General features: G+C 63.5%; 53 protein-coding genes (2 of these 53 running past the window's edge). 16 read left to right on the forward strand and 37 right to left on the reverse strand.

All coding sequences use genetic code 11. The annotated features are described in order from the left end of the window. The 18 genes from trmB to mutS all read right to left on the reverse strand — a co-directional run. Positions 1–55: the beginning of a tRNA (guanine(46)-N(7))-methyltransferase TrmB gene (gene trmB / locus JOH52_RS04320; protein WP_033045603.1), read on the reverse strand. Its footprint begins 644 nt before the window's first position; 55 of the gene's 699 nt are visible here — the first part of the coding sequence; it begins with the start codon at positions 53–55; its stop codon lies off the left edge, out of view. A 222-nt stretch (positions 56–277) separates the two neighbouring features. Further along, positions 278–1,558: a methionine adenosyltransferase gene (gene metK / locus JOH52_RS04325; RefSeq protein ID WP_003527663.1), complete on the reverse strand. Its 1,281-nt coding sequence runs from the start codon at positions 1,556–1,558 to the stop codon at positions 278–280. A 336-nt stretch (positions 1,559–1,894) separates the two neighbouring features. After that, complete coding sequence (locus JOH52_RS04330) at positions 1,895–2,314, reverse strand: helix-turn-helix domain-containing protein (RefSeq protein ID WP_003527670.1); 420 nt, start codon at positions 2,312–2,314, stop codon at positions 1,895–1,897. Between the two features lie 138 nt (positions 2,315–2,452). Next, positions 2,453–4,048 (reverse strand): apolipoprotein N-acyltransferase, encoded by a 1,596-nt coding sequence (gene lnt / locus JOH52_RS04335; RefSeq protein ID WP_010968556.1) that lies wholly within the window; start codon positions 4,046–4,048, stop codon positions 2,453–2,455. Between the two features lie 153 nt (positions 4,049–4,201). Then, positions 4,202–5,365, reverse strand: coding sequence for a hemolysin family protein (locus JOH52_RS04340; protein ID WP_003527674.1), 1,164 nt, complete (start codon positions 5,363–5,365; stop codon positions 4,202–4,204). 12 nt (positions 5,366–5,377) lie between these two features. Continuing rightward, entirely contained in the window at positions 5,378–5,884 is a 507-nt protein-coding gene (gene ybeY / locus JOH52_RS04345; protein ID WP_010968555.1) for an rRNA maturation RNase YbeY, read from the reverse strand. Between the two features lie 16 nt (positions 5,885–5,900). Then, positions 5,901–6,956 carry a PhoH family protein gene (locus JOH52_RS04350; RefSeq protein WP_003527679.1) on the reverse strand — a complete coding sequence of 352 codons (1,056 nt, stop codon included), beginning with the start codon at positions 6,954–6,956 and terminating at the stop codon, positions 5,901–5,903. 4 nt (positions 6,957–6,960) lie between these two features. Then, positions 6,961–8,379: a tRNA (N6-isopentenyl adenosine(37)-C2)-methylthiotransferase MiaB gene (gene miaB, locus JOH52_RS04355; protein ID WP_013843852.1), complete on the reverse strand. Its 1,419-nt coding sequence runs from the start codon at positions 8,377–8,379 to the stop codon at positions 6,961–6,963. A 49-nt stretch (positions 8,380–8,428) separates the two neighbouring features. Next, positions 8,429–9,307, reverse strand: a complete 879-nt coding sequence (gene olsA, locus JOH52_RS04360) for a lyso-ornithine lipid O-acyltransferase (protein ID WP_003527683.1) — start codon at positions 9,305–9,307, stop codon at positions 8,429–8,431. Between the two features lie 119 nt (positions 9,308–9,426). Further along, entirely contained in the window at positions 9,427–9,930 is a 504-nt protein-coding gene (locus JOH52_RS04365) for a GNAT family N-acetyltransferase (protein ID WP_010968553.1), read from the reverse strand. 54 nt (positions 9,931–9,984) lie between these two features. Then, positions 9,985–10,641, reverse strand: coding sequence for a tRNA (adenosine(37)-N6)-threonylcarbamoyltransferase complex dimerization subunit type 1 TsaB (gene tsaB / locus JOH52_RS04370; protein WP_010968552.1), 657 nt, complete (start codon positions 10,639–10,641; stop codon positions 9,985–9,987). A gap of 236 nt (positions 10,642–10,877) precedes the next feature. Next, positions 10,878–11,444: a NifU family protein gene (locus JOH52_RS04375; protein ID WP_003527690.1), complete on the reverse strand. Its 567-nt coding sequence runs from the start codon at positions 11,442–11,444 to the stop codon at positions 10,878–10,880. Positions 11,445–11,602: 158 nt separating this feature from the next. Next, on the reverse strand, positions 11,603–12,094 hold the full coding sequence (locus JOH52_RS04380; RefSeq protein ID WP_003527692.1) for a universal stress protein: 492 nt from the start codon (positions 12,092–12,094) through the stop codon (positions 11,603–11,605). Between the two features lie 52 nt (positions 12,095–12,146). Next, a complete protein-coding gene (trpS, locus tag JOH52_RS04385) occupies positions 12,147–13,211 on the reverse strand; it encodes a tryptophan--tRNA ligase (protein WP_010968551.1) in 1,065 nt (354 codons plus the stop codon). Positions 13,212–13,302: 91 nt separating this feature from the next. Next, positions 13,303–13,692, reverse strand: a complete 390-nt coding sequence (locus JOH52_RS04390) for a VOC family protein (protein WP_010968550.1) — start codon at positions 13,690–13,692, stop codon at positions 13,303–13,305. After that, positions 13,689–15,296, reverse strand: coding sequence for a murein biosynthesis integral membrane protein MurJ (gene murJ, locus JOH52_RS04395; RefSeq protein WP_013843851.1), 1,608 nt, complete (start codon positions 15,294–15,296; stop codon positions 13,689–13,691). The genes JOH52_RS04390 and murJ overlap by 4 nt, the downstream gene beginning before the upstream one ends. Then, the gene (locus tag JOH52_RS04400; RefSeq protein ID WP_003527696.1) at positions 15,293–18,142 is read right to left on the reverse strand and encodes a [protein-PII] uridylyltransferase; all 2,850 of its coding nucleotides are present in this window, start codon (positions 18,140–18,142) and stop codon (positions 15,293–15,295) included. The genes murJ and JOH52_RS04400 overlap by 4 nt, the downstream gene beginning before the upstream one ends. Before the next feature lie 101 nt (positions 18,143–18,243). Then, the gene (gene mutS, locus JOH52_RS04405) at positions 18,244–20,994 is read right to left on the reverse strand and encodes a DNA mismatch repair protein MutS (RefSeq protein WP_010968548.1); all 2,751 of its coding nucleotides are present in this window, start codon (positions 20,992–20,994) and stop codon (positions 18,244–18,246) included. 102 nt (positions 20,995–21,096) lie between these two features. Here mutS and JOH52_RS04410 point away from each other — a divergent pair, with 102 nt between their 5' ends. Continuing rightward, positions 21,097–23,382 carry an NADP-dependent malic enzyme gene (locus tag JOH52_RS04410; RefSeq protein WP_010968547.1) on the forward strand — a complete coding sequence of 762 codons (2,286 nt, stop codon included), beginning with the start codon at positions 21,097–21,099 and terminating at the stop codon, positions 23,380–23,382. 278 nt (positions 23,383–23,660) lie between these two features. Here JOH52_RS04410 and olsB read toward each other — a convergent pair whose 3' ends face one another. The 5 genes from olsB to JOH52_RS04435 form a co-directional block, all read right to left on the reverse strand. After that, a complete protein-coding gene (gene olsB, locus JOH52_RS04415) occupies positions 23,661–24,551 on the reverse strand; it encodes a l-ornithine N(alpha)-acyltransferase (RefSeq protein ID WP_010968546.1) in 891 nt (296 codons plus the stop codon). Positions 24,552–24,668: 117 nt separating this feature from the next. Then, on the reverse strand, positions 24,669–26,948 hold the full coding sequence (locus JOH52_RS04420) for an ATP-binding protein (RefSeq protein WP_013843850.1): 2,280 nt from the start codon (positions 26,946–26,948) through the stop codon (positions 24,669–24,671). A gap of 317 nt (positions 26,949–27,265) precedes the next feature. Further along, positions 27,266–27,766 (reverse strand): signal peptidase II, encoded by a 501-nt coding sequence (lspA, locus tag JOH52_RS04425; protein WP_010968544.1) that lies wholly within the window; start codon positions 27,764–27,766, stop codon positions 27,266–27,268. After that, positions 27,763–28,629 (reverse strand): TrmH family RNA methyltransferase, encoded by an 867-nt coding sequence (locus JOH52_RS04430; protein ID WP_003527709.1) that lies wholly within the window; start codon positions 28,627–28,629, stop codon positions 27,763–27,765. The genes lspA and JOH52_RS04430 overlap by 4 nt, the downstream gene beginning before the upstream one ends. Beyond that, a complete protein-coding gene (locus tag JOH52_RS04435; RefSeq protein ID WP_014528889.1) occupies positions 28,626–29,795 on the reverse strand; it encodes a class I SAM-dependent methyltransferase in 1,170 nt (389 codons plus the stop codon). Before JOH52_RS04435 ends, JOH52_RS04430 begins: the two co-directional genes overlap by 4 nt. 172 nt (positions 29,796–29,967) lie before the next feature. Here JOH52_RS04435 and JOH52_RS04440 point away from each other — a divergent pair, with 172 nt between their 5' ends. Further along, complete coding sequence (locus JOH52_RS04440) at positions 29,968–30,426, forward strand: SRPBCC family protein (RefSeq protein ID WP_003527711.1); 459 nt, start codon at positions 29,968–29,970, stop codon at positions 30,424–30,426. A gap of 27 nt (positions 30,427–30,453) precedes the next feature. On the opposite strand, the gene JOH52_RS04445 is transcribed toward JOH52_RS04440, so the two are convergent. The 3 genes from JOH52_RS04445 to sppA all read right to left on the reverse strand — a co-directional run bounded on the left by JOH52_RS04445 (position 30,454) and on the right by sppA (position 32,353). Further along, positions 30,454–30,798: a DUF1049 domain-containing protein gene (locus JOH52_RS04445; protein WP_003527712.1), complete on the reverse strand. Its 345-nt coding sequence runs from the start codon at positions 30,796–30,798 to the stop codon at positions 30,454–30,456. A 180-nt stretch (positions 30,799–30,978) separates the two neighbouring features. Continuing rightward, positions 30,979–31,290: an integration host factor subunit beta gene (locus JOH52_RS04450; protein WP_003527713.1), complete on the reverse strand. Its 312-nt coding sequence runs from the start codon at positions 31,288–31,290 to the stop codon at positions 30,979–30,981. A gap of 103 nt (positions 31,291–31,393) precedes the next feature. Continuing rightward, a complete protein-coding gene (gene sppA / locus JOH52_RS04455; protein WP_010968542.1) occupies positions 31,394–32,353 on the reverse strand; it encodes a signal peptide peptidase SppA in 960 nt (319 codons plus the stop codon). A 340-nt stretch (positions 32,354–32,693) separates the two neighbouring features. Between sppA and lptC the strand changes: the two genes are divergently transcribed. The 6 genes from lptC (at position 32,694) to ptsN (ending at position 37,990) form a co-directional block, all read left to right on the forward strand. Continuing rightward, the gene (gene lptC, locus JOH52_RS04460; protein ID WP_010968541.1) at positions 32,694–33,362 is read left to right on the forward strand and encodes an LPS export ABC transporter periplasmic protein LptC; all 669 of its coding nucleotides are present in this window, start codon (positions 32,694–32,696) and stop codon (positions 33,360–33,362) included. A 31-nt stretch (positions 33,363–33,393) separates the two neighbouring features. Further along, on the forward strand, positions 33,394–33,954 hold the full coding sequence (locus JOH52_RS04465) for an LptA/OstA family protein (RefSeq protein ID WP_003527719.1): 561 nt from the start codon (positions 33,394–33,396) through the stop codon (positions 33,952–33,954). Positions 33,955–33,973: 19 nt separating this feature from the next. Then, positions 33,974–34,780, forward strand: coding sequence for an LPS export ABC transporter ATP-binding protein (lptB, locus tag JOH52_RS04470; protein WP_371070287.1), 807 nt, complete (start codon positions 33,974–33,976; stop codon positions 34,778–34,780). A gap of 175 nt (positions 34,781–34,955) precedes the next feature. After that, positions 34,956–36,500, forward strand: coding sequence for an RNA polymerase factor sigma-54 (gene rpoN / locus JOH52_RS04475; protein WP_107010395.1), 1,545 nt, complete (start codon positions 34,956–34,958; stop codon positions 36,498–36,500). Positions 36,501–36,778: 278 nt separating this feature from the next. After that, entirely contained in the window at positions 36,779–37,351 is a 573-nt protein-coding gene (hpf, locus tag JOH52_RS04480) for a ribosome hibernation-promoting factor, HPF/YfiA family (protein ID WP_003527725.1), read from the forward strand. 174 nt (positions 37,352–37,525) lie between these two features. Further along, positions 37,526–37,990, forward strand: coding sequence for a PTS IIA-like nitrogen regulatory protein PtsN (gene ptsN, locus JOH52_RS04485; RefSeq protein WP_003527726.1), 465 nt, complete (start codon positions 37,526–37,528; stop codon positions 37,988–37,990). 339 nt (positions 37,991–38,329) lie between these two features. Here the strand turns inward: ptsN and grpE are convergent, their stop codons facing one another. Together grpE and hrcA are read right to left on the reverse strand one after the other, a co-directional pair. Continuing rightward, positions 38,330–38,956 carry a nucleotide exchange factor GrpE gene (gene grpE / locus JOH52_RS04490; protein ID WP_003527728.1) on the reverse strand — a complete coding sequence of 209 codons (627 nt, stop codon included), beginning with the start codon at positions 38,954–38,956 and terminating at the stop codon, positions 38,330–38,332. A gap of 158 nt (positions 38,957–39,114) precedes the next feature. After that, on the reverse strand, positions 39,115–40,194 hold the full coding sequence (gene hrcA, locus JOH52_RS04495) for a heat-inducible transcriptional repressor HrcA (protein ID WP_003527730.1): 1,080 nt from the start codon (positions 40,192–40,194) through the stop codon (positions 39,115–39,117). Positions 40,195–40,451: 257 nt separating this feature from the next. On the opposite strand from hrcA, the gene rph reads away from it, so the two are divergent. The 4 genes from rph (at position 40,452) to hemW (ending at position 43,689) form a co-directional block, all read left to right on the forward strand. Then, the gene (rph, locus tag JOH52_RS04500; RefSeq protein ID WP_003527732.1) at positions 40,452–41,171 is read left to right on the forward strand and encodes a ribonuclease PH; all 720 of its coding nucleotides are present in this window, start codon (positions 40,452–40,454) and stop codon (positions 41,169–41,171) included. A gap of 236 nt (positions 41,172–41,407) precedes the next feature. Next, the gene (locus JOH52_RS04505) at positions 41,408–41,821 is read left to right on the forward strand and encodes a VOC family protein (protein WP_010968539.1); all 414 of its coding nucleotides are present in this window, start codon (positions 41,408–41,410) and stop codon (positions 41,819–41,821) included. A gap of 30 nt (positions 41,822–41,851) precedes the next feature. After that, complete coding sequence (rdgB, locus tag JOH52_RS04510; RefSeq protein ID WP_010968538.1) at positions 41,852–42,496, forward strand: RdgB/HAM1 family non-canonical purine NTP pyrophosphatase; 645 nt, start codon at positions 41,852–41,854, stop codon at positions 42,494–42,496. Between the two features lie 11 nt (positions 42,497–42,507). Beyond that, positions 42,508–43,689, forward strand: a complete 1,182-nt coding sequence (hemW, locus tag JOH52_RS04515) for a radical SAM family heme chaperone HemW (RefSeq protein WP_010968537.1) — start codon at positions 42,508–42,510, stop codon at positions 43,687–43,689. Between the two features lie 16 nt (positions 43,690–43,705). On the opposite strand, the gene JOH52_RS04520 is transcribed toward hemW, so the two are convergent. From JOH52_RS04520 to mutM, 8 genes are all read right to left on the reverse strand, one after another. Further along, positions 43,706–44,572, reverse strand: coding sequence for a nuclear transport factor 2 family protein (locus JOH52_RS04520; protein ID WP_010968536.1), 867 nt, complete (start codon positions 44,570–44,572; stop codon positions 43,706–43,708). Between the two features lie 15 nt (positions 44,573–44,587). Next, positions 44,588–45,070, reverse strand: a complete 483-nt coding sequence (locus JOH52_RS04525) for an SRPBCC family protein (protein ID WP_010968535.1) — start codon at positions 45,068–45,070, stop codon at positions 44,588–44,590. 74 nt (positions 45,071–45,144) lie between these two features. Further along, complete coding sequence (locus JOH52_RS04530; RefSeq protein ID WP_010968534.1) at positions 45,145–46,416, reverse strand: RNA polymerase sigma factor; 1,272 nt, start codon at positions 46,414–46,416, stop codon at positions 45,145–45,147. Further along, positions 46,413–46,787, reverse strand: a complete 375-nt coding sequence (locus tag JOH52_RS04535; RefSeq protein ID WP_003527752.1) for a YciI family protein — start codon at positions 46,785–46,787, stop codon at positions 46,413–46,415. Before JOH52_RS04535 ends, JOH52_RS04530 begins: the two co-directional genes overlap by 4 nt. 123 nt (positions 46,788–46,910) lie before the next feature. Continuing rightward, complete coding sequence (gene dnaA / locus JOH52_RS04540; RefSeq protein ID WP_013843849.1) at positions 46,911–48,524, reverse strand: chromosomal replication initiator protein DnaA; 1,614 nt, start codon at positions 48,522–48,524, stop codon at positions 46,911–46,913. An 835-nt stretch (positions 48,525–49,359) separates the two neighbouring features. Continuing rightward, positions 49,360–49,626 carry a 30S ribosomal protein S20 gene (gene rpsT, locus JOH52_RS04545; RefSeq protein ID WP_003527759.1) on the reverse strand — a complete coding sequence of 89 codons (267 nt, stop codon included), beginning with the start codon at positions 49,624–49,626 and terminating at the stop codon, positions 49,360–49,362. 191 nt (positions 49,627–49,817) lie between these two features. Continuing rightward, the gene (locus JOH52_RS04550; protein ID WP_017266325.1) at positions 49,818–50,591 is read right to left on the reverse strand and encodes an enoyl-CoA hydratase; all 774 of its coding nucleotides are present in this window, start codon (positions 50,589–50,591) and stop codon (positions 49,818–49,820) included. A 57-nt stretch (positions 50,592–50,648) separates the two neighbouring features. Further along, positions 50,649–51,554 carry a bifunctional DNA-formamidopyrimidine glycosylase/DNA-(apurinic or apyrimidinic site) lyase gene (gene mutM, locus JOH52_RS04555; RefSeq protein ID WP_010968531.1) on the reverse strand — a complete coding sequence of 302 codons (906 nt, stop codon included), beginning with the start codon at positions 51,552–51,554 and terminating at the stop codon, positions 50,649–50,651. Between the two features lie 181 nt (positions 51,555–51,735). Between mutM and ubiE the strand changes: the two genes are divergently transcribed. From ubiE to JOH52_RS04575, 4 genes are all read left to right on the forward strand, one after another. Then, positions 51,736–52,512 (forward strand): bifunctional demethylmenaquinone methyltransferase/2-methoxy-6-polyprenyl-1,4-benzoquinol methylase UbiE, encoded by a 777-nt coding sequence (ubiE, locus tag JOH52_RS04560; RefSeq protein WP_003527766.1) that lies wholly within the window; start codon positions 51,736–51,738, stop codon positions 52,510–52,512. Positions 52,513–52,516: 4 nt separating this feature from the next. Continuing rightward, on the forward strand, positions 52,517–54,091 hold the full coding sequence (gene ubiB, locus JOH52_RS04565; RefSeq protein WP_010968529.1) for a 2-polyprenylphenol 6-hydroxylase: 1,575 nt from the start codon (positions 52,517–52,519) through the stop codon (positions 54,089–54,091). Positions 54,092–54,178: 87 nt separating this feature from the next. Next, positions 54,179–54,958, forward strand: a complete 780-nt coding sequence (locus JOH52_RS04570; protein WP_013845020.1) for an SDR family oxidoreductase — start codon at positions 54,179–54,181, stop codon at positions 54,956–54,958. A gap of 104 nt (positions 54,959–55,062) precedes the next feature. Next, positions 55,063–55,668 carry an ankyrin repeat domain-containing protein gene (locus JOH52_RS04575; protein WP_010968527.1) on the forward strand — a complete coding sequence of 202 codons (606 nt, stop codon included), beginning with the start codon at positions 55,063–55,065 and terminating at the stop codon, positions 55,666–55,668. A 117-nt stretch (positions 55,669–55,785) separates the two neighbouring features. Here the strand turns inward: JOH52_RS04575 and JOH52_RS04580 are convergent, their stop codons facing one another. Beyond that, positions 55,786–56,236, reverse strand: the 3' end of a protein-coding gene (locus JOH52_RS04580; RefSeq protein WP_010968526.1) for an NAD(P)/FAD-dependent oxidoreductase. 455 nt of this gene lie beyond the right edge of the window; the window shows 451 of its 906 coding nt (coding positions 456–906); its start codon lies off the right edge, out of view — the gene reads right to left on this strand; it ends in the stop codon at positions 55,786–55,788.

Consider the following 56,236-nt stretch of genomic DNA (forward strand, 5'->3'; position numbering starts at 1 on the left):
CCTTGCGGCGGCCGAAGAAAGCTTCCGTTGCCCTGGCACCGCGCGTTTCGGTCATGTCGTTTTCCCATAGATGAAGCAGGCTGCGGGTGGAGGCGCACACCGTTTTCCGCATCCGGTTCCGCATCCATGATTTCGGATCGAGCCGAGCCCGAAATCACAATGAACGAGGCGGACGCTCCTCTCCGGAGCGCCCGCCTGATTGTTGCCACGGCTGATAACAGGCCGCTGCGATATCTTCAATATGCGGCTTCTTTTGAAGCTGCCCCGCCGGGACGGCTTAGGCCGCGCGGCTCGCCGCTCTTCCGTTGACGGACGACGAGTCGCTGTCGATCGCTTCTTTCAAAGGCTTGACCAGGTCGAGCTTTTCCCAGGAGAAGGAACCGTCGCGGCCCGCCTTGCGGCCGAAATGGCCGTAGGCAGAGGTCTTGGCATAGATCGGCCGGTTGAGGTCCAGATGGCGGCGGATGCCGGTCGGCGACAGGTCCATCGTCTTGCGGATGGCGCTCTCCACCTGATCTTCCGAGACTTTTCCCGTGCCGTGCAGATCGACATAGATCGACAGCGGCTGGGCTACGCCGATCGCGTAGGAAAGCTGGATGGTGCAGCGCTCGGCAAGGCCCGCCGCTACGACGTTCTTGGCAAGGTAGCGGGCCGCATAGGCGGCCGAGCGGTCGACCTTGGTCGTGTCCTTGCCGGAGAAGGCACCGCCGCCATGCGGAGCTGCGCCGCCATAGGTGTCGACGATGATCTTGCGGCCGGTAAGGCCCGCATCGCCGTCCGGTCCGCCGATGACGAACTTGCCGGTAGGATTGATGTACCAGGTGCAGTCGTCGGCGATCTTCAGGTCCCCGAGCGCCTCACGGATATAGGGTTCGACCACGGAGCGAACCTTGGTGGAATCCCAGCTCTCGTCGAGGTGCTGGGTGGAAAGAACGATCGAGGTGGCCTCGGCCGGCTTGCCGTCGACGTACCGCACGGTCACCTGGCTCTTGGCGTCCGGACCGAGCTTGGCGACTTCGCCTTCGCCCTTCTTGCGGGCCGCAGCGAGCAGATTGAGGATGCGGTGCGAATAGTAGATCGGCGCCGGCATGAGCTCGGCGGTCTCCCGGCAGGCATAGCCGAACATGATGCCCTGGTCGCCCGCGCCTTCTTCGCCCTGCTTGTCGGCGGCATTGTCCACGCCCTGCGCGATGTGCGCGGACTGGAAGTGCAGAAGAACGTCGATCTTCGCAGTCTTCCAATGGAAGCCGTCCTGCTCATAGCCTATGTCGCGGATCGCCTTGCGGGCCGCCGACTTGAACTTCGAGGGGTTGATGACGTCGTTGCCGTTCTTGTCTTTCTTGAGAAGGCTCGGCGGCAGCCGGACCTCTCCGGCGATGACCACACGATTGGTCGTTGCCAGCGTTTCACAGGCGATGCGCACAGTCCACGGATCGACGCCGGTCTTTGCGGCTTCGCGGTAGACCAGATCCACGATTTCGTCGGAGATACGGTCACACACTTTGTCCGGATGACCTTCGGCTACGGATTCACTTGTGAACAGGTAGTTTGCGCGCATGCGGGAAGTCCCCTCAATGAAAGAAGCGGTCCAAACGTTTAGTGGTTTTGCCGGTGAAAAACAAGCACACAACGACATAAATATATCTTTATATCGGCATCGCAGCGACGTTCCGCTTTCCGGAAAATGCGCGCTTTGTGGAAAATCTTCGCGCTCGGGCGGGAGCCGTGACGCGCTCAGCCCGGAATCCCATCCGGAGCGACCCGCCTCTTGTCGCATGCAGCGTCGAAGCGCTGCCGTCTTCGTCGTTTATCGGTAGGGTTGGAGCTCGCGCAGTACCCAATAGACGAAAAAAGCGGCTTGATGCCGCTTCTTTCGTGCCGGACGACTTGCCGCCTATTCGCTCTCCGCCTCGGCGGCCAGTGCTTTCACGAGGTCTACCAGCTTGCGCCGAACCTTCGGGTCGGAAATCTTCACGAAGGCACGGTTGAGCTGCAGCCCTTCCGAGGAAGACAGGAAATCGACGACGTAGTTGGAGCTCGACGCCTCGGCCATCCCCGGCCCGGTGCCGCCGCCATCGCCCGGAGCATCCTCGAAGAAGAACGACACCGGCACGTTGAGTATCTGCGAAATGTTCTGCAGCCGGCTCGCGCCGACGCGGTTCGTGCCTTTTTCGTACTTCTGGATCTGCTGGAAGGTAATCCCCAGACTCTCGCCGAGCTTCTCCTGGCTCATGCCAAGCATCGTCCGACGAAGGCGAATCCTGCTACCGACATGAATGTCGATCGGGTTCGGTTTCTTCTTGTTCTCGATCATATTCGCCTTCCTAAACACCCTGTTTTCGTTACCAGCAACCCCGCATTGCAAAAACCTGCGCTGCGGCAACCCTGTCACGCTTCGGCGGCAGGCAAAGGTTGATGGCGAAATCCACTATGCAATTTTAGGGGTTTTACGTCAATTCTTCCTAATATTAAAACCTAAGCGCGATATTGCTGCAACCAGAAATAGAATCCCCGTCGTCAGCCAAAAAATCTGGCTGCGCGTTGCGATATTTGTGAGCGTAGGCAGTTTTCCCGGCAGAATTGTGTCTATAACCCCCCTGTAATTGTAGCCCAATACTACCACTAAAACACCACGTGCATCAACAACTGCTGAAATACCAGTATTCGCCGCACGGATCATCGGAGTTCCGGCCTCGACCGCGCGAAGCTGCGCCTGATGGAAATGCTGGCGTGGCCCGGGGGTGTCGCCGAACCAGGCGTCATTGGTGATGTTGAGGAGCGCGTCTGCGAGACGGGCATTGCCGTCCACCTCGTCGGCGAAGATCGCCTCGTAACAGATCATCGGATAGATCCTTCGGCCGCCCGGCAAGGTCAGCACCGGGCGGGTGCTGGCCGCCGAGAAGCCGCCCGGCATCGAAGCCGCGACGGAACTCAGGCCCCACGAGGTCAGCAGATCCTCGAACGGGAGGTATTCACCGAAAGGCACCAGATGCACCTTGTCCGCCGCACCGACGATCTGCCCTCGATCGTCGATGACATAAACCGAATTGTAATAGCGCGGCGGCAGTCCGGCACCGGCATCCTCGACCCTGACGGCACCGGCGACGAGAACTTGCCCGTCCTGGAGAACATCGGCGATCCGCGCCAGGGCGTCGGGATTGTCGGTGAGGATGAAAGGGATCGACGTTTCCGGCCAGACGACGATGTCCGGCCGTTTGGCGCCATCCTGGACCGGGGCGGCCGTCAGCGAGAGATGGTCCTCGAAGATCGACGCACGCTCGCGGTCGTCGAGCTTCTTGGCCTGGTCGATCACCGGTTGGACAACGCGGACGGTCATCTCCGGCTGGAGCGGCGCCGGTGCCGGCTGGGCGAGCCGGTAAAAGCCGAAAGCGACATGCGCCGTGAAGAGCGCTGCGGCGATGGCGAGACCGGCGCGCGCGCCCTTGCCCGTCCAGATCAGAGCCGGCGCGGCGAAGACGAAAACGGCCAGCATGTTGATCGTCGAAAGATTGACGACGCTGGCCGACTGCATCATCAACGGCATCGGCATGGCCGCATAGCCGATGGCATTCCAAGGGAAGCCGGTAAAGAGAAAACCGCGCAGCCATTCGGCGATGCCGAAGCCGAGCGCAAGGGCGGCGATCCGGCCCCAACCATCCGACCAGAGGCTGCGGGCAATGACGACCGCCAGCGCGTAAAAGAGCCCGAGAACGGCCGGGAGGCCGACGACGGTGAGCGGCAGCGCCCAGGCGAACGCGTCCGCCTCGACCAGAAGCGCATTACCCAGCCACCAGAGACCACCCAGGAAATAACCGAAACCGAAGGACCAGCCGATCGCAGCGGGCGGCATCAGCCGCCGCAGCAGGCCGTCGCCGGGATCGGGCGCCACCCCGTCGATCAGCCAGACGAGGACGGGAAAGGAGACGAAAGCCGCCGCGAAAATGCCGAAAGGCGGCTGGGCAAGCACCGCCAGGAGGCCGGCGAGAAAGCCGACGAATGTCCGGGAAACCCCCGAGAGAAGTATGATTCTGCCTGCCAGTCTTTCCATTGAACCTCCAGTCGGCGCCGGACGTGGGGGAGACCTTGCGCGGGACCCTGTCCTCGAGGATTCAAGGACACACGCAGCACGACCGAATCAATCGGCGGCAGTCTTCCAAAAAAGTGGCTGCTTGTCCCGTCTCCTGGCGACGCCGAGCCGGCCCTATTCGAACGAGGACGGGGGCTGGGCACCCGCCCCTGTGGCGCCGGGCGTGGTAAACGCATCGGGCAACGGCTCCTTCTCGACCTTCGGCAGGCGGCGGCGTGACGGCGGACGCTTGCGCATGATCCTGACGCGTTTGACGCGACGCGGATCGGCATCGAGAATCTGGAATTCGAAACCGGGAATCGCCTGCACCACTTCGCCGCGGACAGGAATCCGGCCGAGCGATGCGAAGACGAGTCCGCCCAGCGTGTCGACATCCTCGAGTTGCTCGCGTACGTCGAAGTCCGGCCCGACCGCCTCGGCGATCTCCTCGAGCTCCACCCGGGCGTCGGCGATGAAGACGTCGTCCGAGCTGCGCGCGAACATCACTTCCTCGTCGTCATGCTCGTCCTCGATGTCGCCGACCACCATCTCGACGATGTCTTCGAGCGATACGAGACCGTCCGTTCCGCCGTATTCATCGATGACGAGTGCCATCTGGATGCGCGCAGCCTGCATGCGCTGCATGAGATCCGAGGCGAGCATCGACGGCGGCACGAACAGGAGCTGCCGGACGATCCCCGCCTCCTCCACCGTCTTGTCGAGATCGACGCGGGAAAGATCGAAGCCTGCCTTCTGCTGCCGGGGCGCCCTTTCGGGCTTGTCGCCATTCGTCGTCGTCGCCCCCTGAGCTTTGCCGTTGCGGCGGCGGTTGCGCGCCTGCTTGGTCACATAGGCAAGAAGGTCACGGATGTGCACCATGCCGCGAGGGTCGTCGAGCCCCTCGCTGTAGACCGGCATGCGCGAGCGTCCCGACTCCTCGAAGAGCACCATGAGCTCGCCGATGGTGATATTCTGGTCTACCGCTTCGATGTCGGCTCGCGGAACCATCACGTCCTCGACCCGAACCTCGCGGAAGCGGAGGATGTTGTTGAGCATCGCCCGCTCTTCGGGCGAGAAGGCCGCATTGCCGTCGGCATCCGTCATGAGCGCGTCGGCAAGATCCTCGCGCAGGCTCGACGGGCTCACACCGCGTAACAGACGCGCGGCACGGCTCCAAAATGATGATGTGGATTTGCTGCCCTCGAATCGGGCGGCGGTACTACTACCGGCCTCGGTGTCGCCGGAGGCTTCCGCCTCCTCGGTCGCGACAGCGGCCGGCTGTGTCTTGAAGTCGCTCATCGTTCCAAACTGTTAATGCGGGGGTTGGTCCCCGTAGGGATCAGATAGGCCAAGACGCGCCAAAATGCGAGTCTCCAACCCCTCCATTCTCTCCGCTTCGTCGTCTTCGATATGATCATACCCGAAAAGATGCAGGAATCCATGCACGAGAAGATGCGTCAAATGCGCGTCGAAGGGCTTTTCGAGCTCCGCCGCCTCCCGCCTGAGCGTCTCATGGGCGACCACGATGTCGCCGAGCATAGGCCCGGGCATCCTGCCCGGCGTCACCGGAAAGGCGGGAAAGGACAGAACATTCGTCGCCTTGTCCTGGCCTCGCCACTCCGCGTTGATCGCCCTGATCGACTGGTCGTCGGTGAAGACCAGCGACAGTTCCGCCGCCTGTGCCGGCAGCGGCTGGTTCTCCTCACGCGCGAGAAAATCGGCCGCAGCCTCGAGAACACGCTCGCAAAAGGACTGAAGCTCGTCTTCGGGCGGCCAGTCTCCCGCCTCGACGCTGATCTGAATGTCCAATGCCGTCATGATAAACGCGGCCGCCTCAGCGATCGCTCTGCTCGCTCTCGTCGTGAACCGCCGTCTGGCTGTCATAGGCCCTGACGATCCGCGCCACCAGAGGATGACGGACGACGTCGGCGTCCTTGAAGCGGATCACCGAGACGCCCTCCACGCCCTTGAGTATCTGCAGCGCCTCCACCAGCCCGGACTTCACGCCGCGCGGCAGGTCGACCTGACTCGGATCGCCCGTGACGATCATCCGGCCGTTCTCGCCGAGACGGGTCAGGAACATCTTCATCTGCATCGACGTCGTGTTCTGCGCCTCGTCGAGGATCACGGCGGCGTTGGCAAGCGTTCGCCCGCGCATGAAGGCGAGCGGCGCGATCTCGATGACGCCGGCGGTGATTGCCCGCTCGACCTTGTCGCCCGGCATCATGTCGTACAGCGCGTCATAGAGCGGACGCAGATAGGGATCGACCTTCTCCTTCATGTCGCCCGGCAGGAAGCCGAGACGCTCGCCCGCTTCGACAGCCGGACGCGAGAGGATGATCCGGTCGACAGCGCCACGCTCCAGGAGCTGGGCGGCATGGGCGACGGCGAGATAGGTCTTGCCCGTGCCGGCAGGACCGACGCCGAAGACGAGTTCGGCCCGCTCCATGGCGCGGATATAGGAATCCTGCATCGGCGTGCGCGCAGCGATTGTCTTCTTGCGCGTCGAAATCTGCGCCATTGTCAATTTGGCTTTGCGCTCCATCGTCGGCAACTGTAGCTGATCGTCGGCGGCGACCGCCATGCGGATCGCACCTTCGACATCGGATGTATCGATCGAAGCGCCACTCTGCAGCCTTCCGTAGAGATAGTCGAGGGCACGACGCGCCTGATTGGTTGCGACGACGTCACCGGAGATGGCGACCGAGTTGCCCCGCGGCCGGGCCTCGATGCGCAATCGCTCTTCCAGCAATTTCAGATTCTGGTCGAACTGACCGAAGAGCTCGCTCGCGAAGCGGTTGTTCTCGAAGGTGAGCACGAAGTGATTGGCGTCCGTCGCGGATGTCTTCGACTGGCGAGATGAGGAAGAAATCAGTTCGTGTCCGTTCAAGCGGTCAGCTCCTCGCGTCCGATTCCCCGATCATCTCGGCAAACAGGCTGTTCGGCCCGGCCTTGGTGATTCGCACTCTGATAATGTCACCGATTTGCGATGCTTTTGCATCAACATTCACGGGCTGCAGCCACGGCGACCGGCCGACGAGCTGCCCCGGCATGCGGCCCGGCTTCTCCAGGAGCAGGTCGATCTCCCGACCCACACAGGCCTCGGCGAAACCGCGCTGCTGCTTTACGAGCAAAGCCTGCAATATTTCCAAGCGCTTGGCCTTCACGTCCTCGGGAACCTGTTCCTTGAGCTCGGCGCCCGGCGTGCCGGGACGCGTCGAATACTTAAACGAGAAAGCCTGTGCATAGTTCACTTCTTCCACAAGGCGAAGGGTATCCTCGAAGTCCTGATCGGTCTCGCCGGGGAAGCCGACGATGAAATCGCCCGAAAGCGCAAGGTCGGGCTGCGCCGCACGAATGCGCTCGACGAGCGCCAGATATTCGGCTGCCGTGTGGCGCCGGTTCATCGCCTTCAGGATACGGTCGGAGCCCGACTGGACCGGCAGGTGCAGATAGGGCATCAGCTTCGCCATCGACCGGTGCGCCTCTATGAGGCTGTCGTCCATGTCGCGCGGATGGCTGGTGGTATAGCGCAGGCGCGCAAGGCCGTCGATTTCGCCGAGGCGTCGCAGGAGGTCGCCAAGGCTCCATTCGCGCCCATGCGGACCCTCGCCGTGCCAGGCGTTGACATTCTGTCCGAGCAGGGTGATTTCGCGCACGCCGCCTTCGACGAGCTTCTCCGCCTCCGCCACGATCTGTGCCACCGGGCGCGAGACTTCCGAGCCGCGCGTGTAGGGTACCACGCAGAAAGTGCAGAACTTGTCGCAGCCTTCCTGGACGGTCAGGAAAGCCGTGACGCCCCGCGCACGGGTCTTGGCTTTATCGGGCGCCGGCAGATGGACGAACTTGTCCTCGATGGCATATTCCGTTTCCACGATACGCTGGCCGGCGCGAGCCCGCTTCAGCGCGTCGGGAAGGCGATGATAGGTCTGAGGACCTATGACGAGATCGACCGCCGGGACGCGGCGGAGAATTTCGTCGCCCTCCGCCTGGGCCACGCAGCCGGCGACGCCGATCAGCATCTCGCGGCCCTCGAGCGCCTTGGCCTTTTTCAGTTCGCGCAGGCGACCGAGCTCGGAATAGACCTTCTCCGCAGCCTTTTCGCGGATATGACAGGTGTTGAGCAGGACGAAATCGGCGTCTTCCAGGACATCGGTCGCAACATAGCCGTCGCGCGAGAGCGCATCCGACATGCGGTCGGAGTCATAGACGTTCATCTGACAGCCATAGGTCTTGACGAAGACCTTGCGCGCCGGAACGTTCAGGTCGCCCGCCTCGGGCGACGTCGACAGAAGAGCGGTTTCCTGGGTCATGCGGGTTCTTTAGTGCATAGCGCCCCAAAGTTGAAGCATTTTCGGGCCGTCACGGCGCGAGCCGCGACCTTTGCGCGTCTGACGGGATGTCCGGCGCTGCAGAGCACGCGGGGGCCGGCTCGCCCTTCGCGGCGGATCGGGAGCGCCCTCGCAGCCGATCCGACAGCATCTTGCGGATCCGCTGACCGATGAGGCGGCTTACTTCCTTGCGGTTCGCGTGCCGGTCATAGTCCACCGCCTCGCCGAAATCGACATCGACCTCCAGGGCTCCCTCTCTGAGCACCCCGAGAAGGTGCGGCACCAAGCCGATGTCCCCCGGCCATGCGGCGATCGGCCGATGATAGCGCCCCATCGGCATGCCGTGGATGCCGGTGTAGGAAATCGCCAGCGGCTGGACGTGGACCACGCCGGTCGGCGACTGCGGGACCGCCGAAGCGGCCGCGCCGAACAGCGAGGTCTTGATGTCGAGCAGCCGGTTGCCGTCGGAGGTCGTTCCTTCCGGGAAGAGCACGACGATTTCCCCATCGGCGAGCCGCCGCCCGATGTCATTGACCTGGTGACCGGTGGTGCGCTTCTGCTCGCGTTCCACGAAAACCGATGCCTGAAGGCGGGCGAGAAGCCCGAATATCGGCCAGCTCTTGACGTCCGACTTGGCAACGAAAACGACGTCCGCCACCGAGGAAAGCACCAGGATATCCTTCCAGGAGACGTGATTGGCGCTCAGGAGCAAGGGACGCCGGCGGTCGAGCTCGCCATGGACGCGGACGCGCAGGCCGAGCAGCAGACAGGCGACGCGATGCCAGTGACGCGGCAGCCAGCGCCGCGGTTTCAGATCGAGCCAGAGGCAAAGAATCTGGACCGGCATCAGCACCAGCGAGACCATGACGAGCAGCATGCCGCAAAGAGCGACCCGCACCCAATTGATCATCCGCAGGCACCTTCCAAACTGCGCTTCACCGTTTGCGTGAAACAGTGAACGTGATCTATTCCAATAGGTTGAGACGCGGGATGCGGGCGGAAAACCGCACACACTTTCCTCATCCCGCTCTAGCGAAGATCGAGCCGCATGACAAGCGCCGCGCTGCGTTCGCCGGGCCGCGCCTGATAATAGGCCTTGCGCTCGCCGACCTTGCGGAAGCCGAGCTTTCCGTAGAGGCCGATTGCGGCCTGGTTCGTCTCGTCGACTTCCAGGAACAGTGCCTCGGCCCCTTTGACGGCGGCCTCCCGCATGGCCGCCTGCATGAGGCGCCAGCCGAGACCGGAGCGCGCGTAGCGGGAGTCGACCCCGATCGTCAGTATCTCGGCTTCGCCCGCGACCGCCCGCGACAGGACGAAGCCGCCGAAGGCCGGCCGGAACATGCCATTGGCATTGGTCTGGCGCGCGACGAATCCGAATACCGTCTCCTGACTCAGGAGCCCATGGATTTCGCCGTCGCTCCAGGCGGCGGCAAAGCGCTGGCGATGCAGCGCGGCCGCGGCGCCGAGATCGGCCTCTTCAAGCGCGAAAATGTCGAATTCGGTGCGGCGGGTGAAGTAGTCGGTAAGGCTCATCGGGGGCGTTTCTTGGACGTTCTGGAGAATATACGGGCGAATGGCGTCTTCCGGTCAGGCGCGGGTCACGGCGAATCCGGCCTGGGGCTTGGCGTCCGGTCCGCGCAGATAAAGCGGCTTAGGACGCGCTGAAACCGGATCGGCCGCAGCCCCCAGCCGGGCGAGGGCCGCCATATCGATCTCGTCCGGCTTGCCGCCCGCCGCGCCGGTGACGGCAGGGGCACCGGAGCCGCAGGCGATGCCGGCGAAAGCGGAAAAGCGCAGGCGCGCTTCCTCGGCGGGCAGGATTTCCGCCTCCCCCTGCGGCCGTCCCGAAGCATCGAAGGCCTGGAGGTAAACCTCGTCCCGTTTGGCGTCGAGGACGACGAGCACCGGCTGGCCAGCCTGGTTCAGCCTCGCGCTTTCGGCGACGACGTGAAGCGTGGTGATCCCGACCGCGGGCTTTCCGAGCGCCAGCGCGAGGCCGCGCGCAGCGGCAACGCCGACACGGATCCCGGTGAACGATCCTGGACCTATCGTCACGGCAATCCGATCGATTTCGCCGAGTTCCCGGCCCGAGGCGCTCAAGGCCTCATCCACGAATTCCATGAGGCGCTCCGCGTGGCCACGTCCGATATCCGCGCCCGCGCATGCCAGAAGTTCTCCGGCGCCGCCGTCGTAGACGGCAGCGAAACAACCGGACCCGGATGTATCAATGGCAAGAACTAGCATTTCAGCCGCGGTCTCCTCCCCTGCGCCTGCGAGCGGTGCGGCTGCGAGGGTGCGCAGCCGCAGTTACCGCATGTCCAAGTCGCTGCGGCCCTTCGGAATCACACTTGCGATTCTATCCCAAAAACCACACCGGGATAAGGAATATGGAAAGACGATGTAAGGAAAATGAAGCCAAACAGTAAGCAAAGGATGCGCGGGCCTGCCATGCAGATTCCCGCGCCCCGATCCGCTTCGGATCAGACGGATTCGACCGCTTCGACTTCCGGAACGAAGTGGCGCAGCAGGTTCTGCACGCCGTGCCTCAAGGTCGCCGTCGAGGAGGGGCAGCCGGAGCATGCGCCTTTCATGTTCAGGAACACCGTTCCGTCCTTGAAGCCGCGGAAGGTGATGTCGCCGCCGTCCTGGGCGACGGCGGGCCGAACCCGCGTCTCGAGCAGTTCCTTGATCGTGGCGACGATCGCCTCGTCGCCCTCGTCGAAGAACTCGTCCTCCTCATCCGTCTGCTCGGCACGGCCGGCGCCCGACATGATCGGCTGCCCCGACATGAAATGCTCCATGATCGAGCCGAGAATCGCGGGCTTCAGGTGCTGCCACTCCTGCGCTTCCTTGCTCACGGTGATGAAGTCATAGCCGAAATAGACACCGGTGACGCCGGGGATCGAAAAGAGCCGAGCCGCAAGGGGCGATCCTGCAAGGGCCTCTTCTTCGCTCCGGAATTCGGCAGTGCCGTTCTCCATCACCACCTTGCCCGGCAGGAACTTCAAAGTGGCGGGATTCGGTGTGGCTTCGGTCTGGATGAACATGTCTCACTCCATTCTGCCGGGAGCGCTCCTCGACCGGCCTTTTTAGAATTGTTCCAAAATATAGGAGCCTCGAGCGGAGCCCGCAAGGCGTAATAGCGTGATTCAAAGTGCTACAACGACCTTTGCGCGTCCGATATGACGCGCGGGCTCTGTGGAGGTCAGGTCAACGCGTCGATTTCCTCATCCGTCAGCAGGTCGGGAATGACCGTGACAGGTATCGGAAAGGCCGCGGCTTTCCCGGCAATGGACGAAACGAGCGGGCCCGGGCCTTCCTTCGCCGATCCGGCCGCCAGCACCAGGATCGCGATGTCACGGTCCTCCTCGATGGCGGCGTGAATCTGTTCCGTGGCGATGCCCTCGCGAATGACGATTTCCGGCTCGATGCCGATCCGTTCGCGTACCGTCTGCGCGATCTTGGCCAGCGTCGCCTCGGCCTCATCCCGCGCTTCGGCACGCATGATCTCCTCGACGCCCAGCCATTGCTGGAAGTCGCCGTCGGCGATCACGTAGAGCAGCACGAGACCGCCATTGGAGTTCTTCGCGCGCATGCCGGCATAATGCACCGCGCGGCCGCATTCGGGCGTATCATCGATCACCGCCATGAATTTGCGGCGATGGCCTTCCATTCGTGAGAGTCGGGTTGAAACCATGCGCTGAACATTACAACGCCGCGCGGCGCCCGCAAGGTCTCATTTTCGTGAACTACTGCAAAAAGCCGATGATTTCGCGGACCTCGCGCATGGTCGTCTCGGCGCGTTCCCGGGCGCGCTCCCCGCCCTTGCGCAGGATAGCGTCGATATGCGCGGTATCGCCCATCAACCGGCGCATCTCGCCCGTGATCGGCGAAAGTACGCTGACGGCAAGGTCGGCCAGAGCTGGCTTGAAGGTCGAGAATTGCTGGCCGCCGAATTCGGCAAGCACCTCTTCTTTCGATCTGTCGGCGAGCGCTGCGTAAATGCCGACGAGATTTTCGGCCTCCGGCCGATCCTTAAGACCGTCCGCTTCGCTCGGAAGCGCGTCCGGATCGGTCTTGGCCTTGCGGATCTTCTTCAGGATCGTGTCGGCATCGTCCATCAGATTGATGCGCGACAGATCGGATGGATCCGACTTCGACATCTTCTTGGTGCCGTCGCGCAGCGACATGACGCGCGGCGCCGGGCCGCCGATCAGGGGTTCGACCGGCGGAAAATAGGCATGGATCGGCTCTTCGCCGACCACGATGTCGACGCCGTAACCACCGCGGCGGATATGCTCCATGAAGTCGATGTTGAATTTCTGGGCGATGTCGCGGGTGAGCTCCAGATGCTGTTTCTGGTCGTCGCCGACCGGCACGTGGGTGGCGCGATAAACGAGGATGTCGGCCGCCATCAGGCTCGGATAGGCGAGCAGGCCGAGCGAAGCGTTTTCACGGTCCTTGCCGGCCTTGTCCTTGAACTGGGTCATCCGGTTCATCCAGCCGATGCGGGCGACGCAATTGAATATCCAGGCGAGCTCGGCATGCTGCGGCACGGCCGACTGGTTGAAGACGATGTGCTTTTCGGGGTCGATGCCCGAGGCGATGAAAGCGGCCGCGATCGAACGGATCTGGCCCGGCAGGTCCTCATGCACGAGCTGAGCCGTGATCGAGTGCAGGTCGACGACGCAATAGATGCAATCGTTGTTTTCCTGAAGGGCGACAAATTTGCGGATCGCGCCGAGATAATTGCCGAGATGCAGGTTGCCGGTCGGCTGAACACCGGAAAATACGAGCGGCTTGAATTCGTTCATGTCGTCCCCAATCGGGCTTGTGGAGGGCCCGGCTCCAGTTGATATCCGCCGCGCTTATGCACGGCGGGCCGGGCGCAATCAAGAGGCATGGTCACGCGGGCTGGAGGAGATCCCACCTATTGCCGAAGGGATCGACGAAGACGGCAACGGTTCCGTAGACCTCATGGCGGGGCGCCTCGAGGAACGTGACGCCTGCGGAAAGCATGGCGGCGTGATCGCGGCCGAAGTCGTCGGTAAAGAGAAAGAAGCCGACCCGCCCGCCGGCCTGATTGCCGATTGCGGCGCGCTGCCTTTCGCCCTCGGCCCGGGCGAGCAGGAGAGCGGTCTCCGCCGCACCTTTCGGCCGCACGACGACCCAGCGCTTGCCGCCGCCGAGGTCGCTGTCATCGAGGAGGTCGAAGCCGAGCTTGCCGCAGTAAAAGGCGATGCCCTCGTCGTAGCCGGGCACGACGATGGCGACACGGGCAACCGACTGTCTCATTGCCGATCCGCCCCTTCGCTCGCCCGCTCGACGGACGAGGCCGATGCCCCCCGTTTGACGCTGCGGCGGATCATCGAGAGGCTCGCGCCGCCGATCCCGAACGCGACCGCGAAATAGATCGCCATCGCGGCGGCGATCAGGCCGCAGAGGGTAAGGGCGCGGGTCGCAAGCGGTGCGGCGGAAGATAGCGGGAAGGCGAGCCAATCCACGGCAACGTATAAGGCGGCCGCCATGATCGCAGCGGCGATCACCAGCCGGGGAATCCTCGTCAGCAGGGGAATATCGCGCCCCCAGTGCCCACGCCAGACGAGCGTCGCGAAAAGAAGCAAGGCGTTCACCCAGCCGGCGACGATTTCGGCCGTCGCGATGCCGCTTGCGGCAAGCGACGGAAAAAGCGTCAGCGCCAGGGAGACGTTCACTGCCACGGAAATCCCGGCGAAGATCATCGGCGTGCGGGTGTCCTCGCGGGCGAAGAAACCGGGAATGAAAGCCTTGATCAGCACGAAAGCCGGCAGGCCGAGGCCGTAGATCGCCAGGATATGCCCGACGACGACGGTGGATTCCGGCGAGAACTGGCCGCGCTCGAAGAGGAGCCGGACGATCGGCTCCGACATGACGAGCAGCGCCGCGGCGGCGGGGAGCGTGAGGAACAGCGTGAATTCGACGGAACGGTTCTGCAGGTTCGCAGCCTCGTTGAGGTTGCCGCCGCGCAGAGCGCGTGCAAGCTCGGGCAGGAGCACGGTCGCAACGGCAATGCCGACGACGCCGAGCGGCAGCTGATAGATGCGGTCGGCATAGACGAGCGACGAGACGGCGCCTTCCTTTGCAGAAGCGATATTGGTGTTGATCAGGAGGTTGATCTGGGTGATGCCGCCGGTGATCGCCGCGGGAAGTGCCAGCACCAGCAGGCGCTTGACGTTCGGCGTCAGCCGGGGCCGGCGAAAGCCGATCCGGATCCCGGCATTGCGCACCGCGACCCAGACGATCGCCAGTTGCACGAGGCCCGCGGCCAGCACCCCCCAGGAGAGGTCGTAGCCCACCGCGACCGCATCCTGGCCGCTGTACCAGGCGTAGGCCAGCACGGCGATCAGGATGAAGTTCAGGAAGACCGGCGCGATGGCTGCGGCGAAATAGCGGTGCAGCGAATTGAGCATGCCCGCCATCATCGCCGCCAGCGACATGCAGGCGAGATAGGGAAACATGATCGTCGCGAAGGTGACGGTGCTTGTGAATTTCGCGGGGTCGTCGGCAAATCCGGGAGCGATCAATTGCCCGACGATGAAAGGCATCGACAGTTCCATGGCGATCGTCAGCAGAAGAAGAACGGTGAAGAGGACGCCGAAGACCTCCTCGGAAAAGCGCCGGGCGCCGTCCATGCCGTGCGCCTCGATCTCCTTGGCGAAAAGCGGCACGAAGGCCGAATTGAACGCCCCTTCGGCAAAAAGCCTGCGGAAGGTGTTCGGCAGCCGGAAGGCGGTGTTGAAGGCATCGGCGACCGGGCCGGTGCCGAGTGCGGCCGCCATGAAGGTTTCCCGGATGAAGCCGAAGAGCCGGCTTCCGAGCGTTGCGCCGCCGACGGTAGCGAATTTCTTGACCAGACTCATGTTTCGGCTTTTGTCGTTTTGGAACCGTGGGGTACACGGGACACAGGGGTCGGCGCAATGATGCCGGAGGGCATGCGCTCGCGCGCTTCGTCCACCTCGCCCGCCAGCACCGCCTTGAGGCGCGCTGCGATGTTCATCTGCCGGTTCTCGCTGGTGATCTTCGAGCCGACCAGGTCGGTGACGTAGAAGGTGTCGATCACCTTTTCGCCGAAGGTTGTGATGTGGGCCGACGCGATGTCGAGCGACAGGTCTGACAGCACGGCGGTCACTTCGGAAAGCAGACCGGTCCTGTCGAGGCCCTCAACCTCGATGACGGTGAACTTGTTCGACAGCGTATTGCTGATTGTCACCTCCGGCGTCACGGTGAAGGCCCTGCTGCGCTTCTTCACACGCGTCCGGCTGGCGATCACCTCGGGCAGCCTCTTGCGGCCGGAGAGCACGTCCTCGATCAGCTTGCCGATACTCGCTGCCCGGCGTGTTTCGTCCTCGGCGACCGAGAATTCGCGGTTGACGAGAATGGTATCGAGCGCCCGGCCGTCCGACGTCGTGTGGATCTGCGCGCCGACGATGTTGGCACCCGCTGCGGCGCAAGCGCCGGCGATGACGGTCAGCAGGCGCGGATGGTCCGGCGACAGCACCGTGATTTCGGTGATGGCGTGGAAATCATGGGTGCGAACCATGGTCGCGAGCGTCCTGCCCGCGCGGTCGGCTTCGCGGATGAAGCCTGCATGGCGCACCTGCTCCTCGAGCGCCACGGTCAGGAGATAGGGCTGGTAATGCAGCCGCACATAGGCCTGGCGCTCCTTCTTGGGCCAGTCGGCGAGCGCCTCCTCCAGCATGTGGGCGGCGTGCTTCGCCCGCTCCTTGCGCGACAGTTCCGAAAAACCTCCCGAGAGCAGAAGCTCGGTCTCGTAGTAGAGCGTGCGCAGGAGCTGGCCCTTCCAGCCGTTCCAGACGCCGGGCCCGACGGCGCGGATGTCGCAGACGGTGAGGATGAGCAGCATCTTCAGCCGTTCGAGGGATTGGACCCGTTCGGCGAAATCGACGATGGTCTTGCGGTCGTTAAGGTCGCGGGTCTGCGCGACCATCGACATGGTCAGATGTTCCTCGACCAGCCAGACGACCATTTCGGTCTGTTTCGGGGTCAGCCTGAAGCGCGGGCAAAGCTTTCGCGCGACCTTGGCGCCGGCCACCGAATGATCTTCGGGGCGCCCCTTGGCGATGTCGTGCAGCAGAACGGCGACGTAGAGGGCTTCGCGGTCCTCGATGCCAGGCATCAGCATCGCCGTCAGGGGATGCGCCTCCTCCTCCAGCCCCCGCTCGATGCGGGAGAGGACGTCGACCGAGCGCAGGAGATGCTCGTCCACCGTATAGTGGTGGTACATGTTGAACTGCATCATCGAGACGATCTTCCCGAATTCCGGGATGAAGCGGCCGAGCACCCCCGCTTCGTTCATCCGGCGAAGGATCAGTTCCGGATTGCGCCGCGAGGTGAGTATAGACAGGAAAAGCCGGTTGGCCTCTTCGTTTTCACGCAAGTGCGGCGTGATCAGGCCCAGGGAACGGGTCACCTGCTTCAGCGCCGCCGGGTGGAATTCGAGCCCGTTGATGTCGGCGATGTGGAACAGGCGCATGAGGTTTACCGGGTCGCGCTTGAACACATCGGTACCCGCAAGTGCGATGCGCCCGCCGTCATCGACGAAATCGAGCGTGCCCGCGATCTTGCGGACGCGATTGCGGAAGCGGCTTATGACGCCCGTGATCCCGGGCGTGTCCTTGGCCTGCTGGTCCTCCAGCGCCGAGCAGAAGATCCGGGTCAGGTCGCCGACGTCCTTGGCCACCAGGAAGTAGTGCTTCATGAAGCGTTCCACCGCCGAGAGCCCGGGGTGGTCGTGATAGCCGAGCGCCTCGGCGATCTCGCGCTGGATGTCGAATGAGAGGCGCTCCTCCGCCTTGCCGGTCAGGAAATGCATGTGGCAGCGCACCGCCCAGAGAAAATCCTCGGCCTTCTGAAAGAGCTTGTATTCCTGCTTCGAAAGCACGCCGAGCTTGACCAGATCCGCAGAGTCCTTGACCCGGTAGAAATACTTCGAAATCCAGAAGAGCGTGTGCAGGTCGCGCAAGCCGCCCTTGCCTTCCTTGACGTTCGGCTCGACGAGGTAGCGCGTGTCGCCCGCCTTGCGATGACGCTCGTCCCGCTCGGCGAGCTTGGCGGCAATGAATTCCGGACCGGTATTGCGGACGATCTCATGGTCGAAGCGCGTTTCGAGTTCGTTCGCCAGAGCCGCGGACCCGCAGACATAGCGGCATTCGAGGATCGCGGTGCGGATGGTCATGTCCGCACGCGACAGGCGGATGCATTCCTCGATCGTTCGCGTTGCGTGACCGACCTTGAAGCCGAGGTCCCACAGGATATAGAGCATGAATTCGATCGCCGGCTCCGCCCAGACCGCTTTCTTGGCGGGCAGGAGGAAGAGGAGGTCGATGTCCGAGCCGGGCGCGAGCGTTCCGCGGCCGTAGCCGCCGACGGCGGTGACCGCGATGCGCGAAGCCTCGGGGGCCTTCGCGGCGTCGAACACCTGGTTCAGCACGAAGTCGTGCAAAAGGGTAATCAGCTGGTCCTGAAGCCAGGAGATGCGCTCTGCGCATTTTATTCCTGCGCCGTCTGCGGCGAGCAACTCGCGCGCCTTGGCGCGGCCCGCGACATTTGCCTCCTTGAAGGCCGCAAGCAAGGCCCGGCGCATCGGTTCGCGCTGTTCGGCATGAGCGGAGGCGATGAAGTCGCACCTGGCCCGAAGCGCCGCCACGTCCAGGATTTCGGGAAAGGAGGTTTCGTGTCTGGCCATGAAGTGCCGAGGGGCGTCCTGTCCGACTTAGATCATTCGTTGCAAGCGCCGCTGTATAGCCCTTTTGCCGGCCGAATGACAGGGGAAATAGCCGGGCGAAATCAGCGGTTGGAAAGCTCCTTCTTGAGCGCGTAAAGCGCGTCGAGCGCCTCTCGCGGCGTCATGTCGTCCGGGTTGAGCGCCTTCAGGGCCTCCTCGACCTTCGAAGGACCCGACGATGCCCTCGCCGCCTCCTCTCGCCGGACGGCAACCTGGAACAGCGGCAGGTCGTCGATCAGCTGGCTCGCCGGATTCTTGCGGTCGGCATCCTCGAGCTTGGCAAGCACATCCCTCGCGCGGGCGACGACCGACGCCGGCAAGCCCGCAAGGCGGGCGACCTGGATGCCGTAGGAACGGTCGGCGGCGCCCGGGCCTACCTCGTGCAGGAAGATGACGTCGCCGTCCCACTCCTTGACGCGCATGGTCGCGTTCGACAGCCGCACGAGCTTTTCGGAGAGAACCGTCAGCTCGTGGAAATGGGTCGCGAAGAGCCCGCGGCAGCGATTGACCTCGTGCAGATGCTCGACCGCCGCCCAGGCGATCGACAGGCCGTCGAAGGTCGCGGTGCCGCGGCCGATCTCGTCGAGGATCACCAGCGAGCGGTCCGTCGCCTGATTGAGGATCGCCGCCGTCTCGACCATCTCGACCATGAAGGTCGACCGCCCGCGGGCGAGATCGTCCGAAGCGCCGACGCGCGAGAAGAGCCGGTCGACCACGCCGATATGCGCGGCGGCCGCGGGCACGAAGGATCCCGTCTGGGCCATGATCGCGATCAGCGCGTTCTGGCGCAGGAAGGTCGACTTGCCGCCCATGTTGGGCCCGGTGAGGAGCCAGATCGCGCCGCCCTGCTCGCCGTTCGGCGGAGAAAGATCGCAGCCGTTGGCGACGAAGGGATTGGCAGCCTGGCGCCGCAGGGCCTGCTCCACGACGGGGTGGCGTCCTCCGTCGATCGCGAACATTCGCGAGCGGTCGACCGTAGGGCGCGTATAATTCTGCTCCTCCGCAAGCACTGCGAGCCCGGCCGAGACGTCGATCGTCGCGAGCGCCAGCGCTGCCGCCTTGATCGCCTCGGCCTCGGCGACCACCTCGCGCACCATGGCCTCGAAGGTCTCGAGCTCGATCGCCAGCGCCCGGTCCGCGGCATTGGCGATCTTCGTTTCGAGCTCGGCAAGCTCGGTCGTGGTGAAGCGCATGGCATTCGCCATGGTCTGGCGATGAATGAAGCGGGCGCGGCCGGCGTCGGTGTCGGTCATCGATCCGGCATTGCCGGCGGTCACCTCGATGAAGTAGCCGAGCACGTTGTTGTGCTTGATCTTCAGCGACTTGATGCCCGTCTCTTCGCAATATTGCAGCTGCAGCCCCGCGATCACGCGGCGCGACTGATCGCGCAGCGCCCGCATCTCGTCGAGCTCGGCGCTCGCGCCCTCGCGGACGAAGCCGCCGTCGCGCTTCAGAAGCGGCAGTTCCTCGGCAAGGGTCGCGTCGAGGCGCGCGAGCAATTCCCCCGGCAAGGCCGCGATCGCGTCGCGCGCTTCGGTCAGTTCCGCCGAGAGCTCGGCGCCCGAGAGGAGCGCCGATATCGCCGCCGCGGCCCGCATGCCCGCCTGGATGGCACCGAGATCGCGAGGGCCGCCGCGGCCGAGCGCGAGCCGCGACAGGGCCCGCGGCATGTCCGGCGCCCTGCGAAGCGCGTCGCGAACATCCGTCGTAAAGCGCGGCTGATCGGCCAGCACCTCGATCGAATCGAGCCGCTGGTTGATCCGCTCCGGGTCGGTCAGGGGCGACATCAGCCTTTCGGCGAGCAGCCTGGCGCCCCCGCTCGTCATCGTGCGATCGAGCGACTTGAGCAGGCTGCCGTCGCGGGAGCCGGAAAGCGTCTTGGCGAGTTCCAGATTGGCGCGGGTCGCCGGATCGATGAAGAGTGTCGAGGCGGCGCTTTCCCTTTCCGGAATGCCGAGCGCCGGGCGCTCCTGGAGCTGGGTCTTCTCGACATAGGAGACCGCCGCCGAAGCGGCCGCGAGCTCCGCGCGCGAGAAGCTGCCGAACCCATCGAGCGTGCCCACGCCGTAGTAGCGTGAAATGCGGCCCTCCGCCGTCGCGCTGTCGAAGAGGACGGCCGGCTGCGGCACCGCGACGCGCCCGAGCACGTCGAAGACGGGCCTGAGATCCGGATCGTGAAAGACGGTGTCGGGCAGGATCAGCTCGCGCGGTTCGATCCGCAATATGTCGGCAAGCAGGCGGCTCTCCGCCGTCTCGGCGAGGCGGAAGATGCCCGTCGAAATGTCGATCCAGGCAAGAGCATAGGCCGGCTCCGAGCCGCTCCTGATGCGCGCCAGCGCCATCAGATAGTTCGATTCCGAAGGCGAGAGCAGCTTGTCCTCGGTGATCGTCCCCGGCGTCACCAGGCGCACGACATCGCGGCGCACGACCGATTTGCTGCCGCGCTTCTTCGCTTCGGCCGGGTCCTCCACCTGTTCGCAGACGGCGACACGGTAGCCGGATGCGATCAGCTTCTGCAGGTAATCGTCGGCCGCATGCACCGGCACGCCGCACATCGGAATCTCCTGTCCCATGTGCTGGCCGCGTTTCGTCAGCGTGATACCGAGCGCGCGCGAGGCCTCGACCGCATCCTGGAAGAACAGCTCGTAGAAATCGCCCATGCGGTAGAACAGGAGCGAATCCGGATTGTTCGCCTTGATCTCGATGAACTGCTCCATCATCGGCGTGGCAGTGGAGCGGCTCTCCTCGCTTGCGAGATCGGACACGGAAAGGACGTCGCCCGAGCGGTTCGATGCATCCATCAGGAAATTCATGATTGTTCCAAAAAAAGAGATGTCACACTATCCGCAAGCATTTATAGACGACAACAACAAAGAGGCTGACCAGGAGGGTCGCCCACAGGAGGTTGAGGAAACATGCCGGGTATCGACAAGACCGACCGCGCAATGACCAGCGTCACGGCGCAGGAAGCGCTCGATTTTCATTCTCAAGGTCGCCCCGGAAAACTGGAAATCTCGCCGACCAAGCCGATGGCGACGCAGCGCGACCTTTCGCTCGCCTATTCGCCCGGCGTCGCCGTTCCGGTGAAGGCGATCGCCGACGATCCGGCAACGGCGTACGACTACACGGCGCGCGGCAACATGGTTGCGGTGATTTCCAACGGTACGGCAATCCTCGGCCTCGGCAATCTAGGCGCACTCGCCTCGAAGCCCGTCATGGAGGGCAAGGCCGTCCTCTTCAAGCGCTTCGCCGACGTCGATTCGATCGACCTCGAGGTGGATACCGAAAACGTCGACGAATTCGTCAACTGCGTCCGCTTTCTCGGCCCTTCCTTCGGCGGAATCAATCTCGAGGACATCAAGGCCCCGGACTGCTTCATCATCGAGCAGCGGCTGCGCGAAGTCATGGACATTCCCGTCTTCCATGACGACCAGCACGGCACCGCGATCATCGCCGCGGCAGGCCTCGTCAACGCGCTGACCCTGACCGGCCGCGACTTCAAGACGGCCAAGCTCGTCTGCAACGGCGCGGGCGCGGCGGCGATCGCCTGCATCGAGCTCATCAAGGCGATGGGCTTCAACCCGGAAAACATCATCCTCTGCGATACCAAGGGGGTCATCTACAAGGGCCGTACCGACGGCATGAACCAGTGGAAGTCGGCGCATGCGGTCGAGACCGACCGCAGGACGCTCGCCGAGGCTCTTGACGGCGCCGACGTGTTCTTCGGCCTTTCGGCCAAGGGCGCGCTTTCCGCGGACATGGTCCGCTCCATGGGCGCACGGCCGATCATCTTCGCCATGGCCAATCCCGATCCGGAAATCACGCCCGAAGAAGTGGCCCTGATCCGCGACGACGCGATCGTCGCGACCGGCCGCTCGGACTATCCGAACCAGGTCAACAACGTTCTCGGCTTTCCCTATATCTTCCGCGGCGCGCTCGACGTGCGCGCCTCGACCATCAACGACGCGATGAAGATCGCCGCGGCGGAAGCGCTCGCCAATCTCGCCAAGGAAGACGTTCCGGACGACGTCGCCGCTGCCTATCAGGGCAACCGGCCGCGCTTCGGGCCGCAATATATCATTCCCGTCCCCTTCGATCCGCGCCTCATCTCGGCGATCCCGATGGCCGTCGCAAAGGCAGCTATGGAGACCGGCGTCGCCCGCAAGCCGATCGAGGACCTCAAGGCCTATGGGCAGCAGCTTTCGGCGCGGCGCGACCCGATCGCCTCGACGCTGCAGCGCATCGTCGAGCGCGTTCGCCGCCAGCCGAAGCGGATCGTCTTCGCGGAAGGCGAGGAAGTGCAGATGATGCGCTCGGCGATCGCCTATGCCAACCAGCAGCTCGGCACGGCGCTCCTGCTCGGGCGCGAGGAAGTGATGCGCGAAACCGCCGAGCGCGAAGGCATCGACCTCGACCGCGCCGGCATCCAGATCGTCAATGCGCGCCTGTCGAAGCGCGTCGGCGCCTATACCGATTTCCTCTATTCGCGCCTGCAGCGAAAGGGCTATCTCTTCCGCGACGTTCAGCGTCTGATCAATACCGACCGCAACCATTTCGCCGCCTCGATGGTGGCGCTCGGCGATGCCGACGGCATGGTTACGGGCCTTACGCGCAACTATTCGACCGCGCTCGAAGACGTGCGCCGCTGCATCGATCCAAAGCCCGGCCACCGGGTGATCGGCGTGTCCATTGCGCTCTGCCGCGGCCGTACGGTGCTCGTCGCCGATACCGCTGTGCACGACATGCCGACCTCCGAGGAGCTGGCGGATATCGCCGAGGAAGCGGCCGGCCTCGCCAAGCGGCTGGGCTACGTGCCGCGGGTGGCGATGCTCGCCTATTCGACCTTCGGCCACCCTTCCGGCGAACGCTCGGAGCGGGTACGCGAGGCGGTAAAGATCCTCGACCGGCGCCGTGTGGATTTCGAGTATGACGGCGAAATGGCCGCCGACGTGGCACTCAATGCCCGGGTGATGGAGCAATATCCGTTCTGCAGGCTTTCCGGCACCGCGAACGTGCTCGTCATGCCCGCGTTCCACTCGGCCTCGATCTCGACGAAGATGCTCCAGGAACTGGGCGGCTCGACCGTGATCGGCCCGCTGCTGGTCGGTCTCGACAAGTCGGTCCAGATCGCCTCGATGTCGGCAAAGGACTCGGACCTCGTCAACCTGGCCGCTATCGCGGCCTATAACGCGGGGACGTGACGCGGGTCGGCCGAAAGCCGGAAAACTGCCGGCACCTCGTCTGTTGCCGCGTCGCCAGACGGTTGAAGCAAGCCTCAAGATCGCGCGAGCGCTCAGAAAACAAGAGCCCGCTTCCCGGAACGGAGGCGGGCTCAATCTATCATGGCTGACCAATTTCGTTCGTGATGAAAATTCGAGATTTGCTCGCGGAGCCTACCCTCGCAGGCAGAGCGGCGAATGTTCTCCTTTATGGTTCAATATGCTTCCGTCATGAAAATTCGAGGTGCAGCGATAGACAATCAGGATACCGGCGAGGAAAAGCGCCCCGCATCGGCGCCGTAATAATTCAGATAACGGCCGGAAATTTTGCCGATCGGCAGGACGATCAGCACGTCGGTGGTGCGGAACGCTTGATCGACCACAGCCCCGTCGCCGACCATTGCACCGAGCCGCATATAGCCCTTGATCAGCGGCGGCAGCGCCGCGAGCGCCTTCTTCGGGTTGATCGCCTCCGGAGGCATCAGGTCCATCGTCCGGTAAAGCTCCGGCCGGGCGGAAACCGCCCACTCGTCCCGGACCCGGACGTTATGATGCAGGAAGGAGAGCGCGAGCGCGTGCTCTTCGGGAACCACGCCCGGAAACGAACCGCAGCCGAACATCGCATCGATCCCGTGCTTCAGCGCATAGGCCCAATTGCCCTGCCACAGCAGCTCCACCGTGCGCTTGGTGCGATATTCCGGCAGCACGCAGGAACGTCCGAGTTCCATGAAGCGCTTGCCGGGATGACGCGAGAGAAGTTCGCCTATTGCAAACTCCGAAGCCGAGTAGAAGCCGCCGGTCCGCTCGGCAACGTCCTGGCGCAGCAGGCGGTAGGTTCCGACGATCTGCTCCTCCGCATCGCCCTCGATCGAGGTATCGAGCACCAGCAGGTGGTCGCAGATCGCATCCCAGCTGTCGATGTCGCGCTTGCGTCGGCCGGCCTCGGGGGCCACCTGCGCCTTCATCTCCTCGACGAACACCCTGTAGCGCACCGCCTGCGCGGCATCGATTTCGGCTGCCGATCGGGCAAGGCGGGTCTCGAGATTGGCGATCCGTCCGAGAACATCGCTCGCCGGAGCCGCAACTGCCTTGCGGATGTAAGCATTGGAGGTGTCAACCACGCCCATCGAATCCAGAAGTTCGATCGTCATATCGTGTCATCCCGAACCGTCATTGCTGCCGGGCTTAGACCACGTTTCTGCAACAACATAGTGACACCAGGGCAGTATACAACCCCGACCCCGGCCCGGTGCCCCGAAGCTGGGATTCTATTTTGCAACGGGGTCCATGAGGCGGGTGACTTCGGCAAGGAGCCGCTGCGGGTCGGCGGGCTTCGCCAGCACGGCGTCCGCTCCCGCGGCTCGAAGGCGCTCATCGAGATCGCCGCGCGCATCCGCGGTCAGGACGAGCACCGGCACCCGCCGCCTGCCTCCGGCCGCCTCCGCTTCACGTAGACGCCGGAGCACGTCGAGACCATCGCCGCCCGGCATGTTGAGGTCGGTGACGATCAGCGGCGGCGGGGCGGAACCGGCCGAGCGGAGTGCGGCTTCGAGCGCCTTGAAGTCACCGACATGATCGACGGCACGCCCGGCACGGCTGAGAAGCGACCGCAGGACGAGTGCATTCACAGGGTCGTCCTCGGCAAGCAGGATGCCGCGAACATCCGACGTCATCACCGTCGCTGTCGGCTCTTCCCGCAGCACCGGTCTGTTGTCGTTGATCGCGTCGCGTTTCTCCATTCCTCTGAGCCGCCCGAGCAGCACCTCGACCAGCGATCTCTCGCGAAGAGGGCGGATCAGCCAGGCCTCATAGCCGCCGAGCCGGCTCACCGGATGGCTTGTGCGCTCCTCGGGGCTGATGAGATAGGTTCTGCGCAAACGCAGGCCGGCGATCGCCGGCTCGAGAGCAAGAAGCTCGCGAAACTGCGCCGCATGGCGGTGATCGACGATGACATCCGTCAGCGGCAGCCGATTGCCGAGCGCGCCGGCGACGACCCGTCCCGCGACGGCAAGTGTCGAAGCCCGATGGCACGTACCGCCCAGCGTCTCGATCGTGGCGGCAAGCGCGGCCGAGGAGGGCCCCTCGGGCGCCATGACAAGCACCTGTGCGCCCGCCAGAATGCCGCGCCGAACGGGAACGCCCGAGAGACCGGCGCCAGCCATCGGGAACCGGATCTCGAACCGGCTTCCCTTGCCGGACATGCTCGTGGCGGTCAGGCTGCCGCCGAAGGCCTCCATGATCCGCCGGGATATCGCGAGGCCGAGGCCGGTGCCTTTGGCACGCTGGGCGTCGTCGCCTGCCTGCTCGAACTCTTCGAAAACGCGCGCGAGCTCATCGGCGGACATGCCGGGACCGCTATCGTCGATCCGGATGCGCACGGAGCCGTTCTCGATATCGACGGAGACGAAGACGCCGCCCTTCTCCGTGAATTTCACCGCGTTGCCGACCACGTTGAACAGCACCTGGCGCAGGCGCGCCGCGTCGAAAAGCATCCGCTCGGGTACCTCGATGGCGACCGTCGCACCGATCTCGATGTTCTTCTCGTGTGCGCGGGGCGACAGCATCTCGACCACGTTCTCGACTGTCTGGCGCAGATCCTCCTGCGACGGGCGCAGCTGGAACCGTCCGACGGCAAGCGACGAAAAATCGATCAGATCCTCGACCAATTGAACCAGGGTGTGGCCGGACTGCTGCATGCCGGCGAGATAGTTCTTCTGCTCTTCCGACAACCGCGTCTCGGCAAGGAGCCGGCTCATGCCGAGGATGCCGGAAAGCGGGGTACGGATTTCGTGACTGACGGTGGCGAGCAGACGGGACTTCGCCCGGCTCGCCTCCTCGGCGCGCCGCCGCGCCTCCTCCCTCTGGCTTGCCGCCAGCATTTCCTCCGTAACATCGCGAGCGATGCTGTGGCGCATCGGTCGGCCGCGCGCCGGGTCGCGGACAAGCACGTCGTGCCAATCGTAGAGCCGCGTGCCCGAGGGCGTATAGATATGGACAAAGTAGCGGTCTGGGCCCGTCTTCGGCTCGAAGCGCAATCCCAGCTCCGCGCAGGTCAGCCCCCGCGCGTCCGCGCATCCGCAAAGCTCATGGAAGGCGCCATTGGCCTGCATGATCTTGCCGTCAAGGTCGCGGACGATGGCGAGATCGCCCATGGCGTCATGGATCGTCGCAAGGAGCGCCGCGGTTTCAATGCCATGCCGTGCGGGGTCCTGCGCAGTCTCGCCGGCGCCGGCAACCCGCTTCCCCGACGCCTCGTCGCGGCCGGACAATAGCAGGAAGGCGCCGACCAGGCCCCCAGCCGCGATGATCGCCGGCAGCAGGTGCAGACCCGCGCCCGCACCGACGGCAAGGAGCAGCATTGCCGCAACGATGCCGGCGAGAGCATAGGCGACGCGCGCGCCCCCTGCCGAAGGATCGCCCAACGGCCGGCGCTGCCGGATGACGGCGGCACCGAGGTTCACCGCGGGCGCCGCTGATGCGGTCCTGCCGGCCCCCGACCCCGTGCCCGCGCCAGCCCTCATACGCTCTCGAAACATCCGCTCGCTCATGCCCGCGGCCTAGGACCTGTGGACACTTATGGATAGGGGTTTGACGGCCCATATTGCGAGGGACTTTCGTGGAAAATCCGGCGCCGCAGGCCGTCCGCCTGCAAGCCGGATTTTTCGCGACAAGGCACCGCAATATGGGCTGCCCGAAGGGTTTTGCACAAATCGCCCACTGCCGGCGGCTTTTCCCTTGCAAAGGGGGCAACCCTTTGCTGCGGAAAAATCCTTGGCATTGACCGATTTGTGCAAAATCAAACCCCTATCCATAAGTGTCCACAGGTCCTAGCACGGCAAGCCTTCCGAATGCCTTCAGCCGACGCCTAAAGTTTTAGCGAACGCTCCTTTTTCGCCTGCAGCAGTTCGTCGAGAATGATCGCGCCGGCGCCGACAGTGATGAAACTGTCCGCCAGGTTGAAGACGGCAAAGGACCAGGTGGCCGTGTAGAACAGGATATAGTCGATGACGTAGCCGAAGAGCAGCCGGTCGACGAGATTGCCGAGCGCCCCGGCAATGATCATCGCATAGCCCAGATGGGCGAAGAAGCGGTCCTTCGGCGTGCGGCGCCACAGCCAGAGCACGAAGGTGACGACCGCCAGCCGGATGCCGACGATGAACCACCCCTCCATGCCCGAGAGCATCGAGAAGGCAACGCCGTAATTGTAGGTTCGGTAGAGGGCGAGCATCGGCATGACCGGCACCCCCTGCTGGAAGGGCAGATACGCCTCCACCAGATATTTGATGAACTGGTCGGCGGCGAGCGCGATCAGAATGAAGAGCGCGATCGGGAGCGGCCGCGAGAAAAGTGTCTGCTCCTGCCTCATCGGCCGCCATCCAGAGACAGGAGATGGCGCCGCGCCTCGAACAGCATGATGCCGGTCGCGATGGCGAGATTGAGCGAATCGGCACGCCCCGCCTGCGGAATGCGGGCGAGTGCGCCGGCCTCGCGCGCGAGTTCCACCGGCAGGCCCGCCTGTTCATTGCCCATCAGAAGCACGACCGGCTTCGATTTGTAGTCGATCGTGCGATAGTCGACAGAACCCGCCAGGTGGGTCGCGACCACCTGAACGCCGGCCGCTCTCTGCCAGCGGATGAAATCCTCCGTATTCGCCCGCGCGATCGGTATGGCGAAAACGGAACCCATGGTTGCCCGCACGGTCTCGAGCGAAAAGGGATCGGTGGTTTCGCCGACCAGGATGATCCCGGAAGCGCCGGCCGCGTCGGCGGTGCGGATGATGGTGCCGAGATTGCCCGGGTCGCGCACGCGGTCGAGCGCCACATAGGTCTCGCCCTCCTGCGGATGAATATCCCTGAGCGGAGAGTAGCGCTGCTCGAAGATGCCGACGACCATCTGCGGATTGTCGCGCCGTGTGATGGTGGAGATCACCTTCTCGTTGACTTCGAGGACGAGCCCGCCTCTGGCGACCGTTTTCGCCGCCACCTGCTCGACCTGAGGCTTGCCCTTCGCCGCCTTGGCATAGACGAGCGTCTTGATCTTCCAGCCGAGATCGAGCGCGTCGATGACGAGCTTCAGCCCCTCGGCCATGAAGGAGCGCGTCTCGTCGCGATGCTTCTTCTGCGTCAGCGCCCGGATATCCTTGACGATCGGATTGGTGAGGCTGGTGACCTCCTTCACCTGCCCGACGCGTGCCGTGCCCGTGCCGTGGTCGCTTCTGTCGTTGATCATTTCGGTACCCAGCGGCTGAAAAGGGAGGTGGAGAGTGCGCGGCCCGGTGCAGTGCCGTCGAGGCCGCCCTCGCGGATGATGAGCTCGCCCGATTCCACCCGGCCGCCGCGCCCGCGCATCGTCTCGCGCATGAGCTCGTGGATCGAATAGAAGCTCGCCCGGATCGAATAGGCGGTGAGCACGAGGCCCCGGGCGTCCGGCGACAGGATCTCGCGGCAGATGTCCAGCATCGCTGCCAGGTGATCGAACAATTGCCATACTTCGCCGTTCGGACCGCGGCCGAACTTCGGCGGGTCGGTGAGGATGATGTCGTAACGGCTGCCGCGCCGCTCCTCGCGTTGGATGAACTTCATGGCGTCGTCGCAGATCCAGCGGATCGGCAATTTCTCGGCGCGCGCCAGGACCTGGTTCTCGCGCGCCCAGCCGATCGCCTTTTTCGAGGCATCGACATGGGTGACCTCGGCGCCCGCCTTGGCGGCGATCAGCGACGCAACGCCGGTATAGCCGAAGAGATTGAGAACCTTCAGAGGCCGTCCGGCTGCGGCCACCTGGTCGCGCATCCACGACCAGTGGGCGAGCTGTTCGGGAAAGACGCCGACATGGCGGAAGGAGGTGAACCGGCCAAGGAAATCCGTATCGAGGAGCTGCATCGGCCAGGTCTCGCCGAGCACCTCGCCCGGGAAACGCCAACGGCCTATGCCGTCCTCTTCGGTATCGCCGGTAAAGACGGCATCGGCCCGCTCCCATATCGATGCCGGCAGGGCCTTCGGCCAAAGCGCCTGGGCCTCGGGGCGAACGATGCGATAGGGACCGTATTGTTCGAGCTTCTCCCCATCACCGCTGTCGACCAGGTGATAGCCGGCAGTAGCGGCGGTCTCGAGGATCAACGGCACCCTCTCGGCCGGCTTCTCGCCGCTTCTCGGCTCGATGCGCCGCGTCGGAGCACTCTCCTGGACGGACGGACGCTCGCTCTTCCGCGGCGCCGCTTTCGGCGGCGGCCCTCCTGCCGCTGCCTTGGGCCCGGTCTTCGTCGCGGTCTTCGTCCCGGGTCCGGCGCCCTTTGCCGGCGGCAGCCCTTGCTCGTGGCGGCCGCCGCGCGCCTCGGCGCCCCGGCTTTTAGCCGCCGTCACCGATGCGTTCTTCGATCGCCGGTCTTTTTCCTTCACGCGCTGATCCTTGGACTTCGTTCAACCATTCGGCGCAGCCACTCTCGACCGGTTTTCCCGCGCCTTCGCCACGTCCGTAGCATGTTCAGCCTGCAAATAGCATCGCCGGTGCTCTTGGCAAAGCCGTTTCCGATTGCGAAGATCGCTGGCAAGAGTGGACGGGAGGACCGGCATGAATATGAGCGGAGAGGAACGTATCGCGGCTGACCGCGACGCGGTTTGGCGTGGCCTGAACGATGCGGACATTCTGAAGCGATGCATTCCCGGCTGCCAGTCTCTTGAATTGATATCGCCGACCGAGCTTGCGGCCGTGGTCAAGATCAAGATCGGCCCCGTTTCCGCATCCTTCAACGGCACGGTCGTTCTGTCGAACCTCAATCCCCCCGCGAGCTACACCATATCCGGCGAGGGCAAGGGAGGAATAGCAGGCTTTGCCAAGGGCGGCGCCGACGTCACGCTACTGGACGAGGGAGCGGAAACCGTGCTGCGCTACGACGTCAAGGCGGAGATCGGCGGCAAGCTTGCCCAGCTCGGCTCGCGCCTCGTCGATTCGACGGCGCGCAAGCTCGCCCAGCAATTCTTCGCGGATTTCAACCTGGCCGTCAGCGGCGAGGCCGAGGCGGCGAGCTGAGGTCTCGCAACGCGTTCAGCAGCGATCTCAGCCTTGCGGCGCAGGCAGGCTCGCTTGCGTCGCCAGTTTCTCCGCCTGGCCGCGTTGCTTTTCTGCCTCGCGATGCCATTTCAGCGCCTCGTTGGCCTCGTTGCGCGCCCGACGCCGATATTTCCCCTGGGTGAACCAGGTCACGGCGGCGCCGAGCACGAGACCGATAATGACGGCGAGAAAGAGAAATACGAAAAACGGAGCCGAGATCGAAAGCACACTGTCGGCGGGATTGAACGGGTTCAACGCAAGGGTTGCCGTCTGCCGGTTGGCTACGCTCAGGACGATCAGCAGGACTCCGAGCGGCACGAAGACGACGATATTGATGAGTTTCTTGAGCATGCACCCGCTCCGACCAGAATGTTAATGCATGTCGCCCGGGAATCTGGGGCGGCTTCGCGACAACGACATGCATAGGAATAATGACATAAAGCGGGCCGTCCTGTTTCGAGGCGGAGAGCCGCACGACGCGCGGATCTCGGCGCCCGCGCGAGAGGCGCCGATTCCTGTGCGCCTCGTTCGTCAGTCGTCTTCGCCGTTATTGTTGTCGTTCATGCCCGGATTGAGCCGCTCACGCAGTTCCTTGCCGGTCTTGAAGAAGGGCACCCACTTTTCTTCGACGAAGACGGAATCGCCGGTGCGTGGGTTGCGGCCTGACCGTGATGGCCGGTTCTTGACCGAGAATGCGCCGAAACCGCGCAGCTCCACCCGATTTCCGGCAGCAAGCGCGTCCGTGATCTCATCGAGTACCGCATTGACGATATTCTCGACATCGCGGTGATAGAGATGCGGATTGCGCGCCGCCACAATCTGCACCAGCTCTGACTTGATCACGTTCGCCCCCTCGGTTTTTTTGCTTGTTTTGTCTGCGTTTGTGCATTCGGGAAGGCTCGCCTGGAGCTACGGCCTCGTGACGCGGCTAGCACACGTGCTTTCCTCATTGCCCTTCAACCTGCCAAACCGAAACAAGACCGTCAAGAAACAACTTGTCCAGGCCGGTCTTTTCGAGGCTCTTCATCGTCGGAAAAGCCTCATATCCCAACGCCTTGACCGATTCGGCCAGGAGCGATCCGAGGCCGAAGGACAGCGTGCCGCTCGGTGCTTCCCAGTCGAGGACGGGAAGGTCCTTCGAGACCTTCCGTTCGGCCAGGAACGCCCGGATTTCATCATCGCCGCCGAGCTCGTCGACGAGTTTGCCTTCCAGCGCCTGCCGCCCGGTGAAGATCCGGCCATCCGCAAGGGCGAGCGCTTCCGGCCGCGGCAGTTTGCGCCGCTCGGCGACCAGATCGACGAACCATCCGTAGCTGTCGTCGATCATTGCCTGAATCATTGCTCTCGCCTCGTCGCTCGGAGGATGAAACGGCGACGGTTCGGCTTTGAGAGGCCTCGATTTTATCGATTCGAGCGACACGCCGAGTTTGTCCATGAGGGTCTTGACCTGCGGATACTGGAAAATGACGCCGATGGAGCCGGTGATCGAGGTCTCCCCGGCAACGATCCGATCGCCGGCAAGGGCGATCAGGTAGCCGGCCGAAGCGGCAAGCGTGCGCACATCCGAGACCACCGGCTTCTTCTCGGCAACCTTGCGGATGGCCTTGTAGATGACTTCGCCGCCATAGGTGGTGCCGCCCGGTGACGAGATCGTCACGATCAGCGCCTTGACGGACTGGTTGTCGGCGATCCGCTCCAGCCGCTCCACCAGCTCCCGGTCGTCCTGAATAAGGCCTGTGACGGCGACGCGCGCGACGTGATCGCGCGCACGCTCCGTTACGTCGCCCCAGCCCGAGAAGGCAAACAGCGCGAGGCCGCCGGCGACGAGGACGGCCACCGCCGCCCAACGCCAGAAGCTCAGCTTTCTGCGCAGGCTGCGGCGGTCGGCAATGGCGAGTTCGTCCATGGGTGTCTCCGATTTTTGGTAAGGGGGTTCTGTCAGTTTCCCACGGAACATGCTATCTGCCTCAGCCGCGGCAAGCTAGGGTAGTCTGCAACGCGGCGCACGGGAATAGGCGCCGGGCCGACGCGAGTTGCTGCATGAAACCCCTTGGGGTTTGACGCGGCATGGAGTAGAGCATGCCCGGCGGAATGGAATATTGCGGCCGGATTGTCTTACAACGCAAAGTTTGCGCCGCTCCATTGCCGGGCGGCAGCAAGATAACCATATTCGCCGTGGCTTACGCCGATGTATGTATATGTGTCCCTCGGACTGCCCGAGGTCAGACGAAACTGACAGGCTCTTGATGCTGAACGAAGCCCGATCCCCCGCAATCTTCGCCGATGTGGGTACGAGCTCTGCCGATGCCTATGCTTCGGCGGCGCGGCATTCGGCGCGCGTAAGGCGCCTGAAAGTCATGCTGCCGCTCATCGCCGGCGCGGTTGCGCTGATCTTCGTCACCGTTTCCTTCGTGCGCGCCTTCCTGCCCGAAGAGCTGCAGCTCGAGACGGCGACGATAGAGAACGGCAAGATCGTCATGCAGAACCCCGCGATCTCCGGCCGCAACAAGCAGGATATCAGCTATTCGATGAAGGCCCAGCGGGCGCTTCAGGATATCGCCAATCCGAACCTGATCACGCTCGAGACCATTCACGCCGAGATGCCGGTCAACGATACGCTGATCGCCACGGTCGATGCGACGAGCGGCATTTACGACCGAGGTGCGAATACGCTCGACATGAACGCACCGTTCACGATTTCCATGAATAATGGGGTCAATGCCGACTTCCAGTCTGCCTATCTGGATATCAATGCCGGCGAAATGGAGACGAAACACCCGATTGCCATCAGCATGAAGGGCGGATCGATCATTGCGCAGAAGCTGCGAATGACAGATAAGGGACGTGTCGTAACATTCGAAGGCATGGTAAGGGTCAATATCGAACCCAGCGCCATTCGCAAAAACGCCAAATAACAGGACCCCAAGAACAGGATCCCCTGCAGCCATGTCGGTCAAACCTGCCGCTCTCTTTAGGATTTCAGCCGCTCTGGCCGTGGCCGGGCTCGGCGCTTCGCTGATTGCTTCCGCCGCCCTCGCGCAGGCAACCTCCAGTCGCATGCAGGGCCTTCAGCTTTCGAACGACCAGCCGATCCAGATCGAGAGCGACAAGCTGGAGATCAAGGATCCGGAGAGCAAGGCAATCTTCACCGGCAATGTGAAGGTCGTCCAGGGCACGACGACGCTGCAGGCCGGCAACATGACCGTCTTCTACAAGGCGGGCGGCGGCTCGGTCACCAGCGGCAACGCCGATATCGATCGGATCGAGGTCAGCAACAAGGTGTTCCTCAGCTCCGGTGCGCAGCAGGCGACGGGCGAAAGCGGCATCGTCAACCTGACCAACCAGACCATCGTGCTCAAGGGCAAGAAGGTCGTGCTGTCGGAAGGCAAGAATGTCTTCGTGGGCTGCCAGTTGAACGTCCAGATGGACACCGGCGAAGCGCAGCTCGACGCCTGCGGCGGCCGCGTACAGATCCAACTCGATCCGCAGTCCCGCAAGACGAACTGACATAGACCCGCTCGTGCAGATTCCTTTCCTCCACAAACGCAAACGGGGCAAAAAGCCGTCGGCGGCAGCGGCAGCTGCCCGCGCGGTCGACAAGGCGCGCTACGACGGCACGCTGATTGCCCGGGGCCTGACGAAGTCCTACCGCTCGCGCCGCGTCGTCAACGGTGTCTCGCTCGTCGTGCGCCGTGGTGAGGCTGTCGGCCTGCTTGGCCCGAACGGCGCAGGCAAGACGACCTGTTTCTATATGATCACCGGCCTGGTGCCGGTGGACGAGGGCTCGATCGAGATCAACGGCAACGACGTCACGACGATGCCCATGTATCGCCGGGCGCGCCTGGGCGTCGGCTACCTGCCGCAGGAGGCCTCGATCTTTCGCGGGCTGACGGTCGAGGATAACATCCGCGCGGTTCTGGAGGTTCACGACGAGAACGTCGACCGCCGCGAGAGCAAGCTCAACGATCTGCTTGGTGAATTTTCGATCACCCACCTGCGCAAATCGCCGGCCATTGCACTTTCGGGCGGCGAACGTCGGCGCCTCGAAATCGCCCGTGCGCTTGCGACCGACCCGACCTTCATGCTGCTCGACGAACCCTTTGCGGGCGTCGACCCGATCTCCGTCGCAGATATCCAGGCGCTTGTGCGCCACCTCACTTCGCGCGGCATCGGCGTCCTCATCACCGACCACAATGTGCGCGAGACGCTGGGGCTGATCGATCGGGCCTATATCATCCATGCCGGCGAAGTGCTGACGCATGGCCGCGCCAACGACATCGTCACCAATCCGGACGTGCGCAGGCTCTATCTCGGCGACAATTTCAGCCTCTGATGCCTGCCGGCGACGTGCATTCCGGCAGAACGGACGACCGCCGGCTGAATCGGCACCTCCGCCGCCGTCCACGCTTGACCAAATTCCAGTAATAAGCAATTTTTGGGCCAACTAAGAAGATGGGCCCGTCCAAGCGGACACGGCTCGGAGAACTCGACGGGAGTTTCACACCAGCATGGCCTTGTCCGCCAGCCTTCATCTGAGACAGTCGCAGTCGCTGGTCATGACGCCGCAGCTGATGCAGTCGATCCAGCTGCTTCAGATGAACCATCTGGAGCTCAGCCATTTCATCGCGCAGGAAGTCGAGAAGAACCCGCTGCTGGAGGTCCAGCCGGCCGATGAGCCAACGATATCGGATCGCGAGGATGCCGGTCCGCATCCGGCGGAGACCGGCGGCGAAACCGACGAGGCGGCAGGTCAGAGCGACCTTTACGACAGCGCCATGTCGAGATCCGGCGAGAGGCTCAGCGAAGGCCTTGACGCCGACTTCGCCAACGTCTTCCCCGACGATACGGCGCCGCAGCGGGCGGATGCGCCCGAGCTTCTCGGCCAATGGAAATCCATGCCGGGTGCCGGCGACGCAGAGGGATACGATCTCGACGATTTCGTTGGCGGCCGCAAGACGTTGAGGGAGACGCTCGCCGAGCAGCTGCCCTTCGCACTCAGCGCTGTCTCCGATCGGCTGATCGCCCGGTATTTCATCGACCAGCTCGATGATGCCGGCTACCTGCACGCCGACCTCGCCGAGACCGCGGAGACGCTGGGCGCGGCAGGCGAGGACGTGGCGCGCGTGCTGCACATGCTTCAGCAGTTCGATCCGCCGGGCGTCTTCGCGCGCACGCTTGGCGAATGTCTTGCCATTCAGCTGCGCGCCCGCAATCGTCTCGACCCGGCGATGGAAGCGCTCGTGGCCAATCTCGAGCTCCTGGCACGGCGCGATTTCGCAAGCCTCAAGAAGATCTGCGGCGTCGACGAGGAAGACCTGATCGATATGCTCGCCGAGATCCGCAAGCTCGATCCGAAACCGGGCACCAGCTTCGAAACCGGTGTGTTCGAGGCCATCATTCCCGACGTCGTCGTGCGCGCCGCACCCGATGGCGGCTGGCTTGTTGAGCTCAATCCGGATGCCCTGCCCCGGGTTCTCGTCAACCACGACTATTTCACAGAAATATCGCGCTCCAGCCGGAAGAACAGCGGCGAACAGGCCTTTCTCAACGAGTGCCTGCAGAATGCCAACTGGCTGACGCGCAGCCTCGATCAGCGCGCCAGGACGATCATGAAGGTGGCGAGCGAAATCGTCCGGCAGCAGGACGCCTTCCTCATCCACGGCGTCGGCCACCTGCGCCCGCTGAACCTCAGGATCGTCGCGGACGCGATCAAGATGCACGAGTCGACGGTGAGCCGGGTCACCTCCAACAAATACATGCTGACCCCGCGCGGGCTCTTCGAATTGAAATATTTCTTCACGGTCTCGATCGGCTCGGCGGAAAACGGCGATGCACATTCGGCCGAGTCCGTGCGCCATCGCATCCGCACGATGATCAATCAGGAAAGCGCCGATGCCGTGCTCTCGGACGACGACATCGTCGACGTCCTCAAGCAGGCCGGCGTCGATATCGCCAGACGCACCGTCGCAAAATATCGCGAGGCGATGAGCATCCCCTCCTCCGTCCAGCGCCGCCGCGAGAAGCGGGCGCTGGCCAAGGCCGCGGGATTCTGAGCGCTGCCGGCAGGCCGCAAGCGCGTAAGCCGGGTTGCGCTTTGGGCTCTGGCCGGCGGAACCGCCGGGGCCTGATGAACGTTTAATTCCACGACGCGCAATTGACTCTCCGCGGTACAGCGGATATGAGGCCGCCGCGCTTGCCTGAGATAGAACTCCGCGAGGCAGCGCGCGCTCACGATTTCGGTCGTTCAGGACTCCGGTCGCTGAAGTGCTTGGATGACGGGAGCGCTTGGAATAGACTGGGCACGCAATTCACGAACAAGAGAGGAAACTCCATGAGTGTGCGTGTATCCGGTAAACATATGGAAATCGGCGATTCGTTTCGCGTCCGCATCGGCGAGCAGATCGAGCAGGCCGTAACCAAATATTTCGACGGAGGATATTCGAGCCAGGTCACTGTGGAAAAGTCAGGGTCGCGATTCAGCGCCGACTGCAAGCTTCATCTCGATACGGGCGTGGTATTGCAGGCAAACGGCCAGGCGAACGAACCACAGTCAGCCTTCGACGCGGCTTCGGAGCGCATCGAGAAGCGGCTCCGGCGCTACAAACGCAAGCTCAAGGACCATCACAACGGCAACGGGCAGAATTCCACCGAGGTGGCCTATCGAGTGATGGACTCGGTGCCCTTCGAGGACGAGGAAGTTCCCGACGATTATGCACCGACGATCGTTGCCGAAACTACGAAACAGTTGAGAACAATGTCCGTCGCCAACGCCGTTATGGCCTTGGACATGACGGATGAACCGGTGCTGATGTTCCGCAGCCCCGGCAAGGATGACCTGAACATCGTCTATCGGCGCAACGATGGGAATATTGGCTGGATCGACGCCGCCAATATCAAGGCATGAGTGGGGATGGGGGAAGCCAGCCGGACTGGCGTCCCCCGTCTTTCCGATCAGCGGGACGGCGGAAAGGCTCGACTTTTCTGTGCATTCGAACCGCCAAGACAAAGATGGGTAGAGCCATCACGGCGCATTTGTGATGAGATTGCCAGGCTCTAACCGGCGAACGAGGATAAAAGAATGGCATTGGCAGGCTTGCTGCATCAAAATGCGATCATCCCGGCCATGAGGGCCAACTCGAAGAAGCAACTCCTTCAGGAATTGGCGGCAAAAGCATCGAAGCTCACCGGTCTGCCGGAGCGGGAGATTTTCGACGTCATCCTGCAGCGAGAACGACTCGGCTCGACCGGTGTGGGCAACGGCATCGCCATCCCGCACGGCAAGCTTAGCAATCTTCCGTCGATCGTCGGCATCTTTGCGCGGCTCGATGCGCCGGTCGATTTCGAGGCCTTGGACGACCAGCCGGTCGACCTCGTCTTTCTGCTGCTTGCACCGGAAGGTGCCGGCGCCGACCACCTGAAGGCGCTCTCGCGCATCGCGCGCGTGCTGCGCGACCATGACATGGTGTCGCGTATCCGAGCGAGCGACTCGGCAAGCGCGATCTACACGCTGCTTAGCGACGACACGACCTCGCACGCTGCCTGAATATCTTCTGCCTGCCGCCTACCGGAGCCGGTTGGAAGAGCATGCGGCAATTCGAACAACGCCGAAGGGCCGTGCACCTTGCAGAGTGCGCGGCCCTTCGCAAATCGCATTCATGCGCCGTCAGATCACGATGTTTTTAGGTCGGGTCGACCTACTGCATGTTTCCTTTAATCGTATCCGATTAAAGGACAAAAACATTGCAGCAGATCAAAGTGTTACAGCGACCTTTGCGCGTCTGATAAGACGCGCGGCGCTGTAAAAACATGAACGTGATCGATTCCAAGAAGTTGAGACGCGGGATGCGGGCGGAAAACCGCACACACCTTTCCTCATCCCGCTCTAAGCAGCAGGCGTCTCGCTTTCAGAGGTGGCTGCTTTCGGGCCGCCCTTGGCAACGCCGACCATCGCCGGGCGCAGGACGCGCTCGCCGATCGTGTATCCTGCCTGGACCACCTGGACGACCGTGTTGTTCGGAACCTCGGTGTTCGGGACCTCGAACATGGCCTGGTGGAAATTCGGATCGAACTTCTGGCCGGTGGGGTCCAGCTGCTTCACGCCGTGACGCTCGAGCGCCGCAAGCATCGACCGCTCGGTCATTTCCACGCCCTCGATGAGTGCTTTCAGGCCGGCATCGCCCGCCTCCCTGGCGTCGGCCGGAATCGCATCCAGCGCGCGGCGCAGGTTGTCGGAGACCGCCAGCATGTCGCGCGCGAAGCCCGCGACGGAATAGGACTTCGCGTCCTTCACATCACGTTCGGTGCGCCGGCGCAGATTGTCCATCTCCGCAGCAAGGCGAAGATATTTGTCGCGCAGTTCCGCACTCTCGGCCCTGGCAAGCTCAAGCGGATCCGGCGCGGTCGTGGAAGCATCCGCCTCCGGCTTTTCCGCAGCTTGCGGCTCAGCGGCTGTTTCGAATTCTTCAGGCGCCGCGGCCTCGGGTCCGTTCTTGTTCGTTTCGTCGGTCATGACGTTCTCCGAATTTCTGTCTTTTGCTGTGTTCGGCATCATCAAACCAGCGGAAGTCGCTTTGCTTGAACGTACTGTTGCCTGGATTTGAAGCCCGATATCGATGTTTGGGCCCGAAAAATCAAGGGTCGATTGCTTCATCGATCAAAAGGATTCGCTCAGCGCGACAGCCGCGACATGAGCTGGGCGGTGTAATCGACCATGGGAACGATGCGGGAATAGTTGAGCCGGGTCGGCCCGATGACACCGACCGCGCCGACGATGCGGTCGTCGCTGTCGCGGTAGGGAGCGACGATCAGCGAGGAACCGGAAAGCGAAAACAGCTTGTTTTCGGAACCGATGAAGATGCGCACGCCCGGGCCGCTCTCGGCGAGGTTGAGGATCTCGATCAGGCTGTCCTTCTTTTCGAGGTCATCGAAGAGCATACGCAGCCGCTCGATGTCGTCCGTCCCTTCCAATCCTTCGAGCAGATTGGCGCGGCCCCTGACGATCAGCCGCGCCGGCTGGCCGTCGCCCTCGCTTCCGGACCAGATCGCTAGCCCACGCTCGACCAGGTCCTGCGAGAGCGCGTCGAGCTCGCCGCGCACCGTCTCCTTGACCTTTTCCAGTTGCGTCCGCAATTCGGGAATCGTCTGACCGGCAAGGTGAGCGTTGACGAAGTTCGCCGCTTCGGTGAGCTGGGCGCTGGTGATCCCGGCGGGCAGCTCGATGATGCGGTTCTCCACCTGATCGTGCTCGCCGACGAGCACCGCCAGCGCCTTGGTCGGCGCCAGCCGGATAAACTCGACATGCTTGAGGACGGGATCGCTCTTGGTGGTGATTACGAGACCTGCGCCGCGCGACATGCCGGACAGCATCTGGCTCGCCTCGGTAAGAAGGTTTTCGACCGACCTGTCCCGATTTCCCGGGTGAACCTGCCTTTCGATCGAGGCGCGTTCCTCCGGCGAGAGATTGCCCACCTGCATGAAGGCGTCCACGAAGAAGCGCAGGCCCAGCTGCGTCGGAAGCCGGCCGGCGCTGACATGGGGGGAATAGATCAGGCCCAGATCCTCGAGGTCGCTCATCACGTTGCGAACCGAGGCCGGCGACAGCGACACCGGCAACAGCCGCGAGAGATTGCGCGAGCCCAGCGGCTCCCCGCTTTCCAGATAGCTCTCGACAATGCGGCGGAAGATCTCGCCGGAGCGCTCGTCCAGCGCCGATGCGATCCCCTTCGTTCCAGGGTTGCGCAGTACCATGTCACTCCGTGATCAGTATTCTGTGTCCGGAAAGAATATAGTGATCCGCGCGGGGAATGGCAAAAGGGAAAAATCACTGCGAAGCTTCGACATCAAGCGGTTCCCTTTGCCTACGCCATGATCTAGAAGGCTCACGAAAGCGCCGCGCGTCTTCAGACGCGCAAAGGCCGCTGGAGCACTTTGAATTCTGCATGTTCTTGTCCTTGAACCGAACAGGACCCAAGGAAGCATGCAGTCGGGATCGACAGGAGTTGACGATGCGGCCATCCGGTAGAAAAACCGACCAAATGCGCAAGGTCTCGTTCGAGCGCAGTTTCTCCAAGCATGCGGAAGGATCCTGCCTGGTACGCTTCGGCGACACGCATGTTCTGTGCACCGCGAGCCTGGAGGAAAAAGTTCCGGCTTGGCTGCGCAACGGCGGCAAAGGCTGGATCACCGCGGAATATGGCATGCTGCCGCGGGCGACCGGCGAGCGCATGAGGCGCGAGGCGGCGACCGGCAAGCAGAGCGGCCGCACGCAGGAGATCCAGAGGCTGATCGGGCGGTCGCTCAGAGCCGTCGTCGATCTTCCGGCGCTCGGCGAACGTCAGATCTCGATCGACTGCGACGTGATTCAGGCCGACGGCGGCACGCGCACCGCGTCGATCACCGGCGCCTGGATCGCCCTCCACGACTGTTTGAAGTGGATGGAGGCGCGCAACATGGTCAAGCTGGAGAAGGTCTTGAAAGATCATGTGGCCGCCATTTCCTGCGGCATCTTCGCCAATCAGCCGGTTATCGACCTCGATTATCTGGAAGACTCGGCTGCGGAGACGGATGCCAATTTCGTGATGACGGGCAGCGGCGGCCTGGTCGAGATCCAGGGAACGGCGGAAGGCAAGCCCTTCAGCGAAGAAGAATTCGCAAGCCTGATGCTGCTCGCCAAGAACGGCATTGCCGAACTCGTCGAAATGCAGAAGCAGGCGATAGCAGGCTAGATCACGATGTTTTTAGGTCGGGTCGACCTAAAACATGAACGTGATCGGAACCAAGAAGTTGAGAAGCGGGATGCGGGCGGAAAAGCGCGCGCACTTTTCCTCATCCCGCTCTAGACCGCTCTCTGCTTCACTGAAGCAGTGAGATGATCTAACGCTTCGACAATACGCACTTCCGGACGGAACACCGTCACGGCTTTTCCGGAAGTGCTCTGGATCACTTGAGAGGAACAGGTCCGGTGCCGACATTCGAAGGCATTCTGGAGACCGCGCTTTACGCGGACGATCTCGACGAGGCCGAGGCCTTCTACGGAACGGTCCTCGGCCTTGAAAGGATCACCCGCGCCGGCAGCCGCCATGTCTTCTTCCGTTGCGGCGATGGCGTGCTCCTGATCTTCAACCCCGCGGAGACGGTGAAGCCGCCTGCACCGGGCGCACTTCCCGTGCCTCCGCACGGGACGAAGGGCAACGGGCACATGTGCTTCCGGGTCGCCGCCGAGGCGCTCGACGGCTGGAAGGCGAAACTGGAGGCGGCCGGGGTCGAGATCGAGGCGGATATCCGCTGGCCGAACGGCGCCCGCTCCTTCTATTTCCGCGATCCGGCCGGCAACAGCCTGGAATGCGCGGAAGCGGGCCTCTGGGCCAAGGATTGATTTCGGCAGTATCTGAACGGAACGGAATAGATGCGCAGACTGATCGACAAGACGCTCGTCGTCGCGAGCCATAATGCCGGCAAGATCCGTGAGATCCGCGATCTCATCGGGCCGCTCGGCTTCGAAGCGAAATCGGCAGCCGATCTCAATTTCGTCGAGCCGGATGAGACCGGCACGACCTTCGAGGAGAACGCGACCATCAAGGCGCTCGCCTCGGCCAAGGCCTCGGGACTGCCGGCGCTTTCGGACGATTCCGGCCTTGCCGTCGACGCGCTCGGCGGCGCCCCCGGGGTCTACACGGCCAACTGGGCCGAACGTGAGGACGGCAGCCGCGACTTCCAGATGGCCATGGAGAAGGTCGAAGAGGCGCTCCGCGCCAAGGGTGCGGTGAAGCCCGAAAGCCGTACCGCACGCTTCGTGTCCGTTCTCTGCCTTGCCTGGCCGGACGGGCATGTCGAGCTCTTTCGCGGCGAGGTCGAGGGTTATGTCGTCTGGCCGCCGCGCGGCACCAGCGGCTTCGGCTACGATCCGGTCTTCCAACCGAAGGGCTACGACACCACATTCGGCGAAATGAGTGCGGAGGAGAAGCATGGCTGGAAGCCGGGCGATTCCGAGGCCCTGTCGCACCGCGCCCGCGCATTCAAGCTGTTCGCCGAAACCTGTCTCGGCGCCTGAGTAGGAAGACAATGCAGATAGCCCCGCTTTCAGCGATCGGTGACGGCATGGACCCCGGTTTCGGGGTCTATGTGCACTGGCCCTTCTGCGCGGCGAAATGCCCCTATTGCGACTTCAATAGCCATGTGCGCCATCAGCCGGTGGATCAGCCTCGCTTCGTCGCCGCATTCCTGAAGGAAATGGCCGCGGTGCGCGCGCTTTCCGGTCCGAGAACCGTCACCAGCATTTTCATGGGCGGGGGTACCCCGTCTCTGATGGACCCTCGGACGGTGGAGGCGATCCTCGACGGCATTGCCCGGCAGTGGCACGTGCCTGATGGCATCGAGATCACCATGGAGGCGAACCCGTCCAGCGTCGAGGCGACGCGCTTCCGCGGCTATCGGGCGGCCGGCGTCAACCGCGTCTCGCTCGGCGTACAGGCTCTCAACGACCGTGACCTCAAATTTCTCGGACGGCTGCACGATGTCGAGAATGCGCTGAAGGCGATACGGCTCGCGCGCGAGATCTTTCCGCGCATGTCCTTCGACCTTATCTATGCGCGGCCGAACCAGACGGTCGAGGAATGGGAGCGGGAGCTGAAGGAGGCGGTTTCCTACGCCGTCGATCATCTGTCGCTCTACCAGCTTACCATCGAGGAAGGGACGCCCTTCTACGGCCTGCACAAGGCAGGGAAACTCGTCGTTCCGGATGGCGAGCAGTCGGCGGTTCTCTACGAGGCCACGCAGGAGATCACCGCTGATATCGGCATGCCGGCCTATGAGGTCTCCAATCATGCCCGGCCGGGGGCCGAGAGCCGGCACAACCTCACCTATTGGCGCTACGGCGACTATGCGGGCATCGGCCCCGGCGCCCACGGGCGGCTGGCGATCGGATCAGGCAAGATCGCGACCGCAACCGAGCGCAACCCGGAGGCATGGCTGCAACGCGTCGAAGAGTGCGGCGAAGGCCTGGTCGAGCGGGAACTGCTCGATTTCGAGGCGCAGGCCGATGAGCTTTTGCTGATGGGGTTGAGGCTGCGCGAAGGCGTCGATCTCGCCCGCTGGCAGACCCTCTCGGGCCGCGATCCGGATCCGGCCCGGGAAGAATTCCTGATCGAGCATGGTTTCATCGAGCGGATCGGCAATTCTCGGCTGCGCTGCACGCCCGCCGGAATGCTGATCCTCGACGCCGTGGTGGCCGACCTCGCCTGCTGATCGCGGGCCGAGCGGCTCAGCCGCCTTCCTTCACCGGTGCGACGATCCCCCAGGTAACTCCAAAGGGATCCCGGAGCTGGCCGTAATGGTCGCCCCAGAATGCGATCTCCAGCGGCATCGTCACCTCTGCGCCGGCCTCCACCGCCCGATTCCACCAGAAATCAGCGTCGTCGACGACGAGGTGCAGCACGAAGCCCTCCGGCGGCTTCCAGGGATGGCCGAATTCCGGGAAAGGATCGTTCAGCATCAATGCGCCGCCATTGATCGTCAGGTGGCAGTGGATGAGGCGCTTTCCATCCTGGGCATGTTTGCGGTCCTCCTCCTTGGCGCCGAAAGCGCGGACATAGAAGGCCGCCGCCGCATCTGCATCCTCCACGTTGAGATAGGCGATGACGCCGGGCATGGGCGGGCGCGACGGCGCTTGCCAGTCGACCTCGGACCGGGGATCGAGATCGATCGCCGCCTTGAAGCTTCCGTCCATGTAGAAGGGGACGGATTCGTGCTGATGGGCGATCTTCCATCCCCTGTCGGTGCGTGTCAGGCCCAAGGTCAGGCGATACCAGAGCGCCGCCTTCTGGCCATCGTGCTTCTCGCCGGAAAGATGCGTCAGCGCAGTGGCGAAGGCGACGTCGCCGCTCACCGAAACGTCGAGCTCCTCGAGGGTGAAGCCGAGCGGCCCTTTCCACGTGGAAAACCACTGCTCAAGGCCGCCGGCATCTGCGTCGGAAGCCTTGAGGGGGGGCGCCAGCGAAAAGACGAGGCAATCTTCCGTGCCGTGGGCGAGGACGCGGGCGGCATCCTTCCGGCGCAGCGCCTCCGCCCAGTCCCCGATTACCTCCTCGATCTCCGCAACGGCCGCATTCCTGCTCTCGGTAATGGTCATGACCCGGTCCTCCTCTCAGAGTTTCGCAACGAGCGTCGCAAGCTGATCGGCGCATTGGCCCCAGCCCTCGTGGAAGCCCATCTTCTCATGGGCATCGCGGTCCTCGACGCTCCAATGGAGCGCGCGGGCCGTATAGCGGGTCTTGCCGCCCTCGTTCTCGAAGGTCATGACCGCCGTCATGAACGGCTTCTCGGACGGCTTCCAGGCTTCCGTAAAGGCATCGGTGACGACGATCTTCTCGTTCGGCACGACTTCCAGATAGACGCCCTGATTAGGATAGAGTTCACCCTCGGGCGAACGCATGACAAAGCGGTTGGTGCCGCCCGCCCTGACGTCGAGCTCCGCTTCCGTGATCGTCCACGGCAGAGGAGCGAACCACTGCTTCAGAAGCTCGGCTTCCGTGAAGGCCCGGTAGACCTTCTCGCGCGGGGCATCGATCAGCCGTGTCAGAACCAGTTCGCGTTCGCCGCCGGAATTGGTGTCGGTCGCTGCAGTCATTTTCGAAATCCTCCATGTTGGTTCATTCCAAGGACGAAGGAGGATGCCGCCTGCCGACAGGGGCCAGAAAAAATTTATCGCTTTTCTTCTTCCGCGACCGTCGCCGGCTCGGCCGCGAGGTGATCGAGCTGCATGCGGATATAGGCCGCTTCGGACGCGTTGGTGGCCAGTGCGATCGCCCGGTCGAAGGCGGTGCGCGCCTCGCATGCCCGGCCGAGCTGCTTCAAAAGGCCGCCGCGCAGGCCGTGATAATAGAAATAGCCGGAAAGCCTCTCCCCAAGGGGCTCCACCATCGCCAGTGCGGCCTCCGGTCCCTCGCGTTTCGAGACCGCGACCGCGCGATTGAGCGTGACGACCGGCGAGGGCTGCAGGCGCTCGAGCGCCTGGTAGAGGAGGTCGATCTCCTCCCAATCCGTCTGCTCCGGACGTTCGGCGCGGGCATGCAGGGCCGCGATTGCTGCCTGTATCTGGTAGGGACCGGGGCGGCGATGGCGCATTGCTTTGTCGATCATCGCCAGCGCCTCGGTGATCATCGGCCGGCTCCAGAGCCGCCGATCCTGATCTTCGAGCAGGACGACGGCACCATTGGCATCGAAGCGCGCGCGGGCGCGCGAATGCTGGAGCAGCAGAAGCGCCGTCAGCCCCATCATTTCCGGCTCGGCGGGAAACAGCCGCAGCAGCAGCCGCGACAGGCGGATCGCCTCGTCGCAAAGATCGGCGGAGACGCCCTCGGGGCCGTTCATCGCCGAATAGCCCTCGTTGAAGACAAGGTAGATCATCGTCGCGACCGCTGCGAGCCGCTCGGCGCGATCGACGGCATCGGGTGTCTCGAACGGGATGCCGGCGGCTGCGACGCGGGCCTTGGCGCGGGTGATGCGCTGCTCCATCGCCGCTTCGCTGACGAGAAAGGCACGGGCGATCTGCCTGACGGAGAGCCCCGATACGATGCGCAGTGCAAGCGCGATCTGCTGGGTTGCCGGAAGCGCCGGGTTGCTGCAGACGAAGAGCAGCCGCAGGATGTCGTCGCGGTAATGCGCCCCGTCGAGGCGATCGGCGAGTTCACTCTCCCGGTCGTCGAGATCGGAGAGCAGTTCCTCCGGCGGCAGTGCCGTCTCGCGCGACTGCCGCCGCACCTTGTCGATGCCGCTGTTGCGGCCGACGAAGATGAGCCAGGCGGCGGGATCGCGCGGCGGACCGGTGCGGGGCCAGTTTTTCAGCGCACGGATACAGGCCTCCTGGAACGCCTCCTCCGCCAGATCGAGATTGCGAAAGTAACGCAGCAGCGCACCCATTGCCTGCGGCCGCGCGGAAACAAGAGCAAGATCGATCCAGCCTGTGTCGGTCATGAGGGCAGCTCACCGGGTTTATAAAGCGCGAGCGGCCGGACCTCGTAGGAGCCCGTGCTCGGATTGGCGTTACTCAGATCGCGCGCGAAGTCGAGCGCCTCATCCAGCGAGGCGCAATCGATCAGATAGAAGCCGAGCAACTGTTCCTTGGTCTCGGCGAAGGGGCCGTCCATGACGATCGTCTCGCCGGCGCTGTGGCGCAGCGTCGCCGCCGCCGTCGTCGGCACCAGGCGCGCGACGGGCCCCAGCTTGCCCGCTTCGACATATTTGCGTTGGACGGCGCTCAGATCACGCATGACCCTCTCGTCCTCCTCCTTGCTCCAGGCACTGGTGACGCTTTCATCGTTGTAGCAAAGCACGGCGTAAAGCATTGAAAATCTCCGCTCTGGTCTGAAGACGAATGGCGCTATTGATAGCCGACAAGCGGGGCGAAAAAAACGCTCAACAAAAAAGCCCGGCGGACCGGGCTTTCGTAACGTCGGGCTTTCCTGCCTCTATTCGTTGATCAGTCGCTTCAAAAGCTCGATCTCGTGGCTGAGCTTGGTGTCGGCAGAAATCAGTTCCTCGATCTTGCGCACAGCATGGAGCACGGTCGTGTGGTCGCGCCCGCCGAAGCGGCGGCCGATCTCGGGGAAGGAGCGCGGGGTCAGTGTCTTCGACAGATACATGGCGATCTGGCGCGGCTTGACGATGACGCGGGTGCGGCGGTTGGAGACCAGCTCCTGACGCGAGACATTGTAATGCTTGGCGACGACGCGCTGGATATCTTCGATGCGGACGCGGCGCGGTTCCCCGGCATTGACGAGATGGCCGAGCAGTTCGTCGACCCGCTCGATCGAAAGCTGCGGCTCGAAGGAGCGGCGGAAGAGAAGCTGATTGAAGGCGCCCTCGAGTTCGCGGCCGCTGGCTGTCACGTTGCGGGCGACATGGCTCAGTATCTCGAGCGGAATCTCGAGCGAGGCATCGTCCTGGCGCGCCGCTTCGAGACGACGCTTCAGCATTTCCAGGCGCATCTCGTAGTCCGGCCCTTCCATCTCGATCGCCACGCCGCCTTGCAGGCGCGAGCGAACACGGCTGTCGAGCGATTCCAGCTCCCAGGGTGCACGGTCCGCGGCGACGACCACCTGCTTGGCGGAGTCGAGCAGCATGTTCAACAGATGGCAGAACTCGTGCTGGATCGACTTGCCCTGCAGGAACTGCATGTCGTCGATAATGAGAAGGTCGATGTTGCGAAGCGATTCCTTCAGCGACAGCGCGTCATTGTCGCGGATCGCCGTTGCGAAACGCCACATGAAATATTCGGCCGTCAGATAGACGACGCGTGGCGCGCGCGCACTCTGGAGGGCCGCGAGAGCGATCGCCTGCAGAAGATGCGTCTTGCCGAGACCAACGCTCGAATGGATGAAAAGCGGATTGAAGCGCACGGCGCCGGCGCCGGCCTCGGCAATCGTACGCGCTGCCGCGAGCGCGACCCGGTTCGACGAGCCCTCTACGAAACTATCGAAACCGTAGCGCTGATCGAGCGGCGAGCCGAAAAGCGGCGCCTGGACGGGTCTCGCCGGAGCTGCCGCAACCGCAGCGGCGGCAATTGCCACGGTGGGGGCCGCCGAACGGCGGGAGGGAGGGACGACCGCCGCTTCGGCAGCCGCGGCAACGCTCTCTTCAGGAGCCGTCGGGCGATGACCGCGGGTCGCGGTGCGCACGAGGATCTCCACCTTCAGTATCTCGCTGTCCTCCTGCTGGACGAGCGTGGTGATCAGATCGAGATAGCGATTATTGATCCAGGACTTCAGAAAAGTCGTCGGGACCGAGAGGCGCACGACGCTTTTCGACACTGAATGGAGCTTGAGGCGTCCAAACCAACTTGCGAAGACATCCGGACCGACCTGGGCTTTCAAGCGCGCACTTACCCGCTCAAACAGTGCGTCATGCCGCATGTCGTGTTTTTCCCCCGCCGCCTGAGACTGATTGCTTCCGGCCTGAAAACCTCCAGGTGCCGTCGCCAAATTCATCCGCATCTTGCCGCCTTCCAATTTCATTATTCCGATGCCGTCATTTCTGGCGGCCTCATCTTTTATGCCCGCCCGCCACGGCCGCTCGAAAGCCATGCCGCGTCAGCCGGACGCTCTGATACGCACCGAACCGGGCTCCTCATATCCCGCCACGGCACGCTGCGCTCATTCGCTTGCCTTCGCCTCAAGCAAATGTCCCCTCGCACTTCGCCTTACCGATTCTGCACGGCTCTTTTCAAGCCGACCGGAACCGTTTTTCCTCGTTGCCGGCTGACCGCACCCTCGTACGTAGCGGACAGCCCGAGCCTCCTTCTTCCTGCTCCAACGCATTCACAAGGCTAAGCCCTGCCGGCAACCACAAGACGAAACGTCCTCGCTCCGGTGCGAAGGCTCGCCCGGTTTTATCGTCTCGACTTGTTTGATTGATCGACGTGGAATTAACCCCGCCACAGGCGACGGAAAGCCCAAAGTCACCCCGATTGGAATGACCCTTAAACTTCCTCGTACAGATGTAATCTGTGTCCCCTGTGGAAGGCATTTAGGCAGGATCGCCCGGCAAGATCAATCGCGTTTTTTACCCGCCCGTAAGCGTCGACAGTTGACTCTCGTGCCGGGTTTTGCATCCCGCTCCCCGAGTCCGGCGAGAATCCCTGTTGAATCAAGGGTTTTGTTTTTTGCGTTCTTGCTTAGCTGGCGAAAAAGAAAAAAAATAAAAAATGGCTTGACTCACTTCGGACTCAATCCGCCCGCCCCGCCAGACCACATTTTTGCCGCAACCTCTCATAAGCTATTGAAAAGCTTAGAATTTTTTTGTCACGGGATTGACACGAGCGTGGCAAGGTCAATCGCGCAGGCCGTTGGCGGCGGCACGAATCGGAAAAGCCCGGCGAAAACGCCGGGCACTTCATCAACAGCTTTTTTCTTAGCCGGGTTAGGCCGAAAGGCTCTTCACGCGCTGCGCCAGTCGCGAGACCTTACGCGATGCCGTGTTGGAATGCATTACGCCCTTCGTGGCGGCGCGCATCAGCTCCGGCTGTGCCGCCTTCAGGGCGGCGGCTGCGAGTGCCTGATCGCCGGAAGCGATCGCCTCTTCGACCTTGCGGACGAAGCTGCGGATGCGCGAACGACGGGCCTTGTTCACTGCGGTACGGCGTGCGATCTTGCGGGTCGCCTTTTTCGCCGAAGTTGTATTGGCCATTGATGCCTCTCTTCGAAAACTGACATGGACTCCGCCTCGCCGTGCCGGGTCACTGCGACCTGTCATACAAGCAATTCGGGAGTATTATCGGAAAGCCTCGAACGAGGGCGTTCCAAACTGAGGGCGGCGTATAAAGGGAAACCGCCCGCACGTCAACGCGCAATTTGAGAAAACCGAGTCCTGTCCATGGCTCATCTGTGTTTGAATTCGGCTTTGCGCTTGGCGACGAAGGCGGCCATGCCCTCTTTCTGGTCCTCCGTTGCGAAAAGCGACTGGAAGAGCCGCCGCTCGAAGCGCAGGCCCTCGGCGAGCGTCAGTTCCAGAGAGCGGTTGACGGCCTCCTTGGCTATCATCGCCGCCGGCAGCGAGAATGACGCGATCTTCTCCGCGGCGCCGAGCGCCTCCTCCAGGAGCCTGTCCGGAGCCACCACGCGCGAAACCAGCCCGGAGCGCTCCGCCTCCGCCGCGTCCATCATGCGGCCGGTGAGAATGAGGTCCATGGCCTTCGCCTTGCCGACTGCGCGGGTCAGGCGCTGCGATCCACCCATGCCGGGAATGACGCCAAGCGTAATCTCCGGCTGGCCGAACTTCGCCGTTTCGGAGGCGATGATGAAGTCGCACATCATGGCGAGCTCGCAGCCACCGCCGAGCGCGAAACCGGATACGGCGGCGATCATCGGTTTGCGGGCGTTCGCGACATGCTCCCAGCCGCCAAGGAAATCGGCGAGGTAACCGTCGACGAAATCGAGCCCCTGCATCTCCTTGATGTCGGCGCCGGCGGCAAAGGCCTTCTCGGAGCCGGCAAGGACGATGGCGCCGACGGCCCTGTCGGCGTCGAAGGCCTTCAGCGCGGCATCGAGCTCGCGCATCAGCACCGCATTCAGCGCATTGAGCGCCTGCGGACGGTTGAGCGTGATCAGGCCCACGCGGCCCTGCGTTTCGACCAGCAACGTCTCGTAACTCATTCCCCATCTCCTTCACGCGTTGTCGGAAGATTGAAGAGCGGAATGTGCCATGCCGCCCTATTTCTGGCAGTGCGGACAGTAAAAAGTCGAACGTCCCGCCTGTACTATGCGGGCGACCGTACCGTGGCAGCCGGGCGTGCGGCAAGCCTCGCCTTCCCTGTCATAGACGGAGAAGCTGTGCTGGAAATAGCCGAGACTGCCGTCCGCCTGAATGTGATCCTTGAGCGAGGAGCCGCCGGCGGCGATCGCATCGGCAATCACGGCGCGGATCCTTTCCGTCAGCGCGATCAGCGCCTGTTTCGGGCGGCCCCGCTTGTCGACGAGCGTGCCTGCCGACCTTTTCGGCGAGAGGCCCGAGCGCCACAGCGCCTCGCAAACATAGATATTTCCGAGCCCCGCGATCGTCCTCTGGTCGAGAAGAGCGGCTTTCAGCGGCTGGATCTTGCCGGCGAAACGGGTGGCGAGATAGGCGGCATCGAGGGCATTGCCGGTCGGCTCCTCGCCGAGGCCGCGGAGGAAGACGTGGTCGGCGAGCGCAGAGCGCCGTGCCAGATCCATGAAACCGAAGCGACGCGGATCGTTATAGATCACCCGTGCCGGCCCGGAGCCGCCATCGAGATGGAAGACGACATGATCGTGCTTCTCGTCCTTGCCGCGCGGGTGGTGGAAAGCGCCGGGCGTGGCCGGATCCGCACCAGCCTCTATCGGGCCCTTCTCGATCCGGAACGAGCCGGACATGCCGAGATGGGCGATGATGACGTCGCCGCCCTCGAGCTCGATCATCAGATATTTGGCGCGCCGCGAGAGGGCGATGATCCGGCGGCCCGCGACCGCGTTCGCGAAATTCTCGGGGAACGGAAAGCGCAGATCCGGCCGGCGCAACTCCGCCCGCACCAGAAGCGCACCCTCCATCGTCGGCGCCAGTCCGCGCTTGACCGTTTCCACCTCGGGCAATTCCGGCATCGGCCGTGTTCCTTCATCCTTTATTCATCGCACCCGCCCGCGTGAGCGGCACGCCATTCCCATGACGCCGCCGATAGCCTATATCCCGCTCCATCCGGCAGCCGGTCGCCTCTCGCTCAGATAGCGTGCACGGAGCGATTTCGCTATGGTGCCGGCAAAATTCGTTGAAGTGGAGTTTCGTATGGCGGATGAGCGCGTATCGGCGAGGGGCGGAATGGAGACCTCATTCGGTTTCCGCGAAGTCGGCACGGGCGAGAAGCAGCCGCTCGTCAACGACGTCTTCCACAAGGTCGCCAAACGCTACGACATCATGAACGACGTGATGTCGGCCGGGCTGCACCGGGTCTGGAAGGATGCGATGATCGCGGCGCTCAACCCGCCGGGCCGCGAGGACTATCGGGTTCTCGACGTCGCCGGCGGCACCGGTGACATCGCCTTCCGCATCGTCGAGCGCTCCGGGCGCAAGGCCCATGCGACCGTGCTCGACATCAACGGCTCGATGCTCTCGGTCGGCGCCGAGCGCGCCCGCAAGAAGGGGATCGAAGCCAATCTCGACTTCGTCGAGGCCAACGCCGAAGACCTGCCCTTCGCGGCGAATTCCTTCGACGCCTACACGATCGCCTTCGGCATCCGCAACGTGCCGCGCATAGAGGTCGCGCTCAAGGAGGCCTACCGCGTGCTGAAGCGCGGCGGCCGGCTGCTCGTGCTCGAATTCTCCGAAGTGGAAATGCCGCTGCTCGACCGCTTCTACGATGCCTGGTCCTTCAATGCGATTCCGAAATTCGGAAAGCTCATCACCGGCGACGATGCGCCCTACCAGTATCTGGTGGAATCGATCCGCAAGTTTCCGAACCAGCGTGATTTCGCCGCCATGATCCGCGATGCCGGCTTCGCGCGCGTCTCCTTCACCAATTATACCGGCGGCATCGCAGCGCTGCATTCCGGCTGGAAAATCTGAGCGCATGAGCACTCCCGGAGCATATTTCCGTCTCATACGGATCGGCTGGGTCCTTGCGCGCGAGAATGCGTTTGCGGCAGTCCCCTCCGAACACCTGCCCCCGCTCGCACGCTTCGTCCAGAAGCTCGCCGGCCTGCTTGCCAGCCGCGAGGCCCGGCTCGGTGCGCGCAGCGGCCGCCTCGCCCGGGCGGTGGAACGGCTCGGCCCTTCCTATGTCAAGATCGGCCAGTTTCTGGCGACGCGCCCGGACGTGGTCGGCGCCGAACTTGCCGCCGACCTGTCGCTGCTCCAGGACCGCATGGCCACCTTTCCGGAGAGCGCATCCAGGGCGGCGATAGAGGCGTCTCTCGGGCGCCCCGTCGGTGAGCTCTTCCTCGAATTCTCCGAACCGATCGCAGCCGCATCGATCGCCCAGGTCCATCCCGCCGTGGTCATGCGCGACGGCACGCGCGAAAGGGTGGCCGTCAAGGTCATCCGCCCGGGGGTGCGCCAGCGCTTCGTGGCCGACATCGAGGCCATGTACCTGGTCTCGCGCATGCAGGAGCGATTCCTGCCCTATACGCGCCGCCTGAGGCCGGTCGAAGTGACGAAGACGCTGGAGCAGACGACCAAGGTCGAAATGGACCTGAGGCTCGAGGCCGCGGCGCTTTCCGAACTTGGCGAGAACACCAGGGAGGATTCCGGGTTTCGCGTGCCCAGGGTCGATTGGGAGCGCACCGGCCGCGACGTCGTGACGATGGAATGGATCGACGGCATCAAGATGTCGGACATCGAAGGGCTGAAACGGGCCGGCCATGACCTGAACCGCCTGGCCGAAACGCTGATCCAGTCCTTTCTGCGCCACACGCTCCGGGACGGCTTCTTCCATGCGGACATGCACCAGGGCAACCTGTTCGTCGACGAGGCAGGCCATATCGTCGCCGTCGACATGGGCATCGTCGGCCGCCTCGGCCGGAAGGAACGCCGCTTCCTGGCCGAGATCCTCTACGGCTTCATCATGCGCGACTATCAGCGCGTCGCGGACGTGCATTTCGAGGCCGGCTACGTTCCCTCGCACCACGACGCCGCAAGCTTCGCCCAGGCGATCCGTGCCATCGGCGAGCCGATCCACGGCCAGCCGGCCGAGACGATCTCGATGGCGAAACTGCTGACGCTTCTGTTCGAGGTCACCGAACTTTTCGACATGCAGACGCGTCCCGAACTGGTGATGCTGCAGAAGACGATGGTCGTCGTCGAGGGCGTCGCCCGAACGCTCAATCCGCGCTTCAACATGTGGAAGGCGTCCGAACCGGTGGTCGGCAAGTGGATAAGGGACAATCTCGGGCCGAAACGCATCGTCGCCGATCTGCGCGACGGCATTCATGCGGCGCTCCGGGTTGCCGAAGCGCTGCCCGAGATTGCGGCGCGGACGGAACGCTTCTCCGGGGAAATCATGGCGATGAGCGAGAACGGCCTGCGCTTCGATCCGGAGACCGCGGAAGCGATCGGCAGGTCCGAGGCGCGCCATACGCGCTCGGGCCGTATCGCACTATGGGTTATCGCGGCGGCGCTCGTCTACATCGCCTGGCAGCTTGCGTGAGCGGAGCGGCGGGCCTCCTTGCCAGCCTGCCGGAGAGAAGTGCCCGGCAGCCAAGAGGCGCCAACGATCAAAGCAGGAGGAAGGAATATGGATCTCGGCATTAGCGGCAAAAGGGCGCTCGTTCTCGGCGGCAGCAAGGGGCTCGGGCGCGGTATCGCCGAAGCGCTCGCGGCGGAAGGCGTTGCGGTCGCGCTGACCGGCCGGAACGAAGAAACCGCAGCCAAGGCCGCAGCGGAAATCGGCCCGGACGCTGCCGGCTTTTCGCTCGACCTTGCAAAGCCTGAAATCGTCGACCCCTTCCTCGATCGGCTCTCCTCCGCATTCGGACAGGTCGATATTCTGGTACTGAACGGTGGCGGTCCGCCGCCGACGAATGCTGCCGACATCGATCCCGGCTTCTGGCGGGCTCAGTTCGAGGCGATGGTGCTTTCCGGCATGCGCATCGCCCACCGCCTGCTGCCGTCCATGCGGGAGCGCCGCTTCGGCCGCATCGTCGCCGTCGCCTCCACCAGCATCCGCGAGCCGATCCCCGGCCTGACGGCGTCCAATGCGCTGCGCAGCGCGCTTGCCGGCTGGATGAAGACACTCGCCCGCGAGGTGGCAGCCGACGGCGTGACCGTCAACATGCTCCTGCCCGGCAGGCTCGCAACGGACCGGACGCTGGGCTTCGATCGCATGGATGCAGAGGCCGAAGGCGTCAGCGTCGAAACCGTTGCAGCGCGCAGCCAGTCGGAAATTCCGGTCGGGCGCTACGGGACGCCGGCCGAGTTCGGTGCTGCCGCAGCCTTTCTCGCAAGCCGGCAGGCCGCTTACATCACCGGGATTGCGCTGCCTGTCGACGGCGGGCTCAGCCGTTCGATGCTCTGACCATGCTCATCCCGCTTCAGAGACCGGCGGCACGAGGCCTGCGGTGCTGCGCCGTCACCGCTCTCGTCATTCTTTTCAGTCTAACAGGGATCGCGAGGGCCGCCATGCTGGATAAAGAACTCCTCACGGCCGCCCGGCTGGGCAATGCCGCCGAAATCAGCGCTCTCGTAGAGCGCGGCGCACAAGCGGATGCGCGCGACGAAACAGGCGCGACGGCCCTGCTCATCGCCACTCATGAGAACAATATCGAGGCCGCAAGGGTCCTCATCGCGGCCGGCGCCGACGTCAACGCCAAGGACCGCATCGAGGACAGCCCTTATCTCTATGCCGGCGCGCGCGGCCGTCTCGAAATACTGAAGATGACGCTCGCGCATGGCGCCGATCTAGAGAGCACCAACCGCTACGGCGGCACCGCCCTCATCCCCGCCGCCGAGCGCGGCCATGTCGAAACCGTGAAGACGCTGATCGATGCCGGCGTTGCCGTCGATCATGTAAACCGCCTCGGCTGGACGGCGCTCCTCGAGGCGATCATCCTCGGTAACGGAGGCGACAGCCATACGGAGATCGTCGGGCTGCTGATCGAGGCCGGTGCCGATGTCGATCTGGCAGACGGCGACGGCGTTACGCCCCTTGCCCATGCAAAAAGGCGAGGGTTCCGGCAGATCGAGCGCCTCCTTCTCGCCGCCGGCGCTCATCAAACTGCGGAATGAAGGCTTAGAGCGGGATGAGGAAAAGTGTGTGCGGTTTTCCGCCCGCATCCCGCTCTAATTTTTTGGAATCGATCACATTCATGTTTTCAGGTCGAACCGACCCAAAAACATCGTGATCTAATGCACGCCAAAAATCAGTGACTTATGCGCGGCCACGGCTGCCGTGACGCCATCGCCGACCGCATGCGAGACCGAGCCCGCGCCCCGCGCGGCATCGCCGCAGGCATAGATGCCCTCGACGCTCGTCTCCTTTGCCTCGTTCGTCCGGATATAGGGTCCGAGCGGTCCGTCCTCGAATTCGCAGCCGAGCGCTGCAGGCAGATCGCTCGCCATGCGGGTGCGCGACGCGACGAACAGGCCTTCGAGGGAAACGGACCGGCCGCCATCCAGAACCACGCTCGCCTTCGCGCCGTCAACGGCGACGACCCTCTCCCTTTCGATCTCCACACCGCGCGCTTCCAGCATGGCGGCCTGAGCGGCGTCGGGCTCGAACGCTTCATTGGCGAACAGGATGGTCGGCCCCCAGTCCGGCAGCATCATGGCCTGGTGAAAACTGTGCTCACCGGTT

This window comes from Sinorhizobium meliloti, assembly GCF_017876815.1.
In the GTDB taxonomy this organism is placed as follows: Bacteria; Pseudomonadota; Alphaproteobacteria; order Rhizobiales; family Rhizobiaceae; genus Sinorhizobium; species Sinorhizobium meliloti.

What these genes read in the sequence shown, in the direction of transcription:
- metK (WP_003527663.1), bottom strand. Translation starts at nt 1,558, where the DNA reads ATGCGCGCAAACTACCTGTTCACAAGTGAATCCGTAGCCGAAGGTCAT.
- JOH52_RS04330 (WP_003527670.1), bottom strand. Translation starts at nt 2,314, where the DNA reads ATGATCGAGAACAAGAAGAAACCGAACCCGATCGACATTCATGTCGGT.
- lnt (WP_010968556.1), bottom strand. Translation starts at nt 4,048, where the DNA reads ATGGAAAGACTGGCAGGCAGAATCATACTTCTCTCGGGGGTTTCCCGG.
- JOH52_RS04340 (WP_003527674.1), bottom strand. Translation starts at nt 5,365, where the DNA reads ATGAGCGACTTCAAGACACAGCCGGCCGCTGTCGCGACCGAGGAGGCG.
- ybeY (WP_010968555.1), bottom strand. Translation starts at nt 5,884, where the DNA reads ATGACGGCATTGGACATTCAGATCAGCGTCGAGGCGGGAGACTGGCCG.
- miaB (WP_013843852.1), bottom strand. Translation starts at nt 8,379, where the DNA reads ATGACCCAGGAAACCGCTCTTCTGTCGACGTCGCCCGAGGCGGGCGAC.
- olsA (WP_003527683.1), bottom strand. Translation starts at nt 9,307, where the DNA reads ATGATCAATTGGGTGCGGGTCGCTCTTTGCGGCATGCTGCTCGTCATG.
- JOH52_RS04365 (WP_010968553.1), bottom strand. Translation starts at nt 9,930, where the DNA reads ATGAGCCTTACCGACTACTTCACCCGCCGCACCGAATTCGACATTTTC.
- tsaB (WP_010968552.1), bottom strand. Translation starts at nt 10,641, where the DNA reads ATGCTAGTTCTTGCCATTGATACATCCGGGTCCGGTTGTTTCGCTGCC.
- JOH52_RS04375 (WP_003527690.1), bottom strand. Translation starts at nt 11,444, where the DNA reads ATGTTCATCCAGACCGAAGCCACACCGAATCCCGCCACTTTGAAGTTC.
- JOH52_RS04380 (WP_003527692.1), bottom strand. Translation starts at nt 12,094, where the DNA reads ATGGTTTCAACCCGACTCTCACGAATGGAAGGCCATCGCCGCAAATTC.
- trpS (WP_010968551.1), bottom strand. Translation starts at nt 13,211, where the DNA reads ATGAACGAATTCAAGCCGCTCGTATTTTCCGGTGTTCAGCCGACCGGC.
- JOH52_RS04390 (WP_010968550.1), bottom strand. Translation starts at nt 13,692, where the DNA reads ATGAGACAGTCGGTTGCCCGTGTCGCCATCGTCGTGCCCGGCTACGAC.
- murJ (WP_013843851.1), bottom strand. Translation starts at nt 15,296, where the DNA reads ATGAGTCTGGTCAAGAAATTCGCTACCGTCGGCGGCGCAACGCTCGGA.
- JOH52_RS04400 (WP_003527696.1), bottom strand. Translation starts at nt 18,142, where the DNA reads ATGGCCAGACACGAAACCTCCTTTCCCGAAATCCTGGACGTGGCGGCG.
- mutS (WP_010968548.1), bottom strand. Translation starts at nt 20,994, where the DNA reads ATGAATTTCCTGATGGATGCATCGAACCGCTCGGGCGACGTCCTTTCC.
- JOH52_RS04410 (WP_010968547.1), top strand. Translation starts at nt 21,097, where the DNA reads ATGCCGGGTATCGACAAGACCGACCGCGCAATGACCAGCGTCACGGCG.
- olsB (WP_010968546.1), bottom strand. Translation starts at nt 24,551, where the DNA reads ATGACGATCGAACTTCTGGATTCGATGGGCGTGGTTGACACCTCCAAT.
- JOH52_RS04420 (WP_013843850.1), bottom strand. Translation starts at nt 26,948, where the DNA reads ATGAGCGAGCGGATGTTTCGAGAGCGTATGAGGGCTGGCGCGGGCACG.
- lspA (WP_010968544.1), bottom strand. Translation starts at nt 27,766, where the DNA reads ATGAGGCAGGAGCAGACACTTTTCTCGCGGCCGCTCCCGATCGCGCTC.
- JOH52_RS04430 (WP_003527709.1), bottom strand. Translation starts at nt 28,629, where the DNA reads ATGATCAACGACAGAAGCGACCACGGCACGGGCACGGCACGCGTCGGG.
- JOH52_RS04440 (WP_003527711.1), top strand. Translation starts at nt 29,968, where the DNA reads ATGAATATGAGCGGAGAGGAACGTATCGCGGCTGACCGCGACGCGGTT.
- JOH52_RS04445 (WP_003527712.1), bottom strand. Translation starts at nt 30,798, where the DNA reads ATGCTCAAGAAACTCATCAATATCGTCGTCTTCGTGCCGCTCGGAGTC.
- sppA (WP_010968542.1), bottom strand. Translation starts at nt 32,353, where the DNA reads ATGGACGAACTCGCCATTGCCGACCGCCGCAGCCTGCGCAGAAAGCTG.
- lptC (WP_010968541.1), top strand. Translation starts at nt 32,694, where the DNA reads ATGCTGAACGAAGCCCGATCCCCCGCAATCTTCGCCGATGTGGGTACG.
- JOH52_RS04465 (WP_003527719.1), top strand. Translation starts at nt 33,394, where the DNA reads ATGTCGGTCAAACCTGCCGCTCTCTTTAGGATTTCAGCCGCTCTGGCC.
- rpoN (WP_107010395.1), top strand. Translation starts at nt 34,956, where the DNA reads ATGGCCTTGTCCGCCAGCCTTCATCTGAGACAGTCGCAGTCGCTGGTC.
- hpf (WP_003527725.1), top strand. Translation starts at nt 36,779, where the DNA reads ATGAGTGTGCGTGTATCCGGTAAACATATGGAAATCGGCGATTCGTTT.
- ptsN (WP_003527726.1), top strand. Translation starts at nt 37,526, where the DNA reads ATGGCATTGGCAGGCTTGCTGCATCAAAATGCGATCATCCCGGCCATG.
- grpE (WP_003527728.1), bottom strand. Translation starts at nt 38,956, where the DNA reads ATGACCGACGAAACGAACAAGAACGGACCCGAGGCCGCGGCGCCTGAA.
- hrcA (WP_003527730.1), bottom strand. Translation starts at nt 40,194, where the DNA reads ATGGTACTGCGCAACCCTGGAACGAAGGGGATCGCATCGGCGCTGGAC.
- rph (WP_003527732.1), top strand. Translation starts at nt 40,452, where the DNA reads ATGCGGCCATCCGGTAGAAAAACCGACCAAATGCGCAAGGTCTCGTTC.
- rdgB (WP_010968538.1), top strand. Translation starts at nt 41,852, where the DNA reads ATGCGCAGACTGATCGACAAGACGCTCGTCGTCGCGAGCCATAATGCC.
- hemW (WP_010968537.1), top strand. Translation starts at nt 42,508, where the DNA reads ATGCAGATAGCCCCGCTTTCAGCGATCGGTGACGGCATGGACCCCGGT.
- JOH52_RS04520 (WP_010968536.1), bottom strand. Translation starts at nt 44,572, where the DNA reads ATGACCATTACCGAGAGCAGGAATGCGGCCGTTGCGGAGATCGAGGAG.
- JOH52_RS04525 (WP_010968535.1), bottom strand. Translation starts at nt 45,070, where the DNA reads ATGACTGCAGCGACCGACACCAATTCCGGCGGCGAACGCGAACTGGTT.
- JOH52_RS04530 (WP_010968534.1), bottom strand. Translation starts at nt 46,416, where the DNA reads ATGACCGACACAGGCTGGATCGATCTTGCTCTTGTTTCCGCGCGGCCG.
- JOH52_RS04535 (WP_003527752.1), bottom strand. Translation starts at nt 46,787, where the DNA reads ATGCTTTACGCCGTGCTTTGCTACAACGATGAAAGCGTCACCAGTGCC.
- dnaA (WP_013843849.1), bottom strand. Translation starts at nt 48,524, where the DNA reads ATGGCTTTCGAGCGGCCGTGGCGGGCGGGCATAAAAGATGAGGCCGCC.
- rpsT (WP_003527759.1), bottom strand. Translation starts at nt 49,626, where the DNA reads ATGGCCAATACAACTTCGGCGAAAAAGGCGACCCGCAAGATCGCACGC.
- JOH52_RS04550 (WP_017266325.1), bottom strand. Translation starts at nt 50,591, where the DNA reads ATGAGTTACGAGACGTTGCTGGTCGAAACGCAGGGCCGCGTGGGCCTG.
- mutM (WP_010968531.1), bottom strand. Translation starts at nt 51,554, where the DNA reads ATGCCGGAATTGCCCGAGGTGGAAACGGTCAAGCGCGGACTGGCGCCG.
- ubiE (WP_003527766.1), top strand. Translation starts at nt 51,736, where the DNA reads ATGGCGGATGAGCGCGTATCGGCGAGGGGCGGAATGGAGACCTCATTC.
- ubiB (WP_010968529.1), top strand. Translation starts at nt 52,517, where the DNA reads ATGAGCACTCCCGGAGCATATTTCCGTCTCATACGGATCGGCTGGGTC.
- JOH52_RS04570 (WP_013845020.1), top strand. Translation starts at nt 54,179, where the DNA reads ATGGATCTCGGCATTAGCGGCAAAAGGGCGCTCGTTCTCGGCGGCAGC.
- JOH52_RS04575 (WP_010968527.1), top strand. Translation starts at nt 55,063, where the DNA reads ATGCTGGATAAAGAACTCCTCACGGCCGCCCGGCTGGGCAATGCCGCC.